Source organism: Hephaestia caeni, from assembly GCF_003550065.1.
GTDB classification, from domain to species: Bacteria; Pseudomonadota; Alphaproteobacteria; order Sphingomonadales; family Sphingomonadaceae; genus Sphingomonas; species Sphingomonas caeni_A.
This window is the reverse complement of the sequence record NZ_QXDC01000002.1, coordinates 1,559,005-1,616,675: the sequence shown is the minus strand read 5'-3', so window position 1 is coordinate 1,616,675 and position 57,671 is coordinate 1,559,005. Positions and strand designations below refer to the sequence as shown.

The window sequence follows — 57,671 nt, the reverse complement described above, 5'->3', positions numbered from 1 at the left end:
GTATGCAGCGATCAAGGAAGCCGTGTTGAATGGAGAATTCGATGCGCAGATTGCTGAACTCGCTGCCAACGCAAAGAAGCGTGGTCAAGCTATGGCCGCTTCGCGCAAAGCGAAAGCTGCTGCCAAGCCGTGATACCCGCTGCCAGCGTGCACGAAAAATACCCACCTAAAATTGGTGGGCATTTTTTTGAGCGTCAGACAGCGCCAGGAACATTGTCGCGCTGCCTGACTGCTCCAAAACCCGCTTCAGGCGCTCAGACAGTGCGACAGCGCGCGCTAAGCGCCCATCTTTTCAGCATCCTGTTTCGCGAGCGCATCCAGCACCAGTTTCTCCCATTCCTCTTCGCTCATCGTTGCTGCTGGACCTGAATTTGCAAATCTGAGCGCGTTAATAATCGTCGCAGCATCCCATGCACGATTCTGCGTTAGTTCAGGAATGCGATCATCTGGCAAAACGTGGTCGTAGTGTCGCTGGATTTGAACCACAGACGTACCGCAGTTGCGAGCAATATCTACTGGCGCCACCCCGTTCACCAAGCGGTCTGTGATGTACGTATGCCGCAAACTATAAGCTGTTCGATTTTGTTCATCTGGACCTTTCAACAAGCCGCATTCTTTAAAAAGATTACGTATTGTATGCGAAGGGTCCCAGCCGCGCTTGAATAACCATTTACGTCCTTCTGCCGTGTCACTCTCAGCAGATCTAAGCTTTTTTAGCTCGTTGAGAAATGGCTTTAAGTTTGGCTGACTTACAGACAATCTCTCCCCTGTCTTAGTTTGTTTCTGTATCTGAATTTTTGCAAGATTACTTGGGGTCCAACTTATATGATCCCACTTACATAACTGCACTTCCCGTGGTCGCATGCCAGTCAAATAGTAAAACCATATTAAACAACGCACTATTTGTCTTTGTCGCCTATGAAGATCGTGCTGACCCTCAAATTGCCAGCCTTCCATATGCTCCGCTAGCTTAAGCCATTCCTCAGCCGTAAAGCCGTATCGCCGCTCTCTGTTGGGGTCACTAGCAAGCGCGTGCATCTTAATTTTGGGTATGGGCTTTATTAGACTCCATCGCGCTGCACGATCCAGTGCCTGCCTGATTAATCCAAGCTCAATCGTAAGTGTCTTTTTTGATGGCCGCTTTGTGCCTCGATCTCGTCGCCAATCTACGTAGCTTTCAGCCTTGTTGACATTTATGGCGTCAAGGAAACAGTTGGCAAAATAAGGCTTTATGTAAAGTTCGCCTGCCCCTTTATGCAGCTTGTAGCGATGCTGAGATAGGTTCTTCTCAACATACGGTAGCCATCGCGTATCCCAAAAATCATTGAACGATGTTGATGTGATGGGAAGATCAGCAGCAACGCGCCCCTTAAGCTGCGTGTAGAGATCCATCGCAAGCCGTTCTGCCACAGCTTGGTTGCTCGTTTTCAGGCTCTTTCGCGTGCGCTTCCCGCCGCCAAGCTCCAAGCGGCATTGCCACGATGCTTTGCGTTGCAGATCGCCGCGTTTGTAAAGCACGATTGCGCCGTCAAGCAGCTTGATCGTGTCCTCTTGATGTTGCTTTTTCTGCGCCTGGGTCATTTAGCCATCCTTGCGTGTAAAGATGACTAATCCGTAAGCTGCGCGCTGATTTTCGCGATCAAAACCAGAACACGTGTAATCGCACGTGTTAAGAACGTGTTTTTCGCTAACCCACGGCAGCGCAATTCAGCGCGACACGTGTAAGAACGTGTAAATGAAAAAAGGGGCCGTTTCCGACCCCTTTTTCCTTAATTTCCAAGCGTTTAAGCTTAGGTTCCAGCTTAGCGCTTCGAGAACTGGAAGCTGCGGCGCGCCTTGGCCTTGCCGTACTTCTTGCGCTCGACCGCGCGGCTGTCGCGGGTGAGGAAGCCCGCCGCCTTGACCGGTGCGCGCAGCGCCGGCTCATAGCGGGTCAGCGCCTGGCTGATGCCGTGCTTGACCGCGCCGGCCTGGCCCGAAAGACCGCCGCCCTTGACGGTGCAGACCACGTCATACTGGCCCTGCCGCGACGCCACGTCGAACGGCTGGTTGATGACGAGGCGCAGCGTCGGCCGCGCGAAATAGACTTCCTGGTCGCGGCCGTTGATCACGATCTTGCCCGAGCCCGGCTTGAGCCAGACGCGCGCGACCGCATCCTTGCGGCGGCCGGTGGCATAGGCGCGGCCCTGCTTGTCGATCTCCTGCTCGCGGAGCGGGGTGACCGGCTGGGCAACGACGGGAGCGGGCGCCTCGGCAGTGGCAGCGGTGTCGGTCGCGGGCTGCTGTGCCTGTTCCTGGCTGCCGGCAATTGCGCCCAGATCGGAAAGCGATTGACGATTGTCGGACATTATTTGCCCACCTTGTTCTTGCGATTCATGCTCGCGATATCGAGCACTTCGGGGTTCTGCGCGACGTGCGGATGCTCGGTACCCGCATAGATGCGCAGGTTACGCATCTGCTGGCGCCCCAGCGGCCCGCGCGGGATCATGCGCTCGACCGCCTTTTCGAGCACGCGCTCGGGGAAGCGGCCTTCGAGCATCTTGCCGGCGGTGACGCCCTTGATGCCGCCCGGATAGCCGGTGTGCCGGTAATAGACCTTGCCCGCCAGCTTGTTGCCGGTGAAGCGCACCTTGTCCGCGTTGATGACGATGACGTTGTCACCGCAATCGACGTGCGGGGTGAAGCTCGTCTTGTGCTTGCCGCGCAGCACATTGGCGATGATCGTCGCCGCGCGACCGACCACCAGGCCATCGGCATCGACGATATGCCATTTCTTCTCCACCTCGTGCGGCTTGACCGACTTGGTGGTCTTCATCAGCGCCTTCATGGGGCCTAGACCTCTTGCTTGAAACGACGCGCGCCGCCCAGCAGGGACGGCGCGAACGGATGGGCTAATACGGGGTGCGTGCCGGAAGTCAAGCGGCTGTGCGGGTTAGCGAGCGGGTATTATGATACCAGAGGGCTGAGTCAGGCGTGCGTGGCGTCGTCGATCCATTGCGCGACCGCCGTATCCACCGCCACCGGCCAGCTTTCGATCACCGGCTGGTCGTACCGGTGGAGCGCCGCGATCCGTTCGGCCAGGGCGCTGGCCAGCGTGATCGTCGTCTTGAAGGTCGCGGTCACTTCCTCGGCGGTTTCGACCACGTCGCGCCAACGGAAGATCGAGGTGCAGGGGCGGTCGATATTGACGCAGGCGGCGAGGCGCTCGCCGATCGCGTGGCGCGCGATCCGATCGGCCTCGGCGGCGGTGTCGAATGTGACGCGGACCAGCGCGATATCGGTCATGCGCGCCGCCCGATCGCGTGCGCGGCGGCGACGGTCGCGATCAGCAGCAACGCGGCATTGGCCTGATGCGCGACCGCGATGTCGATTGCGACGCCGCTGAGCAGGGTCGCGACGCCGAGCGCGATCTGGAGGACCACGAGCCCGAGCACCGCCGCGCCGGGCCAGCGGGTGCCGGCCGCCCTTGCCTTGAGCGCCAGCACCAGAAGCCCCGCCGCCGCGACGAAGGCGAGCCAGCGGTGGATGAACTGGACGACGACCGGATTGTCGATCGCGTTGGTCCAGCCGGGATCGAGCATCGGCACGCCTGCGGGAAACAGGCTGTCGCCCATCAGCGGCCAGCTCGCGAAGGCATAGCCGGCGCCGAGCCCGGCGGTGAAGGCGCCGTACACGATCTGGGCGAACAGCAGCAGCAGCGCGACGGCGGCGACGGGGCGTAGCCGCGCGGGCCGGGCGAGGGGGCTCGCGTGCAGCGCCAGCAGGTCGAGCGCGGTCCAGACGATGCCCGACAGGATCACGAGCGCGGTCACGAGATGCACCGCCAGCCGGATATGGCTGACGTCGGTGCGCACCGACAGCCCGGAGGTGACCATCCACCAGCCGATCGCGCCTTGCAGCCCGCCAAGCGCGAGCAGCGCGGTGAGCCGCCAGCCATAGCCCGCCGGAATGCGGTTGCGCAGCCAGAACCAGATCAGCGGCAGCGCGAAGGCGGCGCCGATCAGCCGGCCGAGCAGGCGGTGGACATATTCCCAGAAGAAGATCGCCTTGAACCCTGCGAGCGTCATACCACGGTTAAGCTCGGTATATTCGGGGATGCGCTGGTAATTCTCGAATTCGGCGACCCATTGGGCGTGGGTGAGCGGGGGGATGATGCCGCTGATCGGCTTCCACTCGGTGATCGATAGCCCCGATTCGGTGAGCCGCGTGATGCCGCCGACGATCACCATCAGGACGATCAGCCCGGCGACCGCGAACAACCAGGTGGCAAGCGCGCGCGGACGCGACTCGGCGACGGCGGAGGACATTTGCAGCATGGTTATCGTGCCTAGCTATTTTGCGGTCACCCGTCATGGCCATTTGTGACCCGAGTTGTGACCCGAGTTGTGATCGGAGCAAATGATATATTGTAACCTCGTGCGCATCGTGCCATATCGCTGCCGATGACTCACGCCCTCCGCTCCTGGACGCAATGGCTGTCGGTACACATCGATCGCCTGGCGATCGGCCTGTCGGGGCTGTGCGTGGTCCATTGCCTGGCGAGCGCGGTGCTGCTGGCGCTGCTCGCCTCGGCCGGCGGGGTATTGCTCGACCCGATCTATCACGAGGTCGGGCTTTCGCTCGCGATCGGGCTGGGCGTGATCGCGCTGGGGCGCGGCGCGCTGATCCACGGCTATATGATGCCGCTGGCGGTCGGCTCGCTGGGGCTCGGCATGATGGCGGGCGCGCTGACGCTGCCGCACGAAGGCGGGATGGAAGCGATCTGGACGGTCATCGGGGTCGGCGTGCTCGCGCTCGGCCACGATCTCAATCGCCGCGCGGTGATCTGAGAGTTGGTTTGAGAATGCGTCTTTCGGTGCCGCTTCGAAAATCGCCCATTCGCGATTTCTCAAACGGACTCCGAACCCGCCTCGTCCGACTTGCCGTGGACGCCGCGGCACCCTAAATTCCGTTCATGCCGAGGCACGATCATCATGAGCATCACGGCGCCGCGCTGACCCAGGCCGCGCAGGCGACGCTCGAGCGTTCGGGTGAGCAATGGACCGCGATGCGCGCCCGGATTTTCGACGCGCTGGCGGGATTCGACAAGCCGGCGAGCGCGTATGACATCGCCGAGGCGGTATCGAAATCGGAAGGGCGGCGCGTCGCGGCGAACAGCGTCTACCGCATCCTCGACCTGTTCGTGACCGCGAACCTCGTGCGCCGCGTGGAAAGCTCGAACGCCTATATCGCCAACGCGCATCCGGGGTGCCTGCACGATTGCATCTTCCTCGTCTGCGACGTGTGTGGGCAGACGGTGCATCTGGACGACGATTCGGTGACCGCCGGCGTGCGCCATGCCGCCGAGGCGGCGGGATTCTCGCCCGAGCGCCCGGTGATCGAGGTGCGCGGCCGGTGCGCCGACTGCGACTAATCACCTGGAACTGAAGTTCGCCACAATCCAGAGCCGTCACCCTGAACCTGTTTGGCGACTATCCCCTTCGGATACGTAAGCGCCGAATTACCTCCTTCTTCCCATCCCGGCGAAGGCCGGGGCCCAGTTGCGAGCCGCCCGATGCTGGACCCCGGCCTTCGCCGGGGTGGTGAATGAAAGTACGTATCTGAAGGGGATAAACGCCAACTCGTTTCAGGGTCCATCGTGCCGCAAGCGATGACGCCGAATGGGGAGGAATGGATGCTGAAACAAGTTCAGCATGACGGCCATGACACGACGAACTTCTGGCCCTCCATATTAGGCTGTATCGACATTCAGCCCTGACGCGCGGAAGGTTAGGCGAAGGTGAGGCCAAAACGCTTGCCGTGCTCATCGCTGCTCGCTCCCGGACGTCTCCTTTGCGCGGGGCGTGCGATGACGGGCACAGCCGTTTGGCCGACGACGCCGCCGATGCGCGTGGATCAACCGGTTCAAAGAGCGGATCGCACCATCGCACAAGGCGGCGGTGTAGGACAGTGTAAAGAACAAATAGGGAATATTGGGGTCGAAGCTCGCCGGCGCAGAGAGAAAGGGCGCCCCGATCAATCCCGTGCCTGGGGAGCCAGCGCCTTCGCCATCCTGACGAGGGGAACGGCGATGCCGTCGATCGGGGCGGCGGTGGTGCGTTCGATCGCCGCATAGCCGCAGACGCGGTAGAGCGGTTCGCCGGCGAGCGTCGCCATCAATTCGGCGCGGCCGAACCCGGCGGCGCGCGCTTCGGCCTCGCACCGTGCGAGGATCGCTCGCCCGACGCCGCGGCGGGGGAAAGCGGGATCGGTGAACATCGCGCGGATCCGGGCGGGCTCGCGTGCCGGATCAAGCAGGCGGGCATCGCGCAGCCCCGTCGAGTGATCGCCGCCGTAGAGCGTGGCGCGCCGGCTCCAGCCGCCACAGCCGGCGAGCGTTCCGTCGATCGAGGCGAGCCAATAGGTGCGATCGGCGATCAGCGTCTTGTCCAGCCCCATGACCGCGCGGCTGGCCGCGATCTCGGCCGGGGACAGGAAGGCGCGCTGGAGGATCGCGATCGAGCGCGCCATCAGGGCATCGATCGCGGCGATGTCGGTTTCGTCGGCGAGGCGGAGGGCGATCATGAAGCCGCTTTCCGTCGCGATGCAGCGGCGGTCAAGAAGCGGTGCACCGATCTCGTCGCAATCGACACCATGTGCCGACTGGTCTAGGGTCCGCACTCGATTGGAAATCGGCCCGCCGCTTCGCGGTCGATCCTTGTTCTAATCGAGTACGGACCCTAGACGCCTCATAATGACCGATCTTCCCGAAACGCCGTTGCTCGATACGGTATCGACGCCCGCGGATTTGCGTGGGTTGAAGCCCGGCCAGCTCCGGCAGCTCGCCGACGAACTGCGCGCCGAGACGATCTCTGCCGTTGGCGCGACGGGCGGACATCTCGGCTCGGGGCTGGGCGTGGTCGAGCTGACGGTGGCGATCCATTACGTCTTCGATACCCCGCGCGACCGGCTGGTCTGGGACGTCGGCCACCAATGCTATCCGCACAAGATCCTGACCGGGCGGCGCGACCGCATCCGCACGCTGAGGCAGGGCGGGGGGCTGTCTGGCTTCACCAAGCGCAGCGAGAGCGAGTACGACCCGTTCGGCGCGGCGCATTCGTCGACCTCGATCTCGGCGGCGCTGGGCTTCGCGGTGGCGAACAAGCTCGCCGACCGGCCGGGCAAGGCGATCGCCGTTATCGGCGACGGCGCGATGTCGGCGGGCATGGCCTATGAGGCGATGAACAATGCCGAGCAGGCGGGCAACCGGCTGATCGTCATTCTCAACGACAACGACATGTCGATCGCGCCGCCGGTGGGGGGCTTGTCGGCCTATCTCGCGCGGCTGATCTCGTCGTCCGAATATCTGGGGCTGCGCAGCCTCGCGAGCCGCGTCGCCAAGAAAGTGTCGCGCCGCGTGTACCAGTCGCTCGGCAAGGCCGAGGAATATACGCGCGGGATGGTGACCGGCGGCACGCTGTTCGAGGAACTGGGCTTTTATTATGTCGGCCCGATCGACGGCCACAATCTCGACCACCTGATCCCGGTGCTGGAGAATGTGCGCGACACCGAGGAAGGGCCAATCCTCGTCCATGTCGTGACCAAGAAGGGCAAGGGCTATGCCCCGGCCGAGAATGCGGCGGACAAATATCACGGCGTCCAGCGCTTCGACGTCATCACCGGCGCGCAGGCCAAGGCGCCGCCAGGGCCGCCTTCTTACCAGAACGTCTTTGGCGAGACGCTGGCGAAGCTTGCGGAGACCGATGCGCGGATCTGCGCGATCACCGCGGCGATGCCCTCAGGCACCGGCGTCGACAAGTTCGCGAAGGCGCACCCCGATCGCGCGTTTGACGTCGGGATCGCCGAGCAGCACGCGGTGACCTTCGCCGCGGGGCTGGCCGCGCAGGGGATGCGGCCGTTCTGCGCGATCTATTCGACCTTCCTCCAGCGCGCCTATGATCAGGTCGTCCACGACGTCGCGATCCAGAATCTGCCGGTGCGGTTCGCGATCGACCGCGCCGGGCTGGTCGGCGCCGATGGTGCGACGCACGCGGGCAGCTTCGACGTCACCTATCTGGCGACGCTCCCCAATTTCGTGGTGATGGCGGCCGCCGACGAGGCCGAACTTGTCCACATGACCTATACCGCCGCCGAGCATGACAGCGGGCCGATCGCGGTGCGCTATCCGCGCGGCAGCGGGGTGGGCGTGACGCTGCCCGAGACGCCGCAATTGCTCGCGATCGGCAAGGGGCGGATCGTGCGCGAGGGCAAGAAGGTGGCGATCCTGTCGCTCGGTACGCGGCTCGCCGAGGCGATCAAGGCGGCCGACGTGCTCGACGCCAAGGGGTTGTCGACGACCGTTGCCGACCTGCGCTTCGCCAAGCCGCTCGATCAGGCGCTGATCCGCAAGTTGCTGACCACGCACGAGGTGGCGGTGACGATCGAGGAGGCCGCGGTGGGGGGGCTCGGCGCGCATGTCCTCACCTATGCCAGCGACGAAGGGCTGATCGACGCGGGGCTCAAGCTGCGCACGATGCGGCTCCCCGATCGCTTCCAGGATCAGGACAAGCCCGAGAAGCAATATGCGGACGCGGGGCTGGACGCCGATCACATCGTCGCGACGGTGCTGGCGGCGCTGCGGCATAACGTGACGGCGGTCGGCGCGCGCGCCTGAACGATTCGCGCGGGTATCAGGCTGGCGGGCACCGTCGGGAGGCGCGGGAACGGGCCGGAGGCGGCGGCTTCGCATTCGCAAATCCGCTCGCGCGTGCCGGACGGCGCGGGGCCGCGTCGATCACGCGTTCGAGCAGTGCCTGCCCCTCGGCCCACCAGCCGAGCCCGCTGTCCGCGTTGATGTGCCCGTGCATACCGATCTCGACCAGGTGGCTGCCCCATCCATCGGCGAGGGTGCGCGCGTGGTTGAGCGAGACCCACGGATCGTCCTCGCTCGCGACCATGATGGAGGCGAACGGCAACGGTTCGAGCGGCGAGGGGCGGAAGGCGCGCAGAGGCGAGTGGGCATCGGTGCGATCGACGTCGGCCGGCGCAACCAGCAAGGCGCCGGTGACCGGCCAGCCTTGCGATTGGCCGGCGAGCCTCGCCCACCAGGCGACGGCGAGGCATCCCAGGCTGTGCGCCGCCAGCACGACCGGCGCGCCCGCGGCGCGGATCGCCTGATCGAGCTTTGTGACCCAGACGTTGCGATGCGGCCGATCCCACATGCCGAGTTCGGCGCGGTGCGTATCCAGCCGCGCGTCTTCCCAAAGCGTTTGCCAATGCGACGGGCCTGATCCGCCGAGGCCCGGCACCGTGAGCACAACCGGGTATCGTTCGTCGATCGGGGAGAAATTGGCCATGAGTGGCTCCCTTGCTGCGAATCGTCGCCCCCACATGGAATCGTCGCCGCTGCGCCCTCGCGAGGCCAGATATTAATTCCTACTAATTAGATAGGAAATATATGCAATCGTCAAGCGGGCACCGCGACGCGGTGCGCCCCATCGCGGGTGCAAGCTGTTGGTGCATTCCGCGCAGCCGATATACAGGGAGGCGTGCTGTCGTTTCCCGAAGAAGGGGCTGTCGGATTTTGGCCAAAAATCGCATCGATCAACTGCTCGTCGATCGCGGGCTCGCCGAATCGCGGACGCGGGCGCAGGCGTTGGTGATGGCGGGGCTGGTGTTCGCCGGCGAGCGCAAGATCGAGAAGGCGGGGCAGCAGGTCGCGGCCGATGCGGCGATCGAGGTGCGCGGGCGCGATCATCCGTGGGTGTCGCGCGGGGGAATCAAGCTCGCGCACGGGCTCGACCATTTCGGTTGGGATGTCACGGGCGCGGTTGCGATCGATGTCGGGTCGTCGACCGGGGGGTTCACCGACGTGCTGCTCAGTCGCGGTGCGGCGCGCGTCTATGCGGTCGACAGCGGCACCAACCAGCTCGCGTGGAAGCTGCGGCAGGACGACCGCGTCATCGTCCACGAACAGACCAGCGCGCGCATCCTGACGCCGGCCCATATTCCCGAACCCGTCGACCTGATCGTGTGCGATGCGAGCTTTATCGGGCTCGCCAAGGTGCTGGAGGTGCCGCTCGGCTTTGCGCGCGACCGCGCGCGGGCGATGGTGCTGGTCAAGCCGCAGTTCGAAGCGGGGCGCGGCGAGGTCGGCAAGGGCGGGGTGGTGCGCGATCCCGCGATCCATACGCGCGTCTGCGATGAGGTGGCCGCGTGGTTTGCCGGGCAGGGGTGGCGCATCGAGGGGGTGACGCGAAGTCCCATTACGGGACCGGAAGGCAATATCGAGTTCCTGCTCGCGGCATCCCGCTGAAGGGGTGGGTTTTCGCGCCGCACGGTTTCGGTGTAAGCGCACGGCGCCGAAACGGGGCTGGGCCCCGACGAACCGAAAGAACGTGCATGACCGAGATCGCGTCCCGAGCCCAATTGCGCCTGTCGTTCCTGCGCTGGGCGGTGGTGACGGTGCCGCTGGTGCTGTTCCTCGGCTTCCTCTCAGGAAGGCTGGTGCCGAGCGGTTCGGAAAACGGATGGTATGCCGCGCTTGCCAAGCCGTCGATGACCCCGCCTGATTGGATGTTTCCGGTCGCGTGGACGATCCTCTACCTGCTCGAAGGCGTTGCGCTGGCGATCATCCTGCATGCGCGGCGCGCGCGGGGGCGGGGATTGGCGATCGCGCTGTTCGTCGCCCAGTTCGTGCTCAGCCTCGCCTGGACGCCGGTTTTCTTCGGGGCGCACCGGGTGGTGCTCGCGCTGGCGATCATCGCGGCGATGATCGTGTTGGCGATCGCGGCGACGCTGATGTTCGGGCGCATCCGGCGCACTGCGGCGTGGCTGATGGTGCCCTATCTCGCCTGGATTTGTTTCGCCGGGATGCTCACGTTCGGTATCCACCGGCTCAACCCCAATGCCGAGACCCTTGTGTCGCCGTCGTCGACCACCCAGATCGAGCTTTGATGGCTGCTGTGCGGCGACGAGTAAGGAAACATCATGCAGGCCGACAACAAGATATTCGATGATTTCGCCAAGTTCGTGAACGGCGCCGCGGGCACCTTCGCAGGCATGGGGCGCGAGGCCGAGGCCGGAATGCGCGCGCGTGCCAAGGAATGGATCGGCGGGCTCGATTTCGTCAGTCGCGAGGAATTCGAGGCGGTGAAGGCGATGGCCGCCGCCGCGCGCGACGAGGCCGATGCGCTCAAGGCGCGGCTCGACGCGCTCGAAGCCGGCGACGCCGCGCCCAAGAAGGCCGCCCCCCGCACGCCGCGCAAGAAGGTTTGAGCCCCATCACTTTCCACAGGAATATTCGATCCGACGCGCTTTGCCGGGTTGAAGCCCGCGCCGCCGCTTGGCACGCTTGGCCGAAGGAGGCCGATTGATGCTGGACGAGAGCGATTTCGAACGCGACGACGTGGCCGCGCCGATCGACATGCTCGAAAGCTATGTCGCGGCGCACGGCTGGTCGTACGAGCGCCAGGACGAAGAGATCATCGTCGAGGTCAAGGGGAGCTGGACGCAGTACGAGCTGCGCGCGCTCTGGCGCGAGGAGGACAGCGTCCTCCAGTTCCTCGCCTTTCCCGACATCCGCGTGCCCGACGATCGCCGCGCGGCGCTGTACGAGGCGATCGGTCTCGTCAACGAGCAGCTCTGGATCGGCCATTTCGAATTGTGGTCGTCGAGCGGGATCCTGCTCTATCGCCACGCCGCGCTGGTCGACGGCGCCGAGGAGGGCACGCTGTCACTGGCCGCCGCCGAGCTGCTGATCGAATCGGCGATCGACGAGTGTGAGCGCTTCTATCCGGTGTTCCAGTTCGTGCTGTGGGGCGGCAAGACCCCGCGTGAGGCGATCGCGGCGGCGCTGATCGAGACCCAGGGAGAAGCCTGATCACCGAGGTTCCTGCGAGCATCTGGTTGATCGGGTGCGGCAACATGGCAGGCGCGATGCTGCGCCAATGGGTGGCGAGCGGCGCGGTCGATCCGGCCGGCGTCACCGTGATCAAGCCGAGCCCGCGCGGCGTGCCCGCAGGCGTTCGCCACCTGACGGCGCCACCCGCCGATGGTCTGCCCGACGCGCTGATGCTGGGCGTCAAGCCGCAGAAGCTCGACGAGGTCGCGGCGACGATCGCGCCGCGCATCAAGGGCGTGCCGCTGCTGCTGTCGATCCTGGCGGGCGTCGAGGTGGCGGCGTTGGCGAAGCGATACGAAGCGGGGGCGATCGTGCGCGTGATGCCCAATCTGCCGGTCGGGCTGGGCAAGGGCGTGGTCGCACTCCACGGTGTCGATCCCGAAAGCACGCCGGGCCGTCAAACGACGGCGCTGATGGCGTCGCTCGGCCTGGTCGAGTGGATCGCGCGCGAAGATCAGTTCGACGCGGTGACGGCATTGTCGGGTTGCGGACCAGGCTTCGTCTATCGCTTCATCGATGCGCTTGCCGAGGCGGGTGCGGCACTGGGCCTGCCGCGGGACCAGGCGCTTCGCCTCGCGACCGCGACCGTCAACGGCGCGGCCGAGCTGGCGGCGCGATCCGACGACAGCCCCGCGACGCTCGCCGACCGCGTCGCCAGCCCCGGCGGCTCGACGCGCGAGGGGATGAATGTGCTCGACCGCGACGATGCGCTGAAGGCGCTGATGAAGGCCACGCTGGCGGCATCGGAGAAGCGCAATGGGGAACTTGCCGCGGCGGCGCGCTGACAGCCTCCGAAACGGACGCGCAACCCCGTGGAAGGTTACAAAGGTTACACTACGTCCCCGCTGCTTTGCCTCTCCCCGATGCCGCGTCATCACGGGCGCGGCCATTCGGCCGGCGACATCGCCGGCGCGTGCAAGATCAACCGTATCAAGAGCGATGCGCAGCATGGCACAGGTGCGGGGTTGTGGGACAGCGAAACGAACAAATGTTGGGCGTTTATCCCCTTCGGATACGTAAGCGCCGAAATACCCCTTACTTCCCACCCCGGCGAAGGCCGGGGCCCAGTTGCGCGCCGCCCGATGCTGGACTCCGGCCTTCGCCGGGGTGGTGAATGAAAATACGTATCCGAAGGGGATAGTCGCCGTTCTGGGGAGAGCTACTCCCGCAACGCCTGCACGCGTGCTTTCTCGCTTTCCGGGATCAAGCCTTCGAGGACCGCCCAGAAGCCGCCGACCGCGCTCTGCCCGGCGCTTGCATAGGCTGCCGACAGCTTGGCGCGGATCGCCTCGAACAGCTCCGATTCGAGCGCCGCGCCCGTCTCTGTCAGCCGCAACAGCCGCTGGCGGCGATCGCGCTCGCCGGGGCGCGATTCGATCAGCCCGCGTTCGGTCAGCTCGTTGAGCACGCGCCCGAGCGATTGCTTGGTGATCGCCAGCAAGGCGAGCAGATGGCTCACCGTCAGATCGGGCTGGCGCGCGATGAAATAGAGCGCGCGGTGGTGGGCGCGGCCGAGCCCCTGATTCGCCAGCCCGCGATCGATCGAGCGCGTCATGTGGCTGTAGCCGAAATAGAGCAGCTCGATGCCGCGGCGGATTTCGGGCTCGCGCAGGAAGAGCGGCGAGGCGGACTGGGTTGGGGCAGCCATGTTGACCGGTTTTGCCGCCATCCGTAGAAGGCTTCAACCCAAAAACATGCCCGGACGAGGATGATGCCACACGACTCACCGAGCGCGCCGATGGCGTTGCCGGCCTTTACTTTCGATCCGCATCCGTCGCCCGTCGACGCCGATGAGCGCGCACGGCTTCTCGTCGATCCGGGCTTCGGCCGCGTTTTCACCGACCACATGGTCACGATCCGTTATAGCAGCGCGGCAGGCTGGCACGACGCGCGGATCGGCCCGCGCGAACCGCTGACGATCGATACGGCGACCGCGGTGCTCCATTACGCGCAGGAGATTTTCGAAGGGCTCAAGGCGTATCGCCTTGCCGATGGCGGTACCGCGTTGTTCCGGCCCGAACGCAACGCCGCGCGCTTTCGCGATTCGGCACGGCGGATGGCGATGGCGGAATTGCCCGAGGCGTTGTTTCTCGAATCGATCCGCCGGCTGGTGCAGACCGAGCGCGAGTGGATTCCCACGCTCGACGGCGGCGCGCTCTATCTGCGGCCGTTCATGATCGCGAGCGAGGTGTTCCTCGGCGTGAAGCCCTCGGCGGAATATATCTTCGCGGTGATCGCCTCGTCGGTCGGCGCCTATTTCAAGGGCGGCGCGCCCGCGGTGTCGCTGTGGATCTCGGAGAATTACACCCGCGCCGCGCCGGGCGGCACCGGGGCGGCAAAATGCGGCGGCAATTACGCCTCAAGCCTCGTCGCGCAGGCCGAGGCGATTCGGCAGGGGTGCGATCAGGTGCTGTTCCTCGATGCGGCCGAGCGCCGCTGGATCGAGGAACTGGGGGGCATGAACATCTTCTTCGTGTTCGACGACGGCATGCTGGCGACGCCGCCGCTGACGGGCACGATCCTGCCTGGCATCACGCGTGACTCGATCTTGCGGATCGCGCGCGACCTGGGGTTCGAGGTGCGCGAGGAGCCCTATGCGATCGACCAATGCCGCGCCGACGCCGAAAGCGGGCGGCTGCGTGAGGCGTTTGCGTGCGGCACCGCGGCGGTGGTCACGCCGATCGGCAGAATGCTGTCACGCCAGGGCGACTTCACGATCGGCGGCGGCGGCCCCGGCCAGACGACGCAGCGCCTGCGCCAGACGCTGGTCGGCATCCAGACGGGCGTGGCCGAAGATCGGCACGGCTGGCTCGAGCGGCTGGATTGAGGCGCGGGTAAAAAGGCGGCGGCGCCCCCTTTTCAGCGGGGCGCCATCCGACTAAAGCCACCCGCTCCGTTGGGGCGTCGCCAAGTGGTAAGGCAGCGGCTTTTGGTGCCGCCATTCGCAGGTTCGAATCCTGCCGCCCCAGCCAAGCGCGTAGATCACCGGCGGTGAGGGCTTGAACTCGCGTTCTACTGTCGTGACCCAATGTTCATCGAATATGGCGACCCAGCGCCAGCCGGTCGAACAGGTCGAGACAGTCTTGAGCGACGCCTGTCTCGACAGTCGTCACAGGTGTCGGGTGCGGGTGGGCCGGCATGGGGGCAGCAGTCGCGCCGCCGGCGCTGAGCGTGGCGGCAAGGATGGCGGGGACGGCGACCGGTCGCATGAGGTCTCTCCTGTACGGGGGCGGTCGTCAGCCCATGCACAGCGTCTACCCAACCCTGGATTGGTTCGCGGTGGAGCGGCCTATATCAAATCCAAATGTTCCTGAACGAGCAGGAGTGAGCCGCCTCCGGCAAATCCGGGGCGGTTCACTCCGGATGGAGCGTGAAACGAAGGGTAATGTCTGCGCTCAGCCTTGGGCGGGGGACGTTACGCGGGTCGCGCGGGCCTGGGCGTTGAGGACGAGTTCGGCGGCGAGCAGCGCGCCCTCCTGATCTTGCGCCACCGACGTTCCCTCGACGATGTCGGTGACGAATTGCGGCCCGAACGGCAGCGGCACTTTCGAGCAGTCGAGATAGCGCACGCCCTTGCGATCGGCGATGAAGAGGTGGTTTCCCTGCGGCCGCCCGGCGATGTCGACATATTTGCGAAGCTCGATATAGCCCTCGCTGCCCAGAATGAAGAGGCGGCCGTCGCCCCAGGTGGGCAAGCCGTCGGGGGTGAACCAGTCGACGCGGACATAGCCGGTGCCGCCGTCGCCGGTAAGCAGCATATCCCCGAAATCGTCGAATCCGGCATGTTCGGGATGCGCGAAATTGCCGCGTTGCGAGGCGACGACATGCGCGCGCGTGCTGCCGGTCAGGTAGAGAAACTGGTCGGCCTGATGGCTGCCGATATCGGTCAGGATACCGCCGTTGCGCGCGGGATCCCAGAACCAGTCGGGCCGGGAGGGCGCGGCGAGGCGGTGGGGTGCGAGGTTCACCGTCTGGATCACGCGGCCGATCGCGCCGTCGTGGACGAGCTGCCCGGCCATCACCGCGGCGGGCACCTCCAGGCGTTCGGAATACATGATCCCGTATTTGCGGCCGGTCTCCTTGATCACCCGGCGAACCTCGGCGAGTTGCTCGAGCGTGGTGACCGCCGCCTTGTCGCTGAGATAGTCCTTGCCGGCGCGCATCACGCGGATGCCGAGCGGCGCGCGCAGGCTGGGAACCGCCGCGCTGCACACGAGCTTGATCTTCCGGTTGTCGATTATCTCGTCTTCGGAACGCGCCAGCGGGACACCGGGATAGCGTTTGCGGAACATCGCGATCTGCCCCGGATCGGTCGCGTGGAAGGCGGTGAGCACGCCGCCGCCGCGGATGACCGCATCGGTGATGCTGTAGATGTGATTGTGATCGAGGCCGATCACGGCGAAGGGGACACGATATTTCGCCTCCGGCGCGGGGCGGGCGGCGGCGCCCTCGGTCGGCGCGTCGCCGCGCGCCGTCGATTGCGCGAAAGCATCAGCGGCAAAGCCCATCGCGAGCCCGGCGGACAGGCCGAGAATCGCACGGCGGTCGGTATGTGTCACGATCAGAGTCTCCCTTGTCGGGTCAGGCCTTCACTTCCCAGCCGGGTTCATAATCGACCGACCAGAGCTTCATCGCCTCCGGGCTCGATGGCTTGCCCGTCGCCGCATCGATCGTCAGCGGCGACCCTGTGCGATAGGCGATGTTGCCGAGATGGCAGAGCGTCGTGCTGATATGGCCTTCGCGAATCGGGGACGCGAGCGCGGCGGCGCGGCCACGGATCACATCGACGAAATTGCCGGCGTGGAGGCCATCGAGGGCACCTTCTCCCACCGTGTTGGTGGTCGCGGACGTCGCGGCCGATTTGACGATGCGGGTCGATTGGCCGGCGAGATCGAACAATTCGAAGCCATTGCGATCGACCACCGCCGAGCCCTTGGTGCCGAGCAGCAGCACGCCGCGGCCGCGGCCAAAGCGCCGGACCCCGTTGCAGCTATGGCCGTCCCAGCGGATCACCCGGCCGTCCGCATAGGCCAGCTCCAGCGCCAGCGTGTCGTACATCTCCCAATCGTCATCGCGGTAAAAATGGCGCGCCCCGCGTGCCGAGACGTGCGACGGAAAGGCGAGCCCCATCATCCAGCGCGCGACATCGAGTTCGTGCATCGCGTTGTTGCAGGTCTCCCCGGTGCCGTATTGCCAGTACCAGTGCCAGTTGTAATGGACCAGGTTGGAGCGATAGTGCGCGCGCGGCCGCGGCCCTTGCCACAGGTTCCAGTCGAGATGAGCCGGCGGCGGCATCTCCTTTCCGTGGCCGATCGAACCGCGATTGTTCGCGTACCAGGTTTGCGCTTCATAGATGTCGCCGAGTTCACCCGCCTTGACCAGCGCGGCGAGCGCCTGCGTTTCGGCGCTCGACCGCTGCTGATTGCCGACCTGGAGGATGCGGCCGGTGCGCTGTTGCGCGGCGAGCAGCGCCTCGCCTTCAGCGGGCGCCATGCCGATGGGCTTTTCGAGATAGACATCATGGCCGGTGTCCATTGCGTCGATGGCGATCCTGGCGTGCGCGTGATCGGGCGTCGCGACGGTGACGATGTCGACGGCCTTGCGATCGAGCAGGCGGCGATAGTCGCGCTCGGTTTGTGGCGGACGATTCCCCTTGGCCGCGAATTCGGCGGCGCGCGTCGCCAGCACCTTGGAATCGACGTCGACGAGGTGGGTGACCTCGACATTCGGCAGCGCCGAAAAGGCGCTCATGTGCGGCTGCCCGCGGCCATTGACGCCGACGACCGCGACGCGCAGGCGATCATTGGCTCCCTTGATCCGTGCATAGCTGCGCGCGCTCATCGCCACGGCCAGCGCCGCGCCGGCGCCTCCCATCATCGTACGGCGGTTCAGCATGGTCCCATTCCCTTTCAAAATTCGCGCAGCTTGATCGACCGGAAATCCACAACGCCCCCGTGATCCTGGAGCAGGATCGGCGCCTGATCGCCTTCACCGAAGCCCGGCGTTCCGGCATATTTGCTCTGCGCGACCAGCGCGCGGAATTCGGGCGAACCGCGCTCATATTCCACCATCTTGAAACCGTTGAGCCAATGCTCGACGTGCTTGCCCTGCACGATGATCACCGCGCGGTTCCATTCACCGGGAGGGTTGATGCGCTTCCCCGGACGCCGAGGATCGGCGAGGTTGCTCGCAGGGATGAGATCGTAAAGCGACGCCAGCGTGCGATTGCCGTCGCGGCCCTTTTTCGCGTCGGGATGCAGTTGATCGTCGAGCAACTGATATTCGAGGCCATATCCCTCACCGGCCTGCAAGCGCTGGGGGTCGAGCAGATATTTGATCCCGCTGTTCGCCCCGGGAGACAAGCGGAAATCGACCGAAAGTTCGAAATTCCGATAGGCGCCGCTGGTGACGATGTCGTCGTGCTTCGCGCCCGTGGCGGTGAGGGTGCCGTCTCGAATGGCCCAACTGCTATCGGGGAAGCCGGCTGTCTTGACGCCGCGCCAGCCGGTGCGGGTTTTGCCGTCCCACAACAGTTTCCATCCCGCGCGACGCTCGACGTCCGATAGCCGGTTCGAGAGCCATCCGTGCTGCGCCACGCTATTTTCCGGCAACGCGAAACGCTTGGGTGTTTCGGTGATGATCCGGATATTGCGGAAACGGACCTCGGGCTTGCGGGCCGCCAGGTCATCGGAGATCGAATGCACCTGAAGCGCGATGAAGCCGCGCGCGTCGGTATCGTCGGCGATGTCGGCGGCGGGGACACCGTTGATCCAGGTCCGCAGGCGGTTGCCGATCGCCTCGACGCGGTAGTGGTTCCAGTCGTCGGAACGGAATGCCTCTTGCGCGGCGACGTTGCGGGTGAGCGTGTACAGCCATTGGCGGCGCTGCTCGTCGTAAAGTCCGGCACTCCAACGGCGCACCGTAGGATCGATCTCGGCCTGGTAGCCATGCACCACGCCGTTCCGGTAATCGGGGCGGCTCTGCCCGCGGATCATCATGCCCGAGTTCAATACGGGATCGGTCTTGGCGTCATATTCGAGGATGAAATCGCCATATTGGGTGTCGGAGACGAGCCAACTGTTGGGCGTCCCCGGCACGGCGCGCCCGATCACCTCACCATTTTGGACGTCGAAGATCGCGTCACCCCCGGCGCGGTGCCAACCTGCAAGATCGGCACGCGGCGTCACGTCCTGCCAGGGGGCAAGGGATTGATCCGCCGCTGCCGGGCTCGCGATGACCGCCGCGGGCGGGCCGGCCAGCGCCGAGAGGCAGACGGCGGCGCCGGCCGCAATGATCGATCTCGCGCTGATCGACGCGCACGACATGCCTTTTCTCGATGACATAGCGACTCCCCTGTTCGGTAGTTGATCTGGCATCCTTTTGCCAAGGTGGCCAAGCCATATGATTCAACCGGTCATATATGCCTGCGGTTAGAAAGTCTCGGGAAAATTAGCGCGGAAAGTCACGGAATTGGTAATTTTGCGGCAGAGGCGCGGGGTGATCCGCCATTTTGGGTGGCTTATTGATAAGGTTCAGAGTATGACTGGCCTTACCAATTGCGGTAACGGGAGCGGGAATGTCGAGAGGTGGATTGTGGGCACTGGCCGCCGTTGCGGCGCCGCTTTTTTTCGCCACGGTTGCCGTCGCACAGACGCGCGAAAGGCCGGCGCCGGATTTGCTCGAGCGCGCAGCCAACGGGGATCTCGCGGCACCGGGCGGCGCGCGCCGGGTCTCCGGCGATCGCACCGACGCCTATCGCGACCTGCTCGTTGCCGGCCCGGCGCGTAACGTGATCCTGTTGATCGGCGACGGGATGGGTGATTCGGAAATCACCCTGGCGCGCAACTATGCGGAAGGCGCCGGCGGCTATTTCAGGGGCCTGGATGCGCTCCCCTTCAGCGGCCATTACACGCATTATTCGCTGGACCGGGAAACCGGGAAGCCGAATTATGTGACCGATTCCGCGGCGTCCGCGACGGCGTGGGCGACCGGCGTGAAAACCTATAATCGTGCGCTCGGCGTGGATATCGCGGGGCGGCCGCACAGTTCGCTGCTTCAGCTCGCGCGAAAGGCGGGCCTCGCGACCGGAAACGTGTCGACCGACGCCTTGCAGGGGGCGACACCGGGGGCGCAGGTCGCCCATGTTTCCGCACGCGCGTGCGATGCGCCCGCGGCGACCGCCGAGCGATGCCCCGAAGCCGCGCTCGAAAACGGCGGCCTCGGCTCGATCTCGGAGCAGCTTCTCGACACGCGCCCGGATGTCAGCCTGGGCGGCGGCATGGAGGGGTTTCGTGAGCGTGCCCGCGCCGGCAAGTGGAAGGGGATGAACCTGCTGGACCAGGCGCGGGCGCGCGGTTACCGCGTCGTCGAAACCGCGGACGAACTGGTGGCCGTCGATCGGGCCGATGCCGATCGGCCGCTGCTGGGCCTGTTTGCGCCGCAGAATATGGCCGTCCGGTGGCTTGGGCCTCGCGCCAGCTATCATGGCAATCTCGATCAGCCGGCAATCACCTGCGTCGACAATCCGGGCCGCGACGCCGCGGCACCCACCCTCGCGGCGATGACCCAAAAGGCGATCGCCTTGCTCCGCAGCAATCCGAAAGGTTTCTTCCTGCAAGTCGAAGGGGCGTCGATCGACAAGCAGAACCATGCCGCCAATCCGTGCGGCCAGATCGGTGAGACGGTCGATCTCGACGAGGCGGTCCAGGTCGCGCTGGATTTCGCAAAGGCCGATGGCCGCACGCTTGTGATCGTCACCGCCGACCATGCGCATGCGAGCCAGATCATCGGAAACAGTGCCCGTGCGCCGGGTTTGACGGCAACGCTCAACACGCTCGAAGGCGGCCTGATGACGGTGAGCTACGGCACGTCCGAAGTGAAAATGGGCCACACCGGCACGCAGTTGCGGATCGCGGCTTACGGGCCGCGGGCCGCGAACGTCCTGGGGCTGACCGATCAAACCGATCTGTTCTTCACGATCCGCGACGCCCTGGGCCTGGCGGATACTGCCGATGGCGGGCTTTGAAGACGTGGGCATTATCGGACGCACGCAAGAAGGGCGAAGCAACGAGAAAGGGGATGGAATGATGAAGGTCGCTTCGAGATTGGGCAAAAAGAACGGTATCAGGCACGTTTTCCTGACGTTGGCGACGGGTGCAGCCGCGATCGCCGCCGGTCTGTCGGCAGCGGCAGCGATGGCCCAGGAGGCGCCCACGCCGACGCTGCGCCCCGCGACCGCCGCGGAGCAGCGAGCAAAGGCGGCGGTGGTCCTCGCCGACTATCGGTTCGACGATCTGCTCTGGGAAAACGACCGGGCCGCGTTCCGCATCTATGGCCGCGCGCTGGAAGCGGCCGAGCCGCCGTCGTCGTCGGGGATCGACATCTGGGGCAAGCGCGTCCGCTGGCCCTATATGGACCGCCAACTCCGCATGGGCGACCAGCATAGCGATTATGGCGAGGGGCTCGATTTCTATCAGGTGGGGACAGGGCGCGGCATTGGCGGCCTTGGTATCTGGCATGACAACAAATTGTGGACGTCGCGCAACTATGTGCGCCCGCACATCCTGAGCGCAGGCCCCGATATTGCCGACTTCACGGTCGATTACGATCCCTGGCCGGTGGATACGACGCGCACGGTGCGCGAAACGCGCCGCTTCACCTTGCCGGCGGGAACCAATTTCACGCGGATGACCTCGACGATCACGTCGAGCAGCGATGCCGAGCTGATCGTCGGCATCGGTATTTCCAAGCGCCCGATGGGAACGAGGAAGCTGGGCGAGGTGCGAAAGGACGCCGCGGCGGCACGGATCAGTTGGTGGGGGCCGGCCGATGGCGACAAGGGACGCATGGCGGGTGCGATCATGGTCGACCCCACAGCGTTCGCCGGTTTTGCCGAGGATGCCGACAATTATCTCGTGCTCGTGCGCGTAACGCCGGGCAAACCCTTCGTCTATTACAGCGGCGGCGCCTGGGATCGCGGTGGCGACTTTGCGACGCGCGAAGCCTGGGAAGCCTATGTGACCGCCCAGCGGCCGGATTTTCTGCCGTAGCGAGGAAAGCCGCGACGGTGCCCACGCGCCGCTGGGCGGGCACTGCTAGTCGTTGGCGACAGCGCGGAGGGCGGCGGCGGCGATCTCGCCGTCCTCGGCCGCGGTGCCGCCGCTCACCCCCAGCGCGCCGATCACCCGGCCATCGTCGACGATCGGCACCCCGCCTTCGATCGCGACGATCTCGTCGAGCGTGAGCATTCCCATGTTCCCGGCGGCGACCGCGTCCGCAAAAACTTTGGTTGGCCGCCGAAAGCGGGCGGCCGAGCGGGCCTTTGCCGGCGCGATGGTGATCGAGGCCGCCTGGGTTCCGTCCATGACTTCGAGCAGAATCGGATCACCCGAGGGGAGGACGACGGCAAATGCCATCGCCATGTTGCGCGCCTTCGCTTCGCGGTGGGCGGCATCGACGATCGCGTGCGCCCGGGCGAGCGTCACCGGCGGCCCATAGGATTTGGGGGCGTTCTGGGCGAGCGACGCTCCCCCGATCATCGTTGCGGCCATCGCCAATACCTTCATCGATTTATACATCTTACGCATCGTGCCTATCGCTCCCTTCGATCGATCAGCCGTCGCTTGCGTCGCCTGTCGGCCGCAGCGGTGCGCCGACCGTACGGAATCCCATGTGTGATGTCCCCAGCACCGCATCCTGCGGATGCCGCGCCGCCGGTCGGTAGCGGGCACAGTAATTTTCGGCGCAGAGGAACGAGCCGCCCTTGGCAACCTTGAAGGTTACGACCGGTGACGGACTCTCGGGGCCGTCGGCGACGGGCGCTGCGTCGCGAGGCTGGGTGTAGGCGGACTCGGTCCATTCCCACACGTTGCCGGTCATATCATAGAGCCCGAAGCCATTGGCCGCATAGCAGGCAACGGGGGCGAGCCCTTTGAACCCGTCCTTGGCCTCGTTCACATAGGGAAAGACGCCCTGCCAGGTGTTCGCGCGGGGGGTGCCGGCCTCGGGCTTTTCCTCGCCCCATTCGTAGGTCGCGCCGTCGCGTCCGCCGCGCGCCGCATATTCCCATTCGTCCTCGGTGGGCAGGCGCCGGCCCGCCCAATCGGCATAGGCTTTCGCATCTTCCCACCCGATATGCACCACAGGAAAATCATCCTTGCCCGAGATGTCGCTCCGCGGGCCTTCGGGGTGGCGCCAGTTCGCGCCGGGCACGAATTGCCACCATCTGGTGATATCCGATCGTTCGCCGGCCTTGGGCGCGATGAAGACCGACGAGCCGGGAACGCGAAGCGCGTCCGGCAAATCGGCGAATTCCTCCTCCACCAGCCCACGTTCGGCCCGCGTGCGATAGCCCGTGGCCTCGACGAACGAGCGGAACTGGCGGTTGGTCACTTCGGTCGCGTCAATCGAGAAAGCTTGGACATGGGCCTTTTTGGCGGGTGCTTCCTCGGGGTAGATCGCGCCCGCGCCCAATTCGGTGATTCCTGCCGGGATATCGATCCGCTGCCCGATGATGCCCTGGGTGCAGCTCGATGCGATCGCATCGGGTTTCGGTTGCGGGGGTCGGTCGCAGCCGGCGGCGAGGGCGACTAACGCGGCGGCGGCAATCATGGCGACGCCGCGCGATACCGGCCGGAAGCGGGCCGCCATGATGCGAAAGCAGCCCAGGGGACGAGTCAATCCTTGATCCCGCCGATGGTCGTGTCGCGAGCGTTCGCCAGCGTCACCGGCGCGCCGGCAACGGTTACATTGTCGATGATCACATCCTCGTAATCGGTTGCAGCGAGTGCGATTTCCGCGCGGCCGATCGCGATGTCGCGAAGAAGGATGTGTCGTACCGGCGCACGTGGGTCGCCCTTGATGAAGATGCCGATCCGGCTGCTCTCGCATCGGACGTCCTCGATCGAAATCGTTTCGAAACGCGGTGGATGGTCGCCGCCACGATAGCCCTTATAGGCGTTGGTGAAGGTGATCATCGCGTCGATCTCCCCCGCGCGCACGCCGCGGATATGGATGTCGCGAATTTCGCCGCCGCGATCGAGATTGGCCTTGAAATAAAGGCCATGCCGGGCGTGCGGAATGTGCAGGTTTTCGGCGAACACGCTGCTGACGCCGCCCGACATTTCCGATCCGATCGACACCGCGCCACCCTGACGGCCGACATAGGTGCAGTTGCGGATGACGACGTTGGTGCACGGGCGCGCGACGCGCCAGGCGTCGTTGTCGCGCCCGGCCTTGAGTGCCACGCCATCGTCGTCGACGTCGAAGCGGCATCCTTCGATGAGGATGCGGTTGCTGCTTTCGGGATCGATCCCGTCGCTGTTGACGTGCCGGCTGATCACCGTGATGCCGCGTACCGTGACATCTTCACAATAGAGCGGATGCAGAACCCAGAAAGGCGCGTCGACGAGCGTGATCCCTTCGACGAGCACCCGTTTGCAGTTGATGAACTGCACGAAGTGCGGTCTCAGCCGATCCTTGATCCCGAAGACCCTGTCCTTCACCGGGACCAACTCGTTGCCCATCTTGCGGAGCCGGTTCTGCGCCTCGACCTGATCGTCGCGCCACGGCAGCCAGTGTTTCTCGCCCTGGCCGTCGATCGTGCCCTTGCCGGTGATCGCGACATTCTCCGCATCGGCGGTGTAGAAAAGCGGCGAGAGATTGTAGAGTTCGGTCCCTTCCCACCGGGTGAAGACCTGGGGAAGATAGCGTTCGGGATCGGGGGAGAAGCGCAGGATCGCGCCTTCCGCGAGATGAAGGTTGACGTTCGACCTGAGGTTGATCGGCCCGTCGATCCGCCATGTCCCGGCCGGAACCAGCACGCGGCCGCCGCCCGCCTCATGACATGCGGCGATCGCCGCGAGGATCGCCGGGCGAGCGTCGCGCCCGGCCGCGAGCCCGTGATCCGCCGCGGGAAAGTCCGCTTCGGGGAAACGGGTGGTGCCGATCGAGGCGACCAGCCCATCGACGCGCGCCCACGGGTCGCTGCCCGTCGACGGCCTGCCCGCCGAAAGGCCGGACGTTTGCGATGCGCACGCGCTCAAGGCGAAGGCCGCGCCGCCCTGAAGCAGCGCCTGGCGGCGGGAAATGTGCGCCATCACCAGTTCCACATCGTGCCGTCGGCGAGACGCGCGACCGGCAATTGCTTCGGATCATAAGGGTATTTCTTCGCCAGCGCCTCGTCGATCGTGACGCCATGCCCCGGCGTTTCCCCGCAATGGAGATAGCCGTCGGCGAAATGATAATCGTGCGGGAAAACCTCGTCGGTCGCGTCGCTGTGGCGCATATATTCCTGGATCCCGAAATTGGGCACCCAGGTGTCGAAATGCAGCGCCGCGCCCATCGATGCGGGCGACAGGTCGGTCGCGCCGTGGCAGCCGGTGCGTATCTGATACAGGCTTGCCAGATCGGCGATCCGGCGCAGATGGGTGATGCCGCCCGCGTGGACCAGCGTGGCGCGGATATAATCGATCAGTTGTTCCTCGATCAGATCCTTGCAATCCCAGATCGTGTTGAAAACCTCGCCGACCGCCAGCGGGGTTACCGTATGCTGGCGGATCAGGCGGAAGACCTCCTGATTTTCGGCAGGCGTCGCGTCTTCGAGCCAGAAAAGCTGATAGGGTTCGAGCATCTTGCCAAGATTGGCTGCTTCCTGCGGCGTGTAGCGGTGATGACCGTCGTGGAGCAGATGGTGATCGAAGCCGTAGGTCAGGCGCAGCTTGTCGAACAGCCTGGGGACGTAGTTTAGCGCCTTGCGGGTATCCCAGCCGGTGACGCTCGGCAGGGAATTGTCGGCCGGCTCGTAATACATCGTCCCGCGTCCGACGCCGTAGGCGTCCTTGATGCCCGGAACGCCGCTTTGCGCGCGGATCGCCTTATAGCCCATGTCGATATATCTGCCGACCGCATCGACCGTTTCCTCGATGTCGCCGCCGTTGGCGTGGCCGTAGACCAGGACGCCTTCGCGGCTGCGCCCGCCGAGCAACTGGTAAAGCGGCATCCCCGCCATCTTGGCCTTGATGTCCCACAGCGCGACGTCGATCGCCGCGATCGCCGACATCGTGACCGGGCCGCGACGCCAATAGGCGCCCCGGTACAGATATTGCCAGATGTCCTCGATCTGCGCCGCGTCGCGCCCGATGAGCGCCGGAATGACATGCTCGACCAGATAGGAGGCGACAGCCAGTTCGCGGCCGTTCAGGGTCGCGTCGCCAATCCCCGTTACCCCGCCTTCGGTTTCGATGATCACGGTGACGAAGTTCCGGCCCGGCGATGTCACCACGACACGCGCGTCGGTGATGCGGCGCTCCTTTGTCGTGCCGGCGGCTTCGGTTGCCAGTTTCTTATGGTCTGCGTCGGCCATGCGCCCCTTTACCTCGTCAAAAACGCGCTTCCGATAAAGACCAGCCTGGACATCTCTAACTGGTCATGAAGCGTTGACGAAACCTATCTGACCAATATATCCGTGTCCAGTATCAAAAGCGGTTGACAACGACTCCGCGATCGATTGCGTTTCCGGCGTATGGTGGCTTGTCGGGCGGGCTGGGGCAGGGGAGCGATTTGAGAAATGGCGCAACATAGCTGCTTGACCGGTGCAAGCTCGTCGACCGACGGCGATGGCTCTGAGGGGGATGGCACCGCGCGCATCCGGCGTCGACGCGATCTGATATCACGGCGGCTTCTGATCGGGGCGGCGGTTGCCTTGACGCTGACGGCGGGCACGCTGCCGGCCGCCGTCGCGGCGCCGGCGAAGCGACCGAACATCCTGATCGCGATCTCGGACGACCAAAGCTATCCTTACGCCTCCGCTTATGGCAGCCGGTTTGTCCGCACACCGGCCTTCGATCGCGTTGCCGCCCGGGGCGCGCTGTTCAGCCACGCCTTTGCCTCGTCGCCCGGATGCAGCCCCAGCCGGGCGGCGCTGCTGACGGGCCTCAATAGCTGGTCCACCGGCGCGGCAGGCACGCATGCCAGCAATTTCCCCGCGATCTTCACGACGATCCCCGAAAGGCTCGCGCAAGAACGCTATCATGTGGGGTATACCGGCAAGGGATGGGGGCCGGGGCGATGGCAGGACGAGCGACAGAACAATCCCGCCGGCCCAGTCTATGATCGCATCCGCCTCACCCCCCCGAGCAAGGCGATCTCGCCGGTCGACTATGCCGCCAATTTCAACGCGTTTCTCGACGCGCGGCAGGGCGATGCCCCGTTCTTCTTCTGGTACGGCGCGCATGAGCCGCATCTGCCCTTCACGCCGGGCGCGGGATCGGTCGACACGTGGCGCGCCGGGCGCACGACGGTGCCGCCGTTTCTTGCCGATACCCCCGCGGCGCATTCGACCCTTGCCGATTATGCGTTCGAGATCGAATGGTTCGACCGCCATCTCGGGCGGATGCTCGACGAACTCGAGCGGCGGGGAGAACTCGACAATACGATCGTCATCGTCACCTCGGACAATGGGATGCCGTTCCCGCGGGCCAAGGCCAATCTTTACGATTCGGGGCTCCGGGTGCCGCTCGCGATTGCCTGGCCGGGGCATGTCGACAGCGGCCGCCGGCTGGATCAGCTCGTCAGCCTCGTCGATCTGGCACCGACGATCTACGCGGCCGCGGGGGTGGCGCCGCCCTATCGGATGGCGGGCGTGGACTTGCTGCCGTTGCTGGGGGGCGATGGCGCCAGGGCGTTCAAGGCGCGCGATTTCGTTGCGGCCGGCCGCGAGCGTCATTCGTCGTCGCGCTGGCACAATCTCGGCTACCCGGCGCGGTCGCTTCGGACGCGGGACTTCCTGTACATCCGCAACTTTCATCCCGAGCGCGGTCCGGCGGGCGCGCCGCGTGCGCTGTCGGACGATAACAGCCCCGGGCAGGATCATATGGCCTATTTCGACATCGATCGATCGGGCATCCAGAAGGATATGTTCGAGCATCGCGACGACGCTACCGTCCGGCGCCTTTTCGACCTCGCGGTCGCGCCGCGGCCGCCGCGCGAACTATACGATCTGCGCAACGATCCCGATCAGCAGCACAATGTCGCCGATCAGCCTGAATATGCGCGCATCGCCGACGAGATGGATCTGAAGCTGATCAGATACCTCGTCGAGACGGGAGACCCGCGCGTCGGCCGTTATCCCGAGCAATGGGAGCAATATCCCAGGCTCGAAGGCGTAACGCGGAAATTCCCGCCGCCGCTGGATTAGGGCCTGATGACTTTACGTCGAACCGTTCGCCCTGAGCTTGTCGAAGGGCTGTTCTCCTTTCGATAGGCCAAAGAATAGAACGGTGCTTCGACAGGCTCAGCACGAACGGCTTTTAGAATGCGGCTCGGCGTAAAGTCATCAGGCTCTAGGGGCAGGCCTCCGGCGCCCCGGCCGCTTACGTGGCGGAGCAGCGGCCTGTCGTGTCGGCCGGGGACACGTCGATATGGTAGACGCCGGCAGCGGGCAATTCGAAGCCGTGTTCCTGCCCGCGGTGCGATACCGCGAGCGTCTCCAGCGTCGACCGGCCCGACGGATCGCGAACCGCCAGGCAATAGGCCCCGTCGGCGAGCTGCCAGAATTTGGCGGTCACCGACGCGTTGGGCGCGAACGACGCGATATCCACCCGGAGGATGTCCGGCTGCGCGTCGCGGACGAGATAGGCGAGATCGCCGCTGCGATCGTGCCAGGTGACGTGATAATAAGGGGAGTCGGTCGTCATGGCGCCGGTCATCATCGCGATCATGTCGGTATAATCGGCGTGGCCCCGGCGGGTCGAGGCGTAGACGCGGTCAGTGAACAGAACCTCGCTCGTCAGCAGCGGCCAGTTGATCTTCAACCGATCGATGATCCCCTGTCCCGCCGTCGCGAGCACGGTATCGTCCCCGGTAAGGCGGAACCGCAGATACTGGCTCGACGTGACCTGCTTGAGCAGGGTGTCGTAGCGGCTGTCCCCCGTCAGCAGACGCCATTGTCCCCAGATGGCGTGAAACGATTCGTCGTCGAACAGCGCGCGTGCCGCCCAGGGAGCGGAGCCCGTCGCCGCATCGGCATCGGTCTCCCTTCCATAGCGCGCGGCGAGATCGAACGCTTCGATAAGCGGCGCGCGCAATGCGGGATCGTTGCCGATTTGCGAGGCGAACAGCAACTGATCGTAGATCTGGGCGTCGCCACTCCATTCGAAATAGCGCCAGAACATATTCGCCTGATACCAATTGGGCTCGTCGCCGTTGATCTTGCCATCGGCGAAGCGGATCGACGGCGGCACCACGCCGGCCGGCTTGCCCTTGTCGATCGACAGCGTGGCCTTTGCCCACATGCGTGACCAATCGAGCAGCGCGCGCTTGGTGGCCGCATCGCCGGTGGTGTTGGCGTAGAAGCGGACTGCCTTCACCGCGCGCGCGTTCATCGGCACGTCGCGGTCGCGCGGCGGGCGATCGTCGACGCCCTCGGTTCCGAACCAGGCGCTGTGGAAGCGCCGCTCGTTCTTGCCGACCTGCCCCGTCCACGATCGGGCGAACTGGCGCGCCGAAGGTTCAAGACGGGCAAGCCGTTCAGGCTCGCCCGAAAGCGCGTAGATCAGCATCGTATCCGAGATCGGCTCCGCGGCGTGCTCGACGTCGGAGATTCGACGATGATAGCCGTCGGCGACGAGATCGCTCGCCCAGACGCCCTCGGCAACGCGCGTCCAGCCCTGCCACGCCTGCTTGCTGCCGGCGAGCAGCGGGATCTGCCACCAGCGCAGCATTTCGACATCGTCACCCCATTTGCCGCCGAGCTCACCGTTTTCCGCCTGGCGTTCGGTCACCCACCAGCCGAGCAGTTCGTCGAGCCGGCACAGCGCTTCGCGCTGCCGGACGGCCCAAAGGGGGCTTTCCCGGGCATTGGTCAGCATATCGCATGGGCTGGCGTGGGGAACCTTTTCGCCCAGATACATGGGCGTCAGATCGGGGCGGACGCCCATTGCCGCGAGCGCTTTCCAGTCGCGAACGGACGCCGCGGGTATGCCGCCCCTGTCAGACCCTTCCATCCACATCCAATATTGGAGCCGTGCGCGCTGGAGGAGCGCGCGCGGATAAAGTGGCGTGGCGCGGAACATCGGGTCCGCGATCAGGCCGTCGAGCCACATGATCGCCTGCGGATAGCGGCCGAACATCGACAGGCCGGTCTTCTGGTCCGCCCAGGTCCAGCCGCGATATTCCTCGAAATAGCGATCGGCCTTGATCATGGTGTCGAGCCAGAAATCGACGACCGCGGCCTCGCCCGCCAAAGTCGGCGTCGCTTGCCCGAGCTGTTCCCGAATCCCCGCGAGCGGCTCCATCCTGTCGGTGTCGCCGGCGTGTGCCAGCAACCGGAGCAATCGCGCGTCGGCGATCCTCGGCGCGGCCAGCGGCGTGACTTGCAGCCAGCCCAGAAGAACGGGATCGGCCGGGTTGGACCAGCGCAGGTCGATATGGTCGCCCGTCGTCTCGATGGTCGTCGAGAAGAGCCTGACCTCGGGCCGGGGGTTGGTGCGCGGTTCGTTCGACGCATCGAAGGCGAGCCATCCCAGATCCCGCTTCGTGCCGTCGATCGACAGGAGCAGCTCGCTACTGTCCTGCGTGCCGGCTTCGGTAAAGAAGGCGATGTGGGCGAATTTGGCGGGTGCGGCAACGCGGAGCGCCAGCTCGTCGCCGCCGACGCTGTCGATCGTCACCGCGTCGCGGCTTCGTTCCACGGCCTTGTGGACGTTCTGGGTGGTGGGACGCACGATCCAGGTCGCGCCGGCGGCTGGGGAACCATCCAACCCCACGTTGTGCATGCCGCTCCGGTTCGAGGCGACGGGGCCGAAATCGAGCGCGAGCACGTCTTGCGCGAAAGCAGGGGCGGGGCAGGCAATCGCGAGGGTGAGCGCCAGCGTCAGATGCGGGCTGCGCCGCACCATGCGTTTGAAGCGAGATGTCATTTGGTTCCTCGTCCCTCGGCCGCCCGAAACGCCTGCCAATCGGCAACGGCAATGCTGGCGAACAACATCGCCGCCAGCCCCCTGGGATCGTTCAGCCTGATTTTCTGTGCGTTATACTCGTCGTCGTTCGACAGGATCGGCGTTCCCACGACGATTCCCTCGACACGACCGTCGGGCCGCACCTGCTTCGCAACCGCCGCCCAGCCGCGGGCGATCACGGGATCGAATGTGGCAGCGTCGAGCCAGCGGCGCGTCACGCCTTCGGCCATCGCGGCCACGAACATCGCGGTCGCGGAGGTCTCGAGGTAGGTGTCCTGGTTGTCGAGCACCTGGTGCCACCGGCCATCGGGGGATTGAGCCGCCTTCAGCGCGCTTGCGTGCGCGGCAAACGCGCGCTGGAGCGCGGGACGATCCGGATGGTCGGCGGGCAGGGCTTTCAGGATCTGGAGCTTGGCGAGCATCGTCCAGCCGTTGGCGCGCGCCCATTTGCTCGACGAGGGGCTTGCCGTGGTTTCAAACCATCCATGAAAATAGAGCCCGCTTCGATCGTCGCGCAGGTGCCTGTCGAAAAGCAGCGCCTGTCGCGCGGCTTCGTCGAGCAGGTCGGGGCGGTGCATGAGGGTGCCGATCCGCACAAGCGATGCCGCGCCCATATAAAGATCGTCGGCCCAGATTGTGTGACGCGACGGCGTCAGCCGCGCCATCGTGCCGTCCGCGAGACGCGGCACACCCAGGATCGCGTCGATCGCGGGGGCGATCAGCGCGTCGATCCGCGCGACGCGCGATCGTTCCGGCAAGCGCGCGTTCCATTCGATCATCGCGGTGGCCTGCGGCCCGACATCATCGAGCAGGGCGAAGCGGAAATAATGGGCGAACGGGCCGTCGAGCTGGTGCTTCGCCGCGCGTTCGGCGCGCACGATTTCGATATTGTCGAGGAAGAAGGCGACGTGCCGGGCGACATAGTTTTCGAAGTCGGGACGGTCGAACCGATCGGCCGTCTCGAGCATCGCCGACTGGATCGCGCCACTGAAATAGCGCCAGTCGGAGATGGCCAGCGGATCGGCATTCTGGAGGCGATCGACGCGCCTGACCGGGCGCCAGCGGTTCGCCGCACCGGCGCCGGCCGACGCCCTGGCATCGAGGTCGGCCAGCGCGGCCGGCAATTCGCTTTCGCTGGCGATGCGCGTCCGCAGGAAACGAACCGATTTGTCGAGGCTTCCGGTCAATCCCGCGGGGCGAAGCGTCACCTTGTCCTGCGCGCCTATGCCATTGCCGAAGGTCAGACCGGGAAGGACGAAGCCGTCGTCGTGCTCCGGCCGGAACATGATCACCAGGCGCGACGGCCCGGACGCCAGAAAATCGCGCTTCGCGATCGGCACGTCGACGACATTGTAATCGCGCTCGCGCACGTCGATCGGGTCGACGATCCGGGTGCGGAAAATCTCGCGTCCGTCGACGAGGATGCGCAAGTCGCCGGGCGAAGCGGCGTAGCGCAGGTCGACAGGCGCTTCGGCACAATGTGCGCGACAATCGATGTCGGCGGCGAACAGGACGAAATTATGCGCGTCGCCCGGCTCGGCAGCGAGCGGGTAGAAGCCCTGTTGCAGGCCGTTCGCCGGCTGAACCTCGAGGTGAAACACCGTGTCGGCGACGATGCGGTCGCCGATGGCCTGCGCAATCGTCGCAGGGTCTGCGGCTTGAGGCCGTCCGAAGGCCGCAGGGCCAGCCATGACGCAGAGCGTCGCGATGGCGAGCATAAGCTTGCGCGGTGCTTCCCCCATGTGATGGAGCCCTCCCATTTGCCGATTGTCGATCGGGTCTTTTGTCGATAGTTGTATGACGGCATATCTGACCAGTTTTTGATTGGCAACCCATGATGGAAAAGCGCAAATTACCGCTAATTTTAGCCAAAATCCTTCCCGTCGCACCGGGGTATCAAGAAGGTGAGGGGAGAAAATTTGATTCTGTTGGGCATTTTTTGTCGCGAAGTGGACTGACCAAAATGAGTCATGCGCTGCCGGGGGCGGCCGCAGCGTTGGCGCTGCTGTGCGGGTGCGCGCCGACCATGTCGGCGCAGCGGCCGGCGGCGCCTGTCGACCGGCGGCCCAATATCCTGCTGATCGTTGCCGAAGACATGAATCTCCGGGTCGGTGCCTTTGGCGACACGCTCGCCGACACGCCGAACATCGATCGGCTGGCGGCGGAGGGCGTTCGCTATCCCAATGCCTTCACGACCTCGGGCGTCTGCTCGCCGAGCCGTTCCTCGCTGATCACGGGGGTGCATCAGCAGACCCTCGGGACGCAGCACATGCGGACCAACAAGGGGGGAAAGCCCAACGGCGCGGCCTTCGCCTACGAAGCGGTGCCGCCAGCCGAGGTGAAGGCGTTCCCGGAGCTGCTTCGTCGCGCGGGCTACACGACGCTCAACGACACCAAAACCGACTATCAGTTCGGCGAGCCCTTTTCGGTCTGGGATCGGTCGGCGGAGGGTGCCCGCTGGCGTGACGTTCCGCGCGACAAGCCCTTTTTCCAGATGATCACGCTGATGCAGACGCATGAGAGCTACATCTGGCCGGGCGACCTCGAGCCGCGGAACGCCGGCGAGGCGAAGGTGATCGTGCGCAACAGGAAGAACCATGCCCGTTACCCCAGCCGCACCGATCCCGCGGCAGTGATGGTTCCTCCGTGGCTGGCCGATACGCCCGCGACCCGCCGCGATATCGCGCGCCACTATGACAATATCCACGCGATGGATGGGATGGTCGGCGCGATACTGGCGCAACTCGACGCCGACGGACTGGCGGATGACACCATCGTCATCTGGACCGCCGACAACGGCGACGGGCTGCCGCGCGCAAAGCGATCGATCTACGACAGCGGTATTCACGTCCCCCTGATCATTCGCTGGCCCGATCACCGAAAAGCGGGGGACGAAGACCGCCAGTTGATCAGTTTCGTGGATTTTGCGCCCACGCTGCTCGCCCTGGCGCGGGCGCCGCTGCCGGCCTATCTCCAGGGCCGGGATTTTCTGGGAGACGGCCCGAAGCGCGATTATATCTTCGCGGCCGCCGATCGCATGATCAATGTCTTCGATCGCCAGAAGGCGGCGCGCGACGCGCGATACAAATACATCCGCAATTACGTGCCGAACGAGCCCTATTTCCGCCCGCTGGCCTATCGGGATGTCATGCCCACGATGCGCGATCTGTGGGCCGCGCGCGAACGGGGAACGCTGACCGCGGTACAGCGCGCGCTCTTCGCCGCCCCGCGGCCGCCCGAGGAGTTATATGACGTGGTCGCGGATCCGTTCGAAACGGTGAACCTGGCCGGGGAGGCGCGCCATGCGGCCGCGTTGCATCGCCTACGCGGGGCACTGGACGAGTGGCTGCGCAGAACGCCCGACCTGAGCGCGATGGACGAGCGCGCCATGATGCTGTCGATGTGGCCCGGCGGAATCCAGCCGCAGACAGCGCCCGCACGGATTTCACGGGATGCGGATGGGCGGATCAGGCTGCGGTCGGCGACGCCGGGAGCGTCGATCGAATATCGCTGGCGCGGCGATGCCGGGGCAGGGGTGTGGTCGCTGTACACCGGGCCTTTCGAACCGATCGAGAGGGGGGCGATCGAAACCCGGGCGATTCGATACGGCTACGGCGCGAGCGAGATGGTGACGCAGATGCCCGAGGGCGCTGTCGCCCGGTGACCGGCCCGCGATATTCCCTGAGAATCGGCCAAGCCAATTCGAGATTTCAGGTAAATAGACCGCGATATCGATACCATGTGGTCCGCGCCGAGGGGTGTTGACCAAATGTTTGCATTCGGTCCAACATTATCATAAAAGGGTTAGACAGGCCGCCTTAGATTGGCCTTACCAGATTGGGAAAAAGGGGAGGAAACGATGGTTCGTGGGAAAGTTGGAGCACTTCTGGTTTCGGTGTCCGCATTGCCGCTCTTTGCGCTCGCTGTACCGGCAGCGGCGCAAACATCCGCCGCCGATGGACAGCAAGCCGCCGATGTGGACGGCGAGAATGCGATCGTGGTGACCGGCCGCCGTGGTTCGATCGAGGCGGCGGCGGATCTCGAGCGCAATTCCGACGTTCTGAAGAGCATCGTCACCGCCGACGATATCGGCCAGTTCGGCGATCCGACCGTCGCCGAATCGCTGCAGCGTATTCCCGGCTTGTCGATCAACCGCCAGAACGGCGAAGGCCAGCAGGTGTCGATCCGCGGCCTTCCGACCGAGTTTGCGACCGTCACCGTGGATGGTGCCCGGCTTGGCACGACCGACCCCGATATCAATTCCACGAACCTCGACTTTTTCTCGGCAGACAATCTGTCGCAGATCGAGGTGACGAAGGCACTGACGCCGGAGCAGGATGCGGATGCGATCGCCGGCTCGATCAATCTCAAGACCAATTCGGCATTCCGGCGTGGCAAGGACAGCGTCGGTGGCCGGGCGGAAGTCGCCTATGATGAAAAGCGGGAAAGCTGGAATCCCAAAGTCAGCGGTGATTTCACGAAGATCTTCAACCTCCCCAGCGGCAACCGCATCGGTCTTGCGGGGAGCGTCACCTGGTCACAGCGCAAGACCTTCACCGACGATGTGCGAGTGGACGATGGGCTGGAGTTTGTTGCGAACGATCGGTCACTCGCCGATCCCCGCTATGTGATCGTAGACGATTGCACCGGATCCAAGGTCGTCGAATGTTTCCTTCGCCCGCAGCAATATGATTTCCGGGGCGAAACGCGGAATACCGACCGCTTGTCCGTCAACGGCGCGCTCGAATTCGAATTCGGGGATACGGTCCTCGAGTTCCGCGGCACTTATTCGCAGGCGGATACCGACCGGTATGCCAATCGCCAGACGTATATCATGGAGCGTTCCGAGAAGGCCGAAATTATCGAGATGGGCCCCGATTTCGGCGAACTCATCGACTCGCGCACCGAGCGGCGCATGCGGCCGACGGATTTTTCGAACACCGTTTATACGCTGGGCTTCGACGGCAAGACCGAGGCCGGCGACTGGACGGTGACGTATGGCGGCTATTACGCGCGGAACAAGGAAGATATGGCGGAAATGGAGCTGCGCTATCGCGCGGACGACGTTCGCCTGTTCTACGATCACATGGACCGGTACGGGATCAACACCGCTCTGGGGCGCCAGAGCGCGAGCAAGGTCGACCCGTTGCTCCCCGAGAGCTACACGCTTGTCAGTGACCGGATCAATGAACGATTCCAGAATTCCGTCGATAAGAACTGGGTGCTCTATTACGATATAGAGCGTAAATTCTCGATGTTCGGCAACGATGCGGCGGTCAAGATCGGCGCCAAATATCGTAACAGGACGAGGGAATTCAATTTCGACCGCAATGAGATTGCGGTAACGCCGGGGGAGAGCCTCGGCGACTTCTCCAGGCTCGATCCCACGCTCTCCATGAGCGATCTTCCGATCTTGTTCGACCCGCCAAGGAGTGAGGTTGAAGCGAAGCTCAGCGAGCTTCGTGCAGGCGGGACGATCCTCGGATCCGAAATCGGCAATTCCTCGGTTCTGGCATCGGTGAGCGACGACTATACGGGCAAGGAGGAAATCCTTGCCGGGTATTCGCAGTTCACCGTCCGGCCGGCAGCGAATTTGCAGGTCATCGCCGGTGTCCGAATGGAGGCGAGCGATTTCTCGAGTTGGGGCTCGCGTGTCCGGGACCTCGTCTACAACGATGTCGCGACGACGGCGATCGTCGATGCGTTGACCGCAGGGGGCGTCTCCCAGGCCGAGATCGATGTGTTTCGCCAATCGCGCTTGCCGGTCGTGCCCGTGGTGCCTTTTCAGGGCGGCAACGATTACCTGGAATTCTTTCCCAGCGTAAATCTCAAGTGGGAGCCGCTCTATAATCTGGTGGTGCGACTGTCGTATTCGGAAGGGTTGAAGCGGCCCGAATTCCGAGAAGCCGCGGCGGTCCAGCAGTTTGTCACCAACGAGAAGGGCCTCGAAGAAGAATTGATCTCCGATGTGATCGCCACGACCTATGGCGGGACGCTCACGAGCGTCGCCCAAGCCGAGGCGGCCATCGCCGCGGCCGTGGCGGCAGGCGGGAAACCGCAATTCGTGACCGAGGGCGATTCGCTGCGCGATCCGACGCTCGATCCGTTGACGTCGCAGAATTTCGACGCGTCGGTGGCCTGGTATCCGTCACGCAACACGGTCCTGTCGGTTTCGGGCTTCTACAAGAAGATCAAGAACTTCATCTTCCCGGTCGGTGTCGCTGGCGCGGATGTGCAAGCCTTTGGCTATCTGCCCGACGACGGCACGGCGACGGGTTTCGGCGTCGATCGTTTCAACACCTTCGTCAACGGCGACAAGGCCAAGATTTACGGCGTCGAATTCAGTTTCTATCAGGCATTTCGCTTTCTTCCGAAGCCGCTTGATGGTTTTTACGTCGAAGGAAACGTGACGCTTGCCGATAGTGAGGCAACCGCGCCGCTCGTCGATCGCACGTTTCCGTTCCCCGATCAGTCGAACATGATCGGCAACCTGTCGGTCGGCTATGAAAACGACCTGTTCTCGCTTCGCGGTGCCGCCGTCTATCAGGGATCGCGGCTGCGCGTGCTGAACGAAGGGCGGTTGCGCGATGCCAACGACATGGCCGGCGACCTTCTGGAAGACAAGCGGACGCAGTTCGATATCAGCGCACGCGTCAACGTGACGAAGGATATCCAGTTCTACTTCGACGCGCTCAACATCACCAATGCGGGCGACCGCCGCTTCTTCCGCGGGGGCAATATGGCGCTGACCGGGAATATCGTTGGGCGCAACGAGCAATATGGTGCGACCTATCAGGGCGGCGTTCGCGTTCGCTTCTAAGGCGCGCGCCGTCGTCCGGCCCGCGAGAGCCTGTTGGATCGAGCGGACCGGACGACGGCACCGACATTTTGATCGTCTGTGATAGTTGATGAAAGTGGTATGGTTGACGTGGCGGGCAATACGGCCAAGGACAGCTTGATTGACCAATTTGGTGCGCATCACTAGCCCTTGAGTGATCCTTTTGATGAGAGAGACCCGATCTATGTCGCCTCCGCCCAAGAGTGGCCGGCTTTACCAATTCGCCGCGGAGAAGATCGCGCTTTCGATTGCGATCGGGCAGTATGAGGTCGGATCACGCCTGCCGGCGGAACGTGATCTCGCCGCCGACTTCGGCGTGAGCCGCCCGACGATCCGCGAAGCGATCATCGCGCTCGAAATCGACGGCCTGGTCGAGGTGCGCGTCGGCTCCGGCGTGTACGTGGTCAGCCAATCGCCACGCTCCGCGAAGGTCGCCATGGATATCGGGGCGTTCGAACTGACCGAATCCCGGCTGTTGATCGAAGGCGAAGTGGCGGCACTTGCCGCCGTCAACGTCACCGACGCGGACATCGAGGAACTGGAAGCGCTCCTCGACGAGATGGAGGCCTCCAATACGGCGGGCGCGGAGGCCGGGGAACGCGTCGATCAGCGTTTCCATGCCGCGCTTGCCCGGTGCACGCGCAACAGCGCGATGGCTGCGGTGGTCGATCTCCTGTGGACCATTCGTAGCCGATCGCCGCAATGCGTGCGGACTTTCGAGAAGTCTCGGGATAAGGGCCGTGTGCCGGTGGTGAGCGAGCATCGGGCGATCGTCGACGCGCTCAAGCAGCACGAACCCGCCAAGGCGCGCGCGGCGATGCGTGCCCATTTGAACAGGGTGCTCGACTATCTTCTCGATGCGACCGAGACCGAGACGATTCAGCAGGTAAAGGATCGCATGGCCGAGCAGCGCAGCCGCTATGCGGGTACGGATTCGCTTTAGGAAATCGGGCGGCCATTACCTGCGGGCGTTGCGGGGGGACGTTGAAGCGATAATCTTCGTTTGAAATTCTCCGGGCGAACGAACGGCGCGTCCCATCGAAGACGCGCCGTTATCCGATCTTCGGTGTCCGATCTCGGCTCGCGGCCTATTTCCCGGCCTTCTGTCGATCGCGGGCATAGTCGACCAGGAAGCGGAGGCCGAAGGTTGTCCCGACGTCGCGATTGAGAAGGCGGGTCGTGCCGCTTTTGACCTTATAGCGTGTATCGATCACCGCGCCGGCCAGATTGGGATCGGGGTGTTTGGCGCTGAAGCGGTTCTTGATGATCCAGGTCGCCGCACGCTCGATCGCTTTGTCGAACTCCGTGTATCCGCGCTCCTTCAGCAGCAGCATCAGGGTGCCGTTGAAGGCGACGCCCGATCCGGTCACCGAATCGCGATCGGCGCTGCCGTCGGTTCGGGTGGTGTAGTAGATCGTGCCGTCGCTGGCGGAGGTGTCGCGGTGGAAGCGGGCCGTCTTGGCCGCGGCCTCCAGATATTTGCGATCGCCCGTCAGGTCGAAGGCCTTCACCAGCGCTTCCGCGTTCCAGATGTTGAAGCGGGGGTGAACCTTGCCCGTCTTGAGGTCATTGGGTTCGAAATCCATCCACAGTCCGTTGGGATATTGTTTGGAAATCGCAAAATCGGCCTGCTCGATGAAGCGCTTGCACCAGGTTTTGTCGCCCGTGTGCTGGCACATGTCGGCGAACAGGAAACCCTCGATATTGGGCCGGGCGAGTTCGTTGATCGGCGGCGTGCCGACGCGCGCGGCTTCCTTGGCGTCGTAGACGACGCCCTGTTTGTGCGCGTTCCAATCGGTCAGGATCACGCCGCGTTCGGGATCGAACAGATTGTAGAAAAGCCCTTCGCCCCCTTTGACGGTTTTGGGAACGCGCGTGTGATCCCATAGCCAGCGCCCCGAGCGCGTCGCCGTGTCCGCATAGCGGCGGTCGCCGGTGGCCTCGGACAGGACGAACAGCCCGGGCGTGCCGTCCGAGATCGTCGTCCAGTTGATGAGGTGATGCAGCCGATCGCCGTGATAGGCATTCACCAGCCCCGCAAAGGGATGAGGGGCCTTGAACTCGCGTGAAATCCACCAGTCGCCGGCATGCCGTGCCGAGGCGATCAACGAAGGATCCTCCAGATACTGGCCTGCCGACACGAGCGCCCAGATGAGCTGGCCCGTATGCCATTGCGGTTCGTATTCGTACCATTCGCTGACGACATAATTGTAATCGGCCCGGCCCTGGCCGTTTTCCTGCAACAGGATTTTCTGTGCATAATCGGCCATCTCGCGGACGGCCTGGCGCACCGCCGCGTCACGATCCGCGGCCGGTTGCGCGACGGCCTTCGCCTGCGTGGCGGGTGCCGCGTTGAGCGTTGCCGGAGCGAGGGCGACAAGCGCGCAGCCGATCGCCAATATTGCCTTTTTCACTGTCGATATCTCCTATTCCGCTTCCAGCGCGGCGATGAGCGCCGGATTGTCCTCCGGCCATTCAACTTCGGGGGCATCCGGCGCGTCGAAGGCCGGCAGTTTCTGCGCCAGGCGTTCGATGATCGACCGGTATTGGGGATCGTTGGCGAGGTTGCGCCATTCCATCGGATCCCCCCGATGGTCGTAGAGTTCTTCGCCGCCGTCCGAATAGCGGATGTACCGCCAGTCACGATCCCGAACGCCGTGATTGGCGCGATAATTGGTCGTGATGACCGGATCGTTCCAGTCGAGCGCGGGGGTGTCGAGGAGCGGCACCAGCGAGCGACCGTCGAGCCCCGGCGGCGGCGCGACGCCGGCCATAGCCGCGATGGTGGGATAGATATCGACGAGGCTCACCGGGGCCGCGACGCGCGCCGCCGGGCGACGCGGATCGTGGATCAGGAAAGGCACACGTGTCGCCTCTTCCCACAGCGTGAATTTGGACCAGTTGGTCTTTTCGCCCAGATGATATCCGTGATCGCTCCAGACGACGATGACCGTGTTGTCGGCATAGGGGCTGGCCGCGAGCGCTTCGAGCACATGCCCAACCATCACGTCGACGCTGGCGATGCTGGCGAGATAGGCGGCAACCGCCTCGCGCACGAGGTGTTGGTCGTGCAGCGCCTTGTTCGGCACGCGCATACGGTTGAAGGCCTTCTTGCCCAGCGCCGGCAGATCATCCTCATCGCCGTCGAGAACCTGCGGCAGCGTGATCCGATCGGGGGCGAACATCTCCATATATTTGGCGGGCACGAACCAGGGGACATGCGGAAGATTGATGCCGCAAGCGAAGAAGAAGGGTTCTTGCAGCCCCCGGGCGAAGGCCGCGCGCGTATGGGCGATGCTCACCCAATCGCGCGTGCGATCGAGCTTGCCTTGATAGCTGCCCCATTCCAGCTCGCCGAGAATCTTGCCCTTGGCGTCGCGCGGGCCGGTGGTTTCGCGCGGCGGCGGCACCCGCGGCAGGAATTGGGTGTCGCGATCGGGGAAGAAATTATCCCACGACGGCGGGTCGGGAAACTTGTTGTGGAAAATCTTGCCCGCGCCCTCGGTATAATAGCCGTTCGCCTTGAGAAGCTGGGGCAGGGTAAGCGCATCCTTGGCCAAGGGCGACATGCGGAACGGCTGGCGGTTGCCGTAGACGCCGGTAGAGGCCGGATTGCGGCCGGTCATCAACGAGGCGCGAGACTGATTGCAGCCGGGCGCCGAGCAATAGGCACGATCGAAAATGGTGCTGCGCGCCGCCAGCTTGTCGAGGTTGGGCGTTCGCGTATCCGGATTTCCGCCGAGAAAGCCGAGCCAATCGTTGCAATCGTCGAGCGAGAGAAACAGAAAATTCGGCTTGCGGATCGAACTGCCGCTGCTCTCGATCCCCGCGCAGCCCGCCAATGTCGCGGCTGTGGCCGTACCGACAGCGCCCTTGAGCAATTTTCGACGTTGGATATCCATCCTGCCCCTCCCTTATTGGCCTGACCAGTATCAGCGGATATCGACGGAATCAACCGATGGCCGAATGTTATTTGGCCGGGAGCGAGGTAGGCGTCCCTGTGGGGCGTGGGCGCCTTTTCGGTGCCTCTTGCACTGATTTCGCAAGAAAAATGCCGGAAGTGTCAGGTTTTTGATATTGGATCAGCGCGCATCATTTGCGCTCGGGGAATTGATTCAGTATGACCCAAGTTATCTAACTGGCCAGACCTGTTGTCCGAATCCACATTGATCGGAGTCCGTCGATGAAGCGAAGTGCCGCCTTTCTGTCGATCGCCTTGCTGATGGCGGTTTCGGGCTGCGTCGACCGGCATGGCCCGGCAATGGCGGCCGATACGTCGCCTTCGGGCGATACACGGCCTTTGCACGACCTCACGGGAAGCAAGCCCAACATCATCCTCATTCTGGCCGACGACATGGGCTGGTCGGATCTCGGCGCCTATGGATCGGAAATCGCGACGCCGAACCTCGATCGGTTGGCGCGTGAGGGCCTGCAATTCACGCAGTTCACCAATACGTCCAAATGCTTCCCCTCGCGCGCGTCGCTGATGACCGGGCTCTACCCGCAGCAGGTGGGCAAGGATAAAAGCTCGAACACCCGGATGATAGGCGGCACCACCTTTGCCGAATCGCTCCGGCGCGCGGGCTATCACACCTATATGGTCGGCAAGCATCACGGCAGCGAAAACCCGATCGAGCGCGGGTTCGATCATTATGTCGGGCTGCGCGACGGCGCGGGGAATTATTTCAATCCGGGCACGAAGGCCCGCCCGGGCGAGCCGGAGCCCGCACGCAAGGAAAAGGACGGCCGGGTTTGGTGCTTCGAGGGGAAGTGCGCCAAGGGCTACACGCCTGATGATCCGAACTTCTATACGACCGACGCCTTTACCGACTGGACGATCGACTATCTTCGCGAGGCGACGGCCGACAAGGCGCCCTATCTGCTTTATCTCGCGTACACCGCGCCGCACGATCCGCTGCAAGCGCCCGATGAGGCGCGGGCACCCTATCGCGGAAAGTTCGACGGCGGCTATGCGCGTATCGCGGACAAGCGCTGGGCCAATCTTCGGCGTCTGAAGCTGGTCGACGATCGCTATCCGCGCCCCACCGCCGTCTATCGCGACTGGAACAAGATGACGGCCGCCGAAAAGGCCGATCAGACCGCGCGCATGGAAATCTATGCCGCGATGATCCACCGGCTCGACGAACAGGTGGGACGCATCGTCGCGTTCCTCGAAGCGAACGGGACGCTCGACGACACGCTGATCCTTTTCATGTCGGATAACGGCAGCTCGGCCGAACTGGTGACCAAAGGCAAGACGGGGCGGGAGATCGGCGCCGACAATCCCATCGGGTCGGTAGGGCGGTGGGCGAGCCTTGGACCCGACTGGGCCGAGGTGTCGAACACGCCCTTCCGCTATTATAAGAACGACAGCTATCAAGGCGGGACCGCCTCACCGCTGATCGTGCATTGGCCGCGCGCGCTCGGATCGAAGAATCGCCGGGTCGAGGCGCTGTCGAACCTGATCGACATTCATCCGACGCTGCTCGATCTGGCGGGCCTGTCGTATATCCCGACCGCCGATGCCACGGGACGCGCGGCGCCGCTTCCCGGCATCAGCCTGGTGCCGCTGTTGGAAGGCAGCCCAACGGTTTCGCGACCGCGCCCGATCTTCAACCGCTGGCGCTGGAGCCGATCGGTTCGCGACGGCGACTGGAAGCTGGTGTCGATCGTCCCGCAAGGCGAGGCCGAAGACGGCACATGGGAATTGTACAACATCGCGACCGACCGGACGGAAACGCACGACCTTGCGGCGGCGCATCCCGAGATCGTCGCTCGGCTCGATCGCGCGTACAACGACTGGCTGAAGGAGGTCAGTAGCCGCAAGCCATAGCGCCCCCAATGTCGGGGGGCGGCGCCGTTCGGTGTGGCGTCGCTTGACGCGCAAGGCGATCCGGGTAGCACATCGCGCTATGGGATATTTGCCGCGCGACCGGGCGGGAGCCGGGGTCACCATCCATGACGTCGCGAACGAAGCGGGGGTTTCGATCCGGACCGTCTCGCGCGTCCTCAACAAGAGCCCCAAGGTCAATCGGGAAACGCGCGCGCGCATCGAAGCGGCGATCGCGCATCTGGAATTCAAGCCGAGCCCGCGGGCGCGGGGGCTCGCCACCGGGCGATCCTATCTCATCGGTGTCGTCCATAACGACCGCAATGCGCTGGTGCTCGATGCCGTCCAGCGGGGCGTCGTCGCCGAAGCGTCGGGGCGAGGGTATGAACTCGTCGTTCATCCCGCGCCTGCCGGTGCGGACGGATCGGTCGAGGACGTGCTCGATTTCGTGCGGCGGTCGCGAGTCGATGGTGTCGTCGTCTTGTCGCCGGTCTCCGGTGTGGTCGGCATGGGCGCGGCGCTCCATAAAGAAGGCGTCCCCGCCGTTGCGATCTCGTCGGTGCCGATCGAGGGTTTTTCGGCCATCCTGGTTTCCGACGAGCGCCGTATCGCCGCCGAGGTCGCGCATTACCTCGTCGACCTCGGGCATCGGCATATCGCCACGATCAACGGACCGACCGTCTTCTTTTCGGCGTCCGAACGGCGTGCGGGATTTATCGCAGCGTTGGCCGAACGCGGCCTGTCGCTTAGCGGGGAAGACGAGGGCAATTATGATTTCGAGTCGGGCTATGCGGCGGCGGAACGATTGCTCGCAGTCGAGCCGCGGCCGACGGCGATCTTCGCCGCGAACGACATCATGGCCGCCGCTGTGCTCAAGGCTGCCGTCGCGCGCGGGATATCCGTGCCGGACATGCTGTCGGTCGTCGGTTTCGACGGCAGCATGATCGCCGAGATGCTCACGCCCGCGCTGACCACCGTCAATCGTCCGCTCGGCGAGATGGCGCAAAAAACGACGCGGTGCCTGCTCGACCTGATCGAAGGCGTGACCGAGCCGGCCGATCTCGGCGCCGTGCTCACCATTGTCGAGGGCGGCTCCACCGCGCCGCCTCCACAGGGTTGATCAGGCGAAGCCCCGCGGGTCGGCGAGCGCGGCCCGTGCCCGGCCGACGGCGTCAATGAAGGAAGCGTCCGCCGACAGATCAGCGAAAATCTCGGGCATGGCGAGGATCGCGCGCCAGTCGCCGCCATGCGCGAGCAAGCGATCGGCGAGCGGATCGGTGATGCGCTGTCCGGTCGCGGCTGCGTGCTCGATGAAGCGCAGCCACGCGGCGACGGAAATCGTCAGGCGATCGATCGGGCGGCCGGCGGCGCGCGCGTCGCGCAGCGTGTCGAGGATACGATACGGCAGCTTTTGCGACCCATCCCAGGCGATCTGCGACAACTTGTGCTCGATCGCCGGGTTGGCGAAGCGGGCGAGAATGTCGGCGATATAGGCGGGGACGTCGAACCCGGACGGCGGCGAGAGCGACGGCGCGATATCCTCGCGCATCAGCCGTTCGATGAAGGCGGCAAGCCCGGCATCCGCCATCGCGTCGGCGACCGTCGCGTGGTCGAGACCCAGCCCGAGATAGGCGAGCGTCGAATGCGCGCCGTTGAGCAGGCGGAGCTTGGCGGCCTCATATCCATGAACGTCGCGCGTGAAAGTGACGCCCGCGCGGTCGAGTTCGGGGCGTTCGCCGACAAAATCGTCCTCGATCACCCATTGGGTGAAGCGTTCGCGCTGGATCGGCCAGGTGTCCTCCATGCCGATCGCCGCGATGGTGCTCGCGCGGAGCGCGTCGTCGGTCGCCGGGGTGATCGAATCGACCATCGCGTTGGGGAAGCGAACCTCCTGCTCGATCCATCGCGCGGTATCGGGGTCGGTCGCTTGCGCAAAGGCGCGCACCGCGGCGCCGACCTTGCGGCCGTTGTCGGCGAGATTGTCGCACGACAGGATGGTGACGCCGGGCAACCCCGCGTGCCGCCGTGCCGCAAGGCCGGCGACGAGCCAGCCGATCGCTGATCGCGGCTCGCGGGGGTGGATCAGGTCCGCGGCGATGGCGGGGTGATCCATATCGAGCGTGCCGTCGGCGCCGAGGCAATAGCCTTTCTCGGTCACCGTCGTGCTGAAAATGCGCGTCGCGGGGGCGGCGAGGGCGGCCAGAATCGCCGCACGCTCGCCGCCGGTCAGGACGCGGGCGATCGAGCCGATGATGCGATAATCGGTCTCCGCCTCGCGCAGCGCGAGCGTGTAGAGTCCGTCCTGCGGGTTCAGCGCGTCGGCAACGCCGTGCGAATTGAGGCTGACCCCGGTGATGCCCCAGCGCGGATCGTCACCGAGCAGCGTGTCGAACGCCGCGGCCTGATGCGCGCGGTGAAAGGCGCCGGGGCCGAAGTGGACCACGCCAGGCACCATCGCTGCCCGGTCATAACCCGGCCGGGCGACGGCAGGCGGCACGCGATCGAGCGTCGCGTTGGACAAGCGCGTCATGCGGCCTCCGGCGCGCTCAGCGGGGCATCGAGCTTATAGGCTTTGCGGACGAGACCGTCGGTGAGTTCATGCGCGAGATCGGCTGCTTCCCAATCGGTCAGCCGGCCCTCGCCGACGAGGCGGGCGAGAAAGGCGCAATCGACGCGGCGCGCGACGTCGTGGCGCGCTGGGATCGACAGGAAGGCACGCGTATCGTCGTTGAAGCCGACGGTGTTGTAGAATCCGGCGGTCTCGGTGGTCATCTCGCGGAAGCGGCGCATGCCTTCGGGGCTGTCGTGGAACCACCACGGCGGGCCGAGCCGCAGACACGGATAATGGCCGGCGAGCGGGGCAAGCTCGCGCGTATAGGTGCTTTCGTCGAGGGTGAAGAGGATCACGGTCAGGCCGGGTTCGTTGCCGACGACGTCGAGCAGGGGTTTGAGCGCCTGCACGTAATCGGTGCGCATCGGGATGTCGGCGCCCTTGTCGCGGCCGTGGCTGTGGAACAGCGCCGCGTTGTGATTGCGGCTGGCGCCGGGATGAATCTGCATCGTCATGCCGTCGTCGACGCTCATTTTCGCCATCTCGGTCAGCATCTGGGCGCGGAAGAGTTCGGCATCCGCGGGCGACCAGGTGCCCGCGATGATGCGGCCGAACAGCGCCTCGGACTCGGTCGGCGTCAGGTTGGCCGTCTGCGCCGTGGCGAAGCCGTGATCGGTCGCCGTTGCCCCGGCGGCACGGAAATCGGCGCGGCGCTTGCGGTGGGCGGCGAGATAGCCCTTCCAACTCGACACATCCTCGCCGGTCAGCGTGCCAAATGTCGCGAGCGCGCCGGCGAAGGCTTCGTGCTCGACGTCGATCACCGAATCGGGGCGATAGGTGGTGACGACGCGCCCCTTCCAGCCCGAGCGGCGGATCGCGGCGTGATGGTCGAGCGGATCGTCGGCGCCTTCGGTGGTCGCGAGGAATGCGATCCGGAAGCGGTCGAACAGCGCGCGGGGGCGGAAATCAGGGGTCGCCAGCGCCGCATTGATACGATCGTAATAATCATCGGCGGTCGCGGCATCGAGCAGCCGGTCGCAGCCGAAGACGTCGGCGAAGACATGATCCAGCCACATCCGCGATGGGGTGCCGCGGAACAGATGGTAATTGCTCGCGAACAGCCGCCACGCTGCGCGCGGATCGGTTGCCGGCACACCGTCGCGCCGCGGCACGCGCAGCGCGTCGAGATCGATGCCCTGGCTGTAGAGCATGCGGAAAATATAATGGTCCGGCGCGAGCAGCAGTTCGGTCGCATTGTCCCATGCCGCGTCGGTGGCGAACCACGCGGGGTCGGTATGCCCATGCGGCGAGATGATCGGCAGATCGACAATCGATTCGTACAGCGATCGCGCGAGCGCCCGGGTCGATGAGTCGGCCGGGAACAACCGGTCGGGGTTCAGGGACAGTTCGGGCATCCATCTCTCCATCGATCAGCCGGACAGGGCTCAATGGGCGGTCCCTATAGTCCCTTGTGCCAGCGCTGGCAATTGTGTAGCCAAGGGCCGAACGAGAAGCACGTCGCGACACGATGCGCGATCCGAAAATAATGAAATCGGGGAGAGGTATGGAACGGGAGCAGCATATTCAGTCCGCCGTGAAGCGGGCAGGGCGCTATCGCTGGGGCATCGTTGCGTTGCTCTTCGCCGCGACCGTGATCAACTATATCGACCGGCAGATGATCGGTGTCCTGAAGCCGACGCTGATGGAGGATCTCCACTGGTCCGAGGCGGATTATGCCAGCGTCATCGTCTGGTTCCAGTTCGCCTACGCCATCGGCTATATCGGTTTCGGCAAGGTCGTCGATGCCATCGGCGCGCGGCTGGGCTATGCGATCGCGTTCGTGATCTGGCAGCTCGCGCATATCGCGCACGGCGGCGCGCATACGACGATGCAGTTCGCGCTTGCCCGCTTCGGGCTGGGCATCGGCGAATCGGGCAACTTCCCCGCGGGCATCAAGGCGGTGACCGAATGGTTCCCCGCGAAGGAGCGCGCGCTGGCGATCGGCATCTTCAACGCCGGCGCGAATATCGGCGCGGTCGTGACGCCGCTTGTTGTGCCGCTGATGGTGGTGGCCTGGGGCTGGCGGACGGCCTTCGTCGTGACCGGGGCGCTCGCGTTCATCTGGCTCGGGTTCTGGCTGGTCATGTATCGCAGCCCCCGCGAGCACAAGAAGGTGAGCGGCGAAGAACTCGCCTGGATCGAACAGGACCCCGCCGATCCCGTTACGCCGATGGGCTATGGTGCGGTCTTTACCCGCCGCGAAACCTGGGCCTTCGCGCTCGGCAAGTTCTTCATCGACCCGATCTGGTGGTTCTTCCTGTTCTGGCTGCCGGGCTATCTGCTCGAGCGCTATGATCTGAACCTGCTCACCTTCGGCTTGCCGCTGGCCGCGATCTATCTGCTTTCCGATGTCGGATCGGTTGCCGGCGGGTGGCTGTCGTCGCGACTGATGAAGGCAGGGCGAACCGCCAATTTCGCACGGAAGATGACGATGTTCATCTGTGCCTGTGCGGTCGTGCCGATCTTCTTCGCCCAGAGCATCGACAATGTCTGGCTGGCGGTATTGGTGATCGGCCTGGCCACGGCGGCGCACCAGGCGTTCTCAGCGAACCTCTACGCGCTCCCCTCGGATACGTTTCCGCGCGGCGCCGTGGGATCGGTCGTCGGCATCGGCGGCACGATGGGGGCCATCGGCGGCATGGTGATGGCGAAGGGAACCGGCTGGGTTCTCGATGCCAATCCCGACAATTATACGGTTCTGTTTGCGGTGGCCGCCTGTGCCTATTTCCTGGCGCTTGCCGCGGTCCACCTCTTGTCGCCGCGCCTCGATCGCGTACAATTGTGATCGTTCCGGGCGTCCTTGGCGGGGCGATGATCGTGCCCGGCGCGCAGCGGCCCGCCGCGCGCCTCGCTTTTCTCGGCGAACTGCTCGTGCGGCTGTCGCCGCCGGGCCGCCAGTTGCTCAAGCAAACACGCGCCCTCGACCTTCACGTCGGGGGCGCCGAGGCGAATGTCGCGATCGGGCTCGCCAGACTGTCGCATGACGCGAGGATGATCGGCCGCGTCCCCGACAGCGCGCTGGGAGATCTGGCGATCGGCGTTCTGCGCGGTGCAGGCGTCGATTGCCGCCATGTCACGCGCGCGACCGGACGCATGGGGCTCTATTTTCTGACGCCCGGCGCCGGTTTGCGCGCGTCCGAGATCGTTTACGATCGCGGCGACAGTGTGTTCGCGCTCGCGGATGCCGACGATATCGACTGGGACGGCGCGCTCGACGGCGTAACGCATCTCCACCTGTCGGGGATTACGCCGGCGCTCGGCGCGCGTTCGGCCGCGCTTGCGCTTGCCGGTGTGCGGGCCGCGAAGGAAAGAGATATCGTCGTCAGCTTCGACGGCAATTACCGCGCGCAGTTGTGGAGCGCCTGGGACAGCGATCCTCGGACGATCCTGAGGGAGTTGGTCGGGATGGCGGACATCCTGTTCGGTAATCATCGCGATGTCGCGCTGCTTCTCGATCGCGATTTCAAAGGAGATGGGCCGGACCGACGCCGGGAAGCCGCCGAGGCCGCCTTTACCGCCTTTCCCAATCTTCTGGCGATCGCATCGACGGCGCGGCACATCGTCGATACCGATTGCCATCGGCTTGCCGCGCGCATCGATACGGCAGCCCAGCAGTTCCAGACCCCCGAGGTCGTGCTTTCGAATATCGTCGACCGGATCGGGGCAGGGGATGCCTTCGCGGCAGGCGTTCTGCACGGCTTGCTGACGAGCGACGGCGACATCAAGGTTGCGGCGCAGACGGGCCTTGCGCTTGCCGCGCTGAAACATTCGCTTCCCGGCGACGCGAGCTATTTCGACCAGAATGATATCGACGCGTTCCTGCGCGGGGGGCTCGACGTTCGCCGGTGACGCCGGCGGACAATCACCTACATCACCGCGCCGATCTGCCACGGGACGAATTCGATGCCGCCATAGCCGAGTTCCTCGCTCTTGGTGCGGGTTCCCGAGGCGACGTCGAGCAGCAGATCGAGAATGTCTTTTCCCTTGTCCTCGATCGTTGTCCGGCCCGTCATGATCCCGCCGCAGTCGATGTCGATGTCGTCGGTCATGCGCTCGTAAAGCGGGGTGTTGGACGACAGTTTGATCGACGGCGACGGCTTGAAGCCGAACGCCGATCCGCGCCCGGTGGTGAACGCGATCAGCGTTGCGCCGCTCGCGACCTGGCCCGTCGCTGAACACGGATCGAAGCCGGGGCTGTCCATGAAGACAAGCCCGTTGCGACGCAACGGCTCGGCATATTCGATGACGTCGACGAGCGGCGACGTACCTGCCTTCGCGACCGCGCCCAGCGACTTTTCGAGGATCGTGGTGAGGCCGCCTGCGAGGTTGCCGGGCGACGGGTTGCTGTTCATCTGCGCCCCATGCAGCGTGGTATATTCTTCCCACCAGGCGAGGCGGGCCGCCAGCCGCCGGGCGACATCGGGATGCACCGCGCGCGCGGCGAGCAGATGATCGGCCCCGAAAATCTCGGGCGTTTCCGAGAGGATCGCCGTTCCGCCGAGCGCGACGAGCCGGTCTACGGCGTTGCCGAGCGCCGGGTTGGCGGTGAGCCCGGACCATGCGTCCGAACCGCCGCACTGAAGGCCGAGCCGCAATTCGGACGCCGGGCATTCGGTGCGTCGCGCGGCCGCCGCGACGGGGAGCAACTCGCGCAGCGCGTCGAGGCCGCGTTCGACCGCCTTGCGCGTACCGCCGACGTCCTGGATCGTGAAGGTCTGGAAGTCGTCGCGCCCCCGCAGGCCGAAATCGGCGGCGAGCTGGGCCGATTGCACGACTTCGCATCCGAGCCCGACGAGCAGCACGGCGCCGAAATTGGGGTTGGCCGCCGTGCCCCAGAGCGTCCGCCGCAGGATGTCGAAACCTTCGCCCTTGTCGGAGAGCCCGCATCCGGTGCCGTGGGAAATCGGCACGATGCCGTCGATGCCGGGATAATCGGCGAGCAGGCCGGTCTTCTCGGCGGCCTCGGCGATCAGCCGCGCCGCCGTTCCAGCGCAATTGACCGAGGTGAGGACGCCGACATAATTGCGGACCCCCACCGTGCCGTTTGGCCGGCGGTAGCCTCGAAAGTGTCGTTCCGCCGCCGTGTTGGTCGGTACGGGGGCGGCATTCACCGCGATCTCCGCGCGAACGTCGCACATCTCCATATTATGAACATGGACGTGGGCACCTCTTGCGATATCGCGCGTCGCGGCGCCGATCACCTGACCGTATTTGAGGACGGGCATGCCGGCCCCGATCGCGACCGCCGCGATCTTGTGGCCCATCGGGACGGCGGTTTCCGCCGTCACGCCGTCGCCGATCGCTTCGCCGGCGGCAATTCGCCGCGACGCGGTGACGACATTGTCCCTCGGATGGATACGAACGGCGGGAAACGACGACGGCACCTTGCCCGAGAGAGTCACGAATGTTCCTTCGAGGGTAGCGCTATCCACGCACCCGAAAAAATTGGTAAGAGCAGTGTGAATAAATTGACAGGCCAATTGTCACCCGTCAACCCGAACGTCAAGGGGGAGTAGACGAAAAGCGTATCGCACGCTGCGATAAACCCCCGCCGCGGCATCGATCGCGCGCGCAGCGATGGCGCGGCTAGGCCACCCAGGATCTAGGACCGATCGACATTCAGGAGATGGCGGCGGCATATCGATGCTGTTTGCGCTGGCGCAAAATCATTCCGACCGGCTTTGCTATCTTGCGCTTGATGGATCGTCGATGCGGCCGATCCGGCCGTGCGCGAAGGGAGGATAGGCAATGTTCTGTCCGGAATGCGGTGAAGTGATCGGATCGGGGCCGCTCGATGTGCGGCGCGCCTTGCACATCAGGCACGATGACGGTCCGGCGAAGGCGCTTGGACGATGGCTTGCCGCCACGATCCGCTCGCTGTGGGGGCGCCGCCGCTCGCCGGGAGCGCCACGGCCCGGGGATTGATCCGTGGCGGGGCCCCGTTGCGGGCCGGCAGATCGCCCCACATCGCGCCGCCGGTTCGATGGCGCTCCGTCCCCTGGGCAGGTGTCGCGCGATTGACGTGACCTAGTTGCATCATGCTTCTGATGATATAGTCGACGGATACGATGACCGGCAGATGGTGGGCGCGGAAAGGGCGTAAAGCGGGTATTGCTACGGTAGGGCAACGACAGGGGGAGGGGACTGTGGGCGAATATCGTAAACTCTGGTGGGTGCTGATCGCCGTTCTGACGGTGACGTTCGCGATCCTCGGCGTCTCCGGCGTCGAGATTTACCGCAAGGCGCCGCCGATTCCCGCACAGGTCGTCTCCACCTCGGGCGAGGTGCTGATGACCCGCGACGATATTCTGGCCGGGCAATCGGCGTGGCAGAGCACCGGCGGGATGCAACTCGGCTCGATCTGGGGGCACGGCGCCTATCAGGCACCCGACTGGTCCGCCGACTGGCTGCACCGCGAGCTCACCGCATGGCTCGGCCTCGCGGCGCAAGAGACCTACGGCGAGGCGTTCGACGCGCTCAACGTCGAGCAGAAGGCCGCGCTGACCTATCGGCTCCGGCAGGAATATCGCCACAACAGCCTCGATCCCGAAACCGGCGTCGTCACGCTGTCGGACCGCCGCGCGCGGGCGGTCGCGCTGACCGCGGATCATTACGAGGGGCTGTACGGCGCCGACCCGGCGCTGCGCCAGTTGCGCGACGATTATGCGATGAAGGAAGACACGCTGCCCGATGGGGCGAAGCGCGCGGCGATGACCGACTTCTTCTTCTGGACCGCCTGGGCGGCCTCGACCGAACGGCCGGGAACGGTGGCGACCTATACCAACAACTGGCCGCCCGAGCCGCTGGTCGGCAACTTTCCCACGCCCGAGAATATCCTCTGGTCGCTCGCCTGCGTCGTCATCCTGATCGCCGGCGTCGGCACGCTGATCTGGGGCTGGGCCTTCCTGCGCCGGCACGACGATACGCCGCTGGTCGCCGCCGACAAGGATCCGCTGACGCTCGCAGCGCTTACGCCGTCGCAGCGCGCGCTCGGCAAATATCTGTTCGTGGTGGTCGCGCTGTTCGTCTTTCAGGTGTTTATCGGCGGCTTCACCGCGCATTATACGATCGAGGGGCAAAGTTTCTACGGCGTCGATGTCTCGCAGTGGTTCCCCTACGCGCTGACCCGCACCTGGCACGTGCAGAGCGCGGTGCTGTGGATCGCGACCGCCTTTCTGGCGGCGGGGCTGTTCTTGGGGCCGGTCATCCACGGTAGCGATCCGAAACATCAGAAGCTGGGCGTCGACCTGCTGTTCTGGGCCTTGATCCTGGTCGTCGTCGGCTCGTTCGTCGGCAATTACCTGTCGATCGCGCAGGTGATGCCGGCGGGGATCGGTTTCTGGCTGGGGCATCAGGGGTATGAATTCCTCGATCTCGGCCGCGTCTGGCAGATCGCGCTGTTCGCCGGACTGCTGTTCTGGCTGGTGCTGATGCTGCGCTGCATGCTGCCGGCGCTGCGCCGCAAGGAGGGCGGCGACAAGAATCTGCTCGCGCTGCTCACCGTCTCGACCATCGCGATCGGGCTCTTTTACGGCACGGGCCTTTTCTACGGCGAGCGCACCCACATCACGATCATGGAATATTGGCGCTGGTGGGTCGTCCATTTGTGGGTGGAGGGCATTTTCGAGGTGTTCGCCACCGCCGCCATCGCCTTCATCTTCGCCTCAATGGGGCTGGTGTCACGGCGGATCGCCACCGCGGCGAGCCTTGCCTCGGCCTCATTGTTCATGGTCGGCGGCGTGCCGGGGACCTTCCATCACCTCTATTTTTCGGGGACGACGACGCCGATCCTCGCGGTTGGCGCCGCCTTCAGCGCGCTTGAGGTCGTGCCGCTGATCGTCCTCGGTTATGAGGCGTGGGAGCATTGGAGCCTGCGCGACCGCGCGCCGTGGATGCGCCCGCTGCGCTGGCCGCTGATGTGCTTCATCGCGGTCGCGTTCTGGAATATGCTCGGTGCCGGAGTGTTCGGCTTCATGATCAACACGCCGATCGCGCTGTTCTACCTTCAGGGCCTCAACACCACCGCGGTGCATGCCCATGCGGCGCTGTTCGGGGTCTACGGCTTCCTCGCGCTCGGCTTCACGCTGCTGGTGCTGCACTATATCCGGCCCGACATCGCGTTCAACGAGCGGCTGATGCGGATCGGCTTCTGGGGGTTGAACGCCGGGCTGGTGCTGATGATCTTCACCAGCCTGCTGCCGGTCGGGCTGTTCCAGTTCGAAGCGAGCGTGACGACGGGCATGTGGTATGCGCGCAGCGCCGAGTTCCTCCAGCAGGGCTTCCTCGAAACGCTGCGCTGGATCCGGACGTTCGGCGACGTCGTGTTCATCCTCGGCGCGATCGCGGTCGCGTGGCAGGTCGTCATCCTCGGGTTGTGGCGCAAGGGGGCGCGGGCATGAACACGGCGGTCGCGGCGAGCCGTCCGGACACGGGTGCCGCGACGCCGTTCTGGTTGCGGGGCGCCTTTCGCCTGCTGTTCGCGGGCGGGGCGTTATGGGCGGTGATCGTCGTCACCTTGTGGGTCGGCGCGCTCGACGGACGCTGGACATTGCCCACGGCGATGGACCCGCTGGCGTGGCACCAGCACGAAATGCTGTTCGGCTATCTGGGCGCGGTGATCGGCGGCTTCCTGAGCGCGGCCATCCCCAATTGGACCGGGCGCCCCGCCGTGACGGGATGGCGCGTCGCCGCGGCTGTCGGGCTGTGGCTGGCTGCGCGGCTCGCGATCCTCTTTTCGGGGACGGTGCCGCCGCTCGTCGGTGCGGCGCTCGATAGCGCGTTCCTGCTGCTGCTTTTCGCCTATGCGGCGCGCGAAATCATCGCCTCCGGCAATCGCAACAAGCCGATCCTGATCGTCCTGCTGTTGTTTCTGGTCGCGTGCATGATCGATCACGCCGCGGCGATGGGGGCGCTTGCCGATTCCGCGCTGGGGGTGCGGATGGGCTTCGCGCTGATCCTGATGCTGATCTCGATCATCGGCGGCCGGATCATTCCCGCCTTCACCCGCAACTGGTTGATGCGGCAAGGGCACGCCGCGGGCCTGCCGACGATGGCGAACCGGTTCGACATCGCCGTGATCGGGGCGATGGCGCTTGCGCTCGCCGGATGGGTGGTGTCGCCCGACAGCGCCGCGACGGGCGCCCTGCTGCTCGTCGCGGGCGCGCTACAGATCGCCCGGCTGGCCCGCTGGGCGGGACTGAAAGCACTGCGCGACCCATTGGTGTTCGTGCTGCACGTTTCCTATGCGTGGCTGCCGCTCGGGCTGATCCTGCTCGGCGGCGCGATCCTTCATCCCGCTTTTCCAGTGTCGAGCGCGATCCACGCGCTTGGCGCGGGAGCGATGGCGGCGATGACGCTGGCGGTGATGACGCGCGCGACGCGCGGGCATACCGGCCGGCCGCTCGAGGCCGATCGGGCGACGGTGGCGATCTATCTCCTGGTCCATATGGGCGCGCTGCTGCGCGTGACCGCGCCGCTTCTCCCCGTCGACTATATGGGGGCGATCCATCTCGCCGGGGGATTGTGGGGCGCGGCCTTCGTGCTGTTCCTGCTAGTCTACGGCCCGATGGCGCTGCGGCGGCCGGCCAGGGGCCGGTAGTTCGCGTCGCCGTTTATTCCAAGCCCGCGCACGCCTGCCCTTGTTCCAAAGCCAGCAGGAATTGCTTCGCCTTCAATCCACCCGCGAAACCGGTGAGCGATCCGTTCGCACCGACGACGCGGTGGCAAGGGGTGATGATCGACACCGGATTGCGGCCGTTCGCCGCGCCCACGGCGCGCGACGCGCCGGGCCGGCCGATGTGGCGCGCGATCTCGCCGTAGCTGCGCGTCTCGCCGAACGGGATGGCGCGTAGCGCGGCCCAGACCTGCTTCTGGAAATCGGTGCCGGCGGTCTGGAGCGCGACCGTGAAGCGTGTGCGGCGGCCGGCGAAATAATCGGCAAGCTGATATTCGGTTTCGACGAGGATCGGATGATCGGACGCGGCGTGCAATGGACCGAGCCGGACGCGGCTAGGCCGATCATTCTCCCACAGCACCGCCGCGAGCCCGCGGTCGCCGGCGACGAGCGTCAGCGCGCCGACGGGCGATGCAATCGTCTTGGTATGAAGCGGCACGGGGCGTCTCCCTCTGATCGATGAGGGGAACATAAGCGATCGCCCGATGTGCCGCTGCCCGCTTCTTGCGGCCAAAGCGAATGATCGATCGGCCGCCGTTACCGTAGCCGCCGCGCGACGAGCACGAGGAAAAGACCCAGCACCGCGATCGCCGCGCCGTAATTCACCCAGATCAGATCGCCGACCATCGCGCTGCTGGCGGGCCAGCGGACGACGCCGAGGCCCTGGAGCAGGAACAGAACCCCGAACGCGGCCAACGCGAGGCCGATGGCGATCAGGAAAGGCCGCGCGCGGCGCATCGCTCAGCGCTTGGCGACGGGAACATAATCCCGCTGCGTCGGCCCGGTATAGAGCTGGCGCGGGCGGCCGATCTTCTGCGCCGGATCCGAGATCATCTCGTTCCACTGCGCGACCCAGCCGACCGTGCGTGCGAGCGCGAACAGTGCGGTGAACATCGAGGTCGGGAAGCCGATCGCCGACAGCACGACGCCCGAATAAAAATCGACGTTGGGATAGAGCTTCTTCTCGATGAAATATTCGTCGTTGAGCGCGATATGCTCCAGCTCGCGCGCGACATCGAATACCGGGTCGGTGACGCCGAGCTTTTTCAGCACCTCGGCGGCGGTCTTCTGCATCACCTTCGCGCGCGGATCGTAATTCTTGTACACGCGGTGGCCGAAGCCCATCAGCCGGAACGGATCGTCCTTGTCCTTGGCGCGGGCGATATATTCGGGGATGCGATCGGGGGTGCCGATCTCGTGCAGCATGTTGAGCGCGGCCTCGTTGGCGCCGCCGTGCGCCGGCCCCCACAGGCAGGCGATGCCGGCGGCGATGCACGCGAACGGGTTCGCACCCGACGAGCCCGCCAGCCTGACGGTCGAGGTCGAGGCGTTCTGTTCGTGATCGGCGTGGAGGATGAAGATCCGGTCCATCGCCTGTTCGACGACGGGGTCGATCTCATATTCCTCGGCCGGGACGCTGAACGTCATGCGCAGGAAATTGGCGGTGTAGGACAGATCGTTACGCGGATAGACGAACGGCTGGCCGGCCGAATATTTATAGGCCATCGCCGCGATCGTCGGCATCTTGGCGATCAGCCGGTGGCTGGCGATCATCCGCTGCTGCGGGTCCGAGATGTCGGTCGAATCGTGATAGAAGGCCGAGAGCGCGCCGATGACGCCGCACATGATCGCCATCGGATGCGCATCGCGCCGGAACCCACGATAGAAGGTCGCGAGCTGCTCATGCAGCATGGTGTGGCGGGTGATCGTGCGGGTGAAGGTGTCGAGTTCGTCCTGCGTGGGCAACTCGCCGTTCAGGAGCAGGTAGGAGACCTCCATGAAGGACGACTTCTCCGCGAGCTGGCTGATCGGATAACCGCGATGGAGCAGGATGCCCTGATCGCCGTCGATATAGGTGAGCCCCGATTCGCAGCTCGCGGTC

The 57,671-nt window shown here is 64.9% G+C and carries 48 protein-coding genes and 1 tRNA gene (2 of these 49 only partly in view); 23 read left to right on the top strand and 26 right to left on the bottom strand.

Features of this window, described 5'->3' with window-relative positions; all coding sequences use genetic code 11:
* Positions 1-133, top strand: the 3' end of a protein-coding gene (locus DFR49_RS07520; protein ID WP_245968282.1) for a hypothetical protein. The gene continues 272 nt to the left of window position 1, outside the view; 133 of the gene's 405 nt are visible here — the last part of the coding sequence; its start codon lies beyond the left edge, outside the window; its stop codon occupies positions 131-133.
* A gap of 143 nt (positions 134-276) precedes the next feature.
* Here DFR49_RS07520 and DFR49_RS07515 read toward each other — a convergent pair whose 3' ends face one another.
* The 5 genes from DFR49_RS07515 to DFR49_RS07495 form a co-directional block, all read right to left on the bottom strand.
* Entirely contained in the window at positions 277-1,581 is a 1,305-nt protein-coding gene (locus tag DFR49_RS07515) for a tyrosine-type recombinase/integrase (RefSeq protein ID WP_119034995.1), read from the bottom strand.
* Between the two features lie 221 nt (positions 1,582-1,802).
* Positions 1,803-2,348, bottom strand: a complete 546-nt coding sequence (gene rpsI, locus DFR49_RS07510; protein ID WP_119034994.1) for a 30S ribosomal protein S9 — start codon at positions 2,346-2,348, stop codon at positions 1,803-1,805.
* Entirely contained in the window at positions 2,348-2,827 is a 480-nt protein-coding gene (gene rplM / locus DFR49_RS07505) for a 50S ribosomal protein L13 (protein ID WP_119034993.1), read from the bottom strand. Before rplM ends, rpsI begins: the two co-directional genes overlap by 1 nt.
* A gap of 140 nt (positions 2,828-2,967) precedes the next feature.
* The gene (gene cutA, locus DFR49_RS07500; protein WP_119034992.1) at positions 2,968-3,285 is read right to left on the bottom strand and encodes a divalent-cation tolerance protein CutA; all 318 of its coding nucleotides are present in this window, start codon (positions 3,283-3,285) and stop codon (positions 2,968-2,970) included.
* Positions 3,282-4,316, bottom strand: coding sequence for a COX15/CtaA family protein (locus tag DFR49_RS07495; RefSeq protein WP_119034991.1), 1,035 nt, complete (start codon positions 4,314-4,316; stop codon positions 3,282-3,284). Before DFR49_RS07495 ends, cutA begins: the two co-directional genes overlap by 4 nt.
* 126 nt (positions 4,317-4,442) lie before the next feature.
* On the opposite strand from DFR49_RS07495, the gene DFR49_RS07490 reads away from it, so the two are divergent.
* Positions 4,443-4,829 (top strand): MerC domain-containing protein, encoded by a 387-nt coding sequence (locus DFR49_RS07490; protein WP_119034990.1) that lies wholly within the window; start codon positions 4,443-4,445, stop codon positions 4,827-4,829.
* A gap of 125 nt (positions 4,830-4,954) precedes the next feature.
* On the top strand, positions 4,955-5,413 hold the full coding sequence (locus tag DFR49_RS07485; protein ID WP_119034989.1) for a Fur family transcriptional regulator: 459 nt from the start codon (positions 4,955-4,957) through the stop codon (positions 5,411-5,413).
* Between the two features lie 602 nt (positions 5,414-6,015).
* On the opposite strand, the gene DFR49_RS07480 is transcribed toward DFR49_RS07485, so the two are convergent.
* Positions 6,016-6,564 carry a GNAT family N-acetyltransferase gene (locus DFR49_RS07480; protein ID WP_119035346.1) on the bottom strand — a complete coding sequence of 183 codons (549 nt, stop codon included), beginning with the start codon at positions 6,562-6,564 and terminating at the stop codon, positions 6,016-6,018.
* A gap of 169 nt (positions 6,565-6,733) precedes the next feature.
* On the opposite strand from DFR49_RS07480, the gene dxs reads away from it, so the two are divergent.
* A complete protein-coding gene (dxs, locus tag DFR49_RS07475) occupies positions 6,734-8,653 on the top strand; it encodes a 1-deoxy-D-xylulose-5-phosphate synthase (RefSeq protein ID WP_119034988.1) in 1,920 nt (639 codons plus the stop codon).
* 16 nt (positions 8,654-8,669) lie between these two features.
* Here the strand turns inward: dxs and DFR49_RS07470 are convergent, their stop codons facing one another.
* Entirely contained in the window at positions 8,670-9,335 is a 666-nt protein-coding gene (locus tag DFR49_RS07470; RefSeq protein WP_119034987.1) for an RBBP9/YdeN family alpha/beta hydrolase, read from the bottom strand.
* Positions 9,336-9,562: 227 nt separating this feature from the next.
* Between DFR49_RS07470 and DFR49_RS07465 the strand changes: the two genes are divergently transcribed.
* The 5 genes from DFR49_RS07465 (at position 9,563) to proC (ending at position 12,666) form a co-directional block, all read left to right on the top strand.
* Positions 9,563-10,294, top strand: coding sequence for a TlyA family RNA methyltransferase (locus DFR49_RS07465; protein ID WP_211325817.1), 732 nt, complete (start codon positions 9,563-9,565; stop codon positions 10,292-10,294).
* 86 nt (positions 10,295-10,380) lie between these two features.
* Positions 10,381-10,935, top strand: coding sequence for a TspO/MBR family protein (locus DFR49_RS07460; RefSeq protein WP_119034986.1), 555 nt, complete (start codon positions 10,381-10,383; stop codon positions 10,933-10,935).
* Between the two features lie 33 nt (positions 10,936-10,968).
* A complete protein-coding gene (locus tag DFR49_RS07455) occupies positions 10,969-11,256 on the top strand; it encodes an accessory factor UbiK family protein (RefSeq protein ID WP_119034985.1) in 288 nt (95 codons plus the stop codon).
* Positions 11,257-11,350: 94 nt separating this feature from the next.
* Positions 11,351-11,860 (top strand): type III secretion system chaperone family protein, encoded by a 510-nt coding sequence (locus tag DFR49_RS07450; protein WP_425454920.1) that lies wholly within the window; start codon positions 11,351-11,353, stop codon positions 11,858-11,860.
* Complete coding sequence (gene proC, locus DFR49_RS07445; RefSeq protein ID WP_281271757.1) at positions 11,860-12,666, top strand: pyrroline-5-carboxylate reductase; 807 nt, start codon at positions 11,860-11,862, stop codon at positions 12,664-12,666. Before DFR49_RS07450 ends, proC begins: the two co-directional genes overlap by 1 nt.
* 374 nt (positions 12,667-13,040) lie before the next feature.
* Here the strand turns inward: proC and DFR49_RS07440 are convergent, their stop codons facing one another.
* Positions 13,041-13,529 carry a MarR family transcriptional regulator gene (locus tag DFR49_RS07440; protein WP_119035343.1) on the bottom strand — a complete coding sequence of 163 codons (489 nt, stop codon included), beginning with the start codon at positions 13,527-13,529 and terminating at the stop codon, positions 13,041-13,043.
* A gap of 90 nt (positions 13,530-13,619) precedes the next feature.
* Here DFR49_RS07440 and DFR49_RS07435 point away from each other — a divergent pair, with 90 nt between their 5' ends.
* Positions 13,620-14,708, top strand: coding sequence for a branched-chain amino acid aminotransferase (locus tag DFR49_RS07435; RefSeq protein WP_119034983.1), 1,089 nt, complete (start codon positions 13,620-13,622; stop codon positions 14,706-14,708).
* 70 nt (positions 14,709-14,778) lie between these two features.
* Positions 14,779-14,853: transfer RNA gene (locus DFR49_RS07430), tRNA-Gln, on the top strand.
* Between the two features lie 60 nt (positions 14,854-14,913).
* Here DFR49_RS07430 and DFR49_RS21925 read toward each other — a convergent pair.
* From DFR49_RS21925 to DFR49_RS07415, 4 genes are all read right to left on the bottom strand, one after another.
* A complete protein-coding gene (locus DFR49_RS21925; RefSeq protein WP_170150954.1) occupies positions 14,914-15,090 on the bottom strand; it encodes a hypothetical protein in 177 nt (58 codons plus the stop codon).
* A gap of 186 nt (positions 15,091-15,276) precedes the next feature.
* Positions 15,277-16,440, bottom strand: coding sequence for a Gfo/Idh/MocA family protein (locus tag DFR49_RS07425; RefSeq protein WP_119034982.1), 1,164 nt, complete (start codon positions 16,438-16,440; stop codon positions 15,277-15,279).
* A gap of 22 nt (positions 16,441-16,462) precedes the next feature.
* On the bottom strand, positions 16,463-17,776 hold the full coding sequence (locus DFR49_RS07420) for a Gfo/Idh/MocA family protein (protein ID WP_119034981.1): 1,314 nt from the start codon (positions 17,774-17,776) through the stop codon (positions 16,463-16,465).
* A gap of 14 nt (positions 17,777-17,790) precedes the next feature.
* Positions 17,791-19,224 carry a 3-keto-disaccharide hydrolase gene (locus tag DFR49_RS07415; protein ID WP_245968280.1) on the bottom strand — a complete coding sequence of 478 codons (1,434 nt, stop codon included), beginning with the start codon at positions 19,222-19,224 and terminating at the stop codon, positions 17,791-17,793.
* A 233-nt stretch (positions 19,225-19,457) separates the two neighbouring features.
* On the opposite strand from DFR49_RS07415, the gene phoA reads away from it, so the two are divergent.
* The gene (gene phoA / locus DFR49_RS07410; RefSeq protein ID WP_119034979.1) at positions 19,458-20,906 is read left to right on the top strand and encodes an alkaline phosphatase; all 1,449 of its coding nucleotides are present in this window, start codon (positions 19,458-19,460) and stop codon (positions 20,904-20,906) included.
* 58 nt (positions 20,907-20,964) lie between these two features.
* The gene (locus DFR49_RS07405) at positions 20,965-21,930 is read left to right on the top strand and encodes a DUF4861 family protein (RefSeq protein ID WP_245968279.1); all 966 of its coding nucleotides are present in this window, start codon (positions 20,965-20,967) and stop codon (positions 21,928-21,930) included.
* Positions 21,931-21,975: 45 nt separating this feature from the next.
* Here the strand turns inward: DFR49_RS07405 and DFR49_RS07400 are convergent, their stop codons facing one another.
* From DFR49_RS07400 to manD, 4 genes are read right to left on the bottom strand one after another with little or no spacing between them, the layout of a single operon-like run.
* Positions 21,976-22,467 (bottom strand): GlcG/HbpS family heme-binding protein, encoded by a 492-nt coding sequence (locus tag DFR49_RS07400; RefSeq protein ID WP_119034978.1) that lies wholly within the window; start codon positions 22,465-22,467, stop codon positions 21,976-21,978.
* A gap of 25 nt (positions 22,468-22,492) precedes the next feature.
* Positions 22,493-23,560 (bottom strand): formylglycine-generating enzyme family protein, encoded by a 1,068-nt coding sequence (locus DFR49_RS07395; RefSeq protein ID WP_245968278.1) that lies wholly within the window; start codon positions 23,558-23,560, stop codon positions 22,493-22,495.
* Positions 23,557-24,978 carry a glycoside hydrolase family 28 protein gene (locus DFR49_RS07390; RefSeq protein WP_147373666.1) on the bottom strand — a complete coding sequence of 474 codons (1,422 nt, stop codon included), beginning with the start codon at positions 24,976-24,978 and terminating at the stop codon, positions 23,557-23,559. The genes DFR49_RS07395 and DFR49_RS07390 overlap by 4 nt, the downstream gene beginning before the upstream one ends.
* Complete coding sequence (gene manD / locus DFR49_RS07385; protein WP_119034975.1) at positions 24,978-26,243, bottom strand: D-mannonate dehydratase ManD; 1,266 nt, start codon at positions 26,241-26,243, stop codon at positions 24,978-24,980. Before manD ends, DFR49_RS07390 begins: the two co-directional genes overlap by 1 nt.
* Before the next feature lie 339 nt (positions 26,244-26,582).
* On the opposite strand from manD, the gene DFR49_RS07380 reads away from it, so the two are divergent.
* The gene (locus DFR49_RS07380) at positions 26,583-28,076 is read left to right on the top strand and encodes a sulfatase family protein (protein ID WP_170150953.1); all 1,494 of its coding nucleotides are present in this window, start codon (positions 26,583-26,585) and stop codon (positions 28,074-28,076) included.
* A gap of 175 nt (positions 28,077-28,251) precedes the next feature.
* Here DFR49_RS07380 and DFR49_RS07375 read toward each other — a convergent pair whose 3' ends face one another.
* Complete coding sequence (locus DFR49_RS07375; RefSeq protein ID WP_147373665.1) at positions 28,252-30,798, bottom strand: hypothetical protein; 2,547 nt, start codon at positions 30,796-30,798, stop codon at positions 28,252-28,254.
* Entirely contained in the window at positions 30,795-32,579 is a 1,785-nt protein-coding gene (locus DFR49_RS07370) for a glycoside hydrolase family 88/105 protein (RefSeq protein ID WP_170150952.1), read from the bottom strand. The genes DFR49_RS07375 and DFR49_RS07370 overlap by 4 nt, the downstream gene beginning before the upstream one ends.
* 221 nt (positions 32,580-32,800) lie before the next feature.
* On the opposite strand from DFR49_RS07370, the gene DFR49_RS07365 reads away from it, so the two are divergent.
* From DFR49_RS07365 to DFR49_RS07355, 3 genes are all read left to right on the top strand, one after another.
* A complete protein-coding gene (locus DFR49_RS07365; protein WP_170150951.1) occupies positions 32,801-34,501 on the top strand; it encodes a sulfatase family protein in 1,701 nt (566 codons plus the stop codon).
* A gap of 195 nt (positions 34,502-34,696) precedes the next feature.
* Entirely contained in the window at positions 34,697-37,657 is a 2,961-nt protein-coding gene (locus tag DFR49_RS07360; RefSeq protein WP_119034970.1) for a TonB-dependent receptor, read from the top strand.
* Positions 37,658-37,859: 202 nt separating this feature from the next.
* A complete protein-coding gene (locus DFR49_RS07355; protein ID WP_119034969.1) occupies positions 37,860-38,618 on the top strand; it encodes a FadR/GntR family transcriptional regulator in 759 nt (252 codons plus the stop codon).
* Positions 38,619-38,763: 145 nt separating this feature from the next.
* Here the strand turns inward: DFR49_RS07355 and DFR49_RS07350 are convergent, their stop codons facing one another.
* Complete coding sequence (locus tag DFR49_RS07350) at positions 38,764-40,089, bottom strand: hypothetical protein (RefSeq protein ID WP_147373664.1); 1,326 nt, start codon at positions 40,087-40,089, stop codon at positions 38,764-38,766.
* Positions 40,090-40,101: 12 nt separating this feature from the next.
* Positions 40,102-41,577 (bottom strand): sulfatase, encoded by a 1,476-nt coding sequence (locus DFR49_RS07345; protein WP_119034967.1) that lies wholly within the window; start codon positions 41,575-41,577, stop codon positions 40,102-40,104.
* A 281-nt stretch (positions 41,578-41,858) separates the two neighbouring features.
* Between DFR49_RS07345 and DFR49_RS07340 the strand changes: the two genes are divergently transcribed.
* Positions 41,859-43,508 (top strand): arylsulfatase, encoded by a 1,650-nt coding sequence (locus DFR49_RS07340; protein ID WP_119034966.1) that lies wholly within the window; start codon positions 41,859-41,861, stop codon positions 43,506-43,508.
* Positions 43,509-43,587: 79 nt separating this feature from the next.
* Positions 43,588-44,625, top strand: coding sequence for a LacI family DNA-binding transcriptional regulator (locus DFR49_RS07335; RefSeq protein WP_119034965.1), 1,038 nt, complete (start codon positions 43,588-43,590; stop codon positions 44,623-44,625).
* On the opposite strand, the gene DFR49_RS07330 is transcribed toward DFR49_RS07335, so the two are convergent.
* Together DFR49_RS07330 and uxaC are read right to left on the bottom strand one after the other, a co-directional pair.
* Positions 44,626-46,035 (bottom strand): mannitol dehydrogenase family protein, encoded by a 1,410-nt coding sequence (locus DFR49_RS07330; RefSeq protein ID WP_119034964.1) that lies wholly within the window; start codon positions 46,033-46,035, stop codon positions 44,626-44,628.
* Positions 46,032-47,471 (bottom strand): glucuronate isomerase, encoded by a 1,440-nt coding sequence (gene uxaC, locus DFR49_RS07325; RefSeq protein WP_119034963.1) that lies wholly within the window; start codon positions 47,469-47,471, stop codon positions 46,032-46,034. Before uxaC ends, DFR49_RS07330 begins: the two co-directional genes overlap by 4 nt.
* Before the next feature lie 149 nt (positions 47,472-47,620).
* Between uxaC and DFR49_RS07320 the strand changes: the two genes are divergently transcribed.
* Positions 47,621-48,901 carry an MFS transporter gene (locus DFR49_RS07320; protein WP_119034962.1) on the top strand — a complete coding sequence of 427 codons (1,281 nt, stop codon included), beginning with the start codon at positions 47,621-47,623 and terminating at the stop codon, positions 48,899-48,901.
* 26 nt (positions 48,902-48,927) lie between these two features.
* Entirely contained in the window at positions 48,928-49,965 is a 1,038-nt protein-coding gene (locus DFR49_RS07315) for a sugar kinase (RefSeq protein WP_119035341.1), read from the top strand.
* Positions 49,966-49,982: 17 nt separating this feature from the next.
* Here the strand turns inward: DFR49_RS07315 and DFR49_RS07310 are convergent, their stop codons facing one another.
* Positions 49,983-51,518, bottom strand: coding sequence for a UxaA family hydrolase (locus tag DFR49_RS07310; RefSeq protein WP_119035340.1), 1,536 nt, complete (start codon positions 51,516-51,518; stop codon positions 49,983-49,985).
* 744 nt (positions 51,519-52,262) lie between these two features.
* Here DFR49_RS07310 and DFR49_RS07305 point away from each other — a divergent pair.
* Together DFR49_RS07305 and DFR49_RS07300 are read left to right on the top strand one after the other, a co-directional pair.
* Positions 52,263-54,515, top strand: a complete 2,253-nt coding sequence (locus DFR49_RS07305) for a nitric-oxide reductase large subunit (RefSeq protein ID WP_119034961.1) — start codon at positions 52,263-52,265, stop codon at positions 54,513-54,515.
* Positions 54,512-55,714 (top strand): NnrS family protein, encoded by a 1,203-nt coding sequence (locus DFR49_RS07300; RefSeq protein ID WP_147373663.1) that lies wholly within the window; start codon positions 54,512-54,514, stop codon positions 55,712-55,714. The genes DFR49_RS07305 and DFR49_RS07300 overlap by 4 nt, the downstream gene beginning before the upstream one ends.
* Positions 55,715-55,727: 13 nt before the next feature.
* Here the strand turns inward: DFR49_RS07300 and DFR49_RS07295 are convergent, their stop codons facing one another.
* The 3 genes from DFR49_RS07295 to DFR49_RS07285 all read right to left on the bottom strand — a co-directional run.
* Positions 55,728-56,261 (bottom strand): methylated-DNA--[protein]-cysteine S-methyltransferase, encoded by a 534-nt coding sequence (locus DFR49_RS07295; protein ID WP_119034959.1) that lies wholly within the window; start codon positions 56,259-56,261, stop codon positions 55,728-55,730.
* Between the two features lie 65 nt (positions 56,262-56,326).
* A complete protein-coding gene (locus tag DFR49_RS07290; protein ID WP_119034958.1) occupies positions 56,327-56,527 on the bottom strand; it encodes a hypothetical protein in 201 nt (66 codons plus the stop codon).
* 3 nt (positions 56,528-56,530) lie between these two features.
* Positions 56,531-57,671: the 3' portion of a citrate synthase gene (locus DFR49_RS07285; protein WP_119034957.1), read on the bottom strand. It continues 143 nt past the right edge of the window; only the last 1,141 of its 1,284 coding nucleotides appear in the window; its start codon lies off the right edge, out of view; its stop codon occupies positions 56,531-56,533.

What these genes read in the sequence shown, in the direction of transcription:
- DFR49_RS07515 (WP_119034995.1), bottom strand. Translation starts at nt 1,581, where the DNA reads ATGACCCAGGCGCAGAAAAAGCAACATCAAGAGGACACGATCAAGCTG.
- rpsI (WP_119034994.1), bottom strand. Translation starts at nt 2,348, where the DNA reads ATGTCCGACAATCGTCAATCGCTTTCCGATCTGGGCGCAATTGCCGGC.
- rplM (WP_119034993.1), bottom strand. Translation starts at nt 2,827, where the DNA reads ATGAAGGCGCTGATGAAGACCACCAAGTCGGTCAAGCCGCACGAGGTG.
- cutA (WP_119034992.1), bottom strand. Translation starts at nt 3,285, where the DNA reads ATGACCGATATCGCGCTGGTCCGCGTCACATTCGACACCGCCGCCGAG.
- DFR49_RS07495 (WP_119034991.1), bottom strand. Translation starts at nt 4,316, where the DNA reads ATGCTGCAAATGTCCTCCGCCGTCGCCGAGTCGCGTCCGCGCGCGCTT.
- DFR49_RS07490 (WP_119034990.1), top strand. Translation starts at nt 4,443, where the DNA reads ATGACTCACGCCCTCCGCTCCTGGACGCAATGGCTGTCGGTACACATC.
- DFR49_RS07485 (WP_119034989.1), top strand. Translation starts at nt 4,955, where the DNA reads ATGCCGAGGCACGATCATCATGAGCATCACGGCGCCGCGCTGACCCAG.
- DFR49_RS07480 (WP_119035346.1), bottom strand. Translation starts at nt 6,564, where the DNA reads ATGATCGCCCTCCGCCTCGCCGACGAAACCGACATCGCCGCGATCGAT.
- dxs (WP_119034988.1), top strand. Translation starts at nt 6,734, where the DNA reads ATGACCGATCTTCCCGAAACGCCGTTGCTCGATACGGTATCGACGCCC.
- DFR49_RS07470 (WP_119034987.1), bottom strand. Translation starts at nt 9,335, where the DNA reads ATGGCCAATTTCTCCCCGATCGACGAACGATACCCGGTTGTGCTCACG.
- DFR49_RS07460 (WP_119034986.1), top strand. Translation starts at nt 10,381, where the DNA reads ATGACCGAGATCGCGTCCCGAGCCCAATTGCGCCTGTCGTTCCTGCGC.
- DFR49_RS07455 (WP_119034985.1), top strand. Translation starts at nt 10,969, where the DNA reads ATGCAGGCCGACAACAAGATATTCGATGATTTCGCCAAGTTCGTGAAC.
- DFR49_RS07440 (WP_119035343.1), bottom strand. Translation starts at nt 13,529, where the DNA reads ATGGCTGCCCCAACCCAGTCCGCCTCGCCGCTCTTCCTGCGCGAGCCC.
- DFR49_RS07435 (WP_119034983.1), top strand. Translation starts at nt 13,620, where the DNA reads ATGGCGTTGCCGGCCTTTACTTTCGATCCGCATCCGTCGCCCGTCGAC.
- DFR49_RS21925 (WP_170150954.1), bottom strand. Translation starts at nt 15,090, where the DNA reads ATGCGACCGGTCGCCGTCCCCGCCATCCTTGCCGCCACGCTCAGCGCC.
- DFR49_RS07420 (WP_119034981.1), bottom strand. Translation starts at nt 17,776, where the DNA reads ATGCTGAACCGCCGTACGATGATGGGAGGCGCCGGCGCGGCGCTGGCC.
- DFR49_RS07415 (WP_245968280.1), bottom strand. Translation starts at nt 19,224, where the DNA reads ATGTCATCGAGAAAAGGCATGTCGTGCGCGTCGATCAGCGCGAGATCG.
- phoA (WP_119034979.1), top strand. Translation starts at nt 19,458, where the DNA reads ATGTCGAGAGGTGGATTGTGGGCACTGGCCGCCGTTGCGGCGCCGCTT.
- DFR49_RS07405 (WP_245968279.1), top strand. Translation starts at nt 20,965, where the DNA reads ATGATGAAGGTCGCTTCGAGATTGGGCAAAAAGAACGGTATCAGGCAC.
- DFR49_RS07400 (WP_119034978.1), bottom strand. Translation starts at nt 22,467, where the DNA reads ATGCGTAAGATGTATAAATCGATGAAGGTATTGGCGATGGCCGCAACG.
- DFR49_RS07390 (WP_147373666.1), bottom strand. Translation starts at nt 24,978, where the DNA reads ATGGCGCACATTTCCCGCCGCCAGGCGCTGCTTCAGGGCGGCGCGGCC.
- manD (WP_119034975.1), bottom strand. Translation starts at nt 26,243, where the DNA reads ATGGCCGACGCAGACCATAAGAAACTGGCAACCGAAGCCGCCGGCACG.
- DFR49_RS07375 (WP_147373665.1), bottom strand. Translation starts at nt 30,798, where the DNA reads ATGACATCTCGCTTCAAACGCATGGTGCGGCGCAGCCCGCATCTGACG.
- DFR49_RS07370 (WP_170150952.1), bottom strand. Translation starts at nt 32,579, where the DNA reads ATGGGGGAAGCACCGCGCAAGCTTATGCTCGCCATCGCGACGCTCTGC.
- DFR49_RS07365 (WP_170150951.1), top strand. Translation starts at nt 32,801, where the DNA reads ATGAGTCATGCGCTGCCGGGGGCGGCCGCAGCGTTGGCGCTGCTGTGC.
- DFR49_RS07360 (WP_119034970.1), top strand. Translation starts at nt 34,697, where the DNA reads ATGGTTCGTGGGAAAGTTGGAGCACTTCTGGTTTCGGTGTCCGCATTG.
- DFR49_RS07355 (WP_119034969.1), top strand. Translation starts at nt 37,860, where the DNA reads ATGTCGCCTCCGCCCAAGAGTGGCCGGCTTTACCAATTCGCCGCGGAG.
- DFR49_RS07345 (WP_119034967.1), bottom strand. Translation starts at nt 41,577, where the DNA reads ATGGATATCCAACGTCGAAAATTGCTCAAGGGCGCTGTCGGTACGGCC.
- DFR49_RS07340 (WP_119034966.1), top strand. Translation starts at nt 41,859, where the DNA reads ATGAAGCGAAGTGCCGCCTTTCTGTCGATCGCCTTGCTGATGGCGGTT.
- DFR49_RS07335 (WP_119034965.1), top strand. Translation starts at nt 43,588, where the DNA reads ATGGGATATTTGCCGCGCGACCGGGCGGGAGCCGGGGTCACCATCCAT.
- DFR49_RS07330 (WP_119034964.1), bottom strand. Translation starts at nt 46,035, where the DNA reads ATGACGCGCTTGTCCAACGCGACGCTCGATCGCGTGCCGCCTGCCGTC.
- uxaC (WP_119034963.1), bottom strand. Translation starts at nt 47,471, where the DNA reads ATGCCCGAACTGTCCCTGAACCCCGACCGGTTGTTCCCGGCCGACTCA.
- DFR49_RS07320 (WP_119034962.1), top strand. Translation starts at nt 47,621, where the DNA reads ATGGAACGGGAGCAGCATATTCAGTCCGCCGTGAAGCGGGCAGGGCGC.
- DFR49_RS07315 (WP_119035341.1), top strand. Translation starts at nt 48,928, where the DNA reads ATGATCGTGCCCGGCGCGCAGCGGCCCGCCGCGCGCCTCGCTTTTCTC.
- DFR49_RS07300 (WP_147373663.1), top strand. Translation starts at nt 54,512, where the DNA reads ATGAACACGGCGGTCGCGGCGAGCCGTCCGGACACGGGTGCCGCGACG.
- DFR49_RS07295 (WP_119034959.1), bottom strand. Translation starts at nt 56,261, where the DNA reads ATGTTCCCCTCATCGATCAGAGGGAGACGCCCCGTGCCGCTTCATACC.
- DFR49_RS07290 (WP_119034958.1), bottom strand. Translation starts at nt 56,527, where the DNA reads ATGCGCCGCGCGCGGCCTTTCCTGATCGCCATCGGCCTCGCGTTGGCC.